Consider the following 48,929-nt stretch of genomic DNA (forward strand, 5'->3'; position numbering starts at 1 on the left):
ACGCGCGACGGGATCGTCGAGGAACTCGGCTCGGACCGCTGCCGGCTCACTCTCGGCTCCTGGTCCTGGCCCAGCCTTGCCGCCGCCATCGCCCGGTTCGACACCGAGATCGAGGTTGTCGGCCCCGCCGAGCTTGTCGACGCCTTCGGCTACCTGGCCCGCCGCTTCGCCAGGACCGCCGCCGGCCCAACCCCGGCTTGACTTCTTGATCGGGTGCGCGCTCATGCCGGCGACCGTGGGGCCTGCTGCCCACCCCGCGCCACGGACGGGGAGAAGGGCTGCCCCCGGGCAGCGCGGCTCACACGGCGACCCGACTCTGCCCTCGGCGGCGGTGCGGATACCGGCTCGGACACCTCGGACACGTCACCAACGTTCCTGGACAACCTAGTCGCCGTTGATCGGTGCTGGCCCAGCCGTGCACACGAACCATCTCCGCGTTCGACGGCGGTCACCCTCCGGGCCCGGGGCAGGCCGAGGCCATGAGCCTGGCCGGAACGGTCTCGCCGGCAAACGCCGGATTTCTGACCGCAGGTCCGTGCCGCTAATGGCGAATGTCCGCCATTTGACATGGTGCGGGAGTCGATCGAGACCCCGTTGCAGGAGTTGGCGCGCCGGGCACTGCGGGTCGAACGGTCAGGCCGCCTACGACGGTGGCGGCCCCACCAACACGGTGGGGCCGATCATCAACGACAACAACCCGCGAGACACGCTGATGATCAGGGTTGCGGCCGGCGGCCGGATCTACACCGGACCGTACAACGCCGCCACCAGCATCGGGGTCGGCGGTGCGGCATCGGACTACGTCGGCAACTACGTCTGCACCGGCGGCGCCTCGAGCGGTGAGCACTGCAGCATCCGGGTCAGCGTCGTCAACCAGTTCGTCAACATCGGCTACGTGATCGGGCCCATGATCCAGGCCAACCATGTCACTGCCGGAGCCTGCGCCGCCGCCCCGGGCGACAGCGGCGGGCCGGTGTACTCGTACCGCTCCGACGGGCGGGTCGACGCCCGCGGCACCATCTCCGCCGGGGTGACCGGCACGGCGGTCTGCCCGGGCGTCGTGCCCAACGGCTCCAGAACCGTCTGGTACACCCCGCTGCTGCGGCCGGTGTGTGACGCGCAGATCGGGTCGCTCACCTACCACGGCGGCTCGCTCATCCAGGGCTGACGCGCATCCGGCGCCCAGCCGCGACGGTCGGCGCCAAGCAGTGACCGAAGTACCTCGACCTCACCGTCCTTGGCCGCCAGGAGCCGTGGGAGGAGCCGAAGGGACGCGCGGTCCCGCTCGGCCTGCAGGTCGGCGGTCCCGCGATGCGCGTGCCCGACGAGTACGACACCTGATCGGGTACTCACCGGCCGAAGCCGCCATTCACCCGGTGGTAGTCGCCTACGCGTCAGCGCCGGCTGCCGGCCTCGGACAGGCCGCGGCGCAGCTACCGGGTGAGGACGTCGATCACGGCCTCCCGCAGCGCGAGGGCCTCGCCGCGATCTGGATGCGGCTCGTGACACCGTCGATGCCACCGGGACGGGGTCGCAGCGCTGCGGCGGCCCCGTCCTCCGTTGGTTGGCGTTACTTGGCCAGGAAGGCCAACAGGGCCTCGTTCACCTCGCCGGCGTGGGTCCAGAGCAGGCCGTGCGGGGCGCCGGCGATCTCGACGTAGTCGGCCTGCGACAGCCGCTTGTGGAACTCGCGGGCGGTGTTGTCGATCGGCAGAATGTTGTCCGCGGTGCCGTGCAGGATCAGCGCCGGCACGTCGATCTTGTCGATGTCGGTCCGGAAGTCGGTGAGCCAGGTCGGTACGACGGCGCTGGAGGCGTACCAGGAGGCACCGGCGGCGACGTTCCAGCTGTTGCGCAGGGCTTCCTCGGAGAGCCTGCTGCCCAGCGTCTCGTCCGTGTTGTAGAAGCTGCGGTAGAAGTCGGTGAAGTAGGCGTACCGGTCGGCGGTGGCGGCGGCGAGGATGCCGTCGAAGACCTCCTGCGGCACGCCGGTGGGGTTGTCCCCGGTCTTGAGCAGGAACGGCTCCAGCGAGGCCAGGAAGGCAGCCTTGGCGACCCGGGTGGAGCCGTACCGGCTCAGGTAGCGGGCCACCTCGCCGGTGCCCATGCTGAAGCCGACGAGCACCACGTTGGTCAGGTCGAGCGTCTCCAGCAGGGTGTGCAGGTCGGCGGTGAAGGTGTCGTAGTCGTAGCCGACGGTGGGTTGGCTGGACTGCCCGAAGCCCCGCCGGTCGTAGGTGATCACGCGGTAGCCGGCGTCGAGCAGAGCCGCGCTCTGCTTCTCCCAGGAGTGCCCGTCGAGGGGGTAGCCGTGGATGAGCACGACGGGCTGCCCCTGGCCGTGGTCCTCGTAGTAGAGGTCGATGGTGGTGCTGTTCTCGGTCCCGACGGTGATGTGCGGCATGACGGCCTCCCTGTCACGGTTCGGAGAACGATCGTTCTCCCGTCCTGTGGGGTAGCCTAGAGAACGGCCGTTCTCGGCGCTAGTCCCTCGGCGGGCGTCCCGCCGTGAGCGTCGTCACCAGGCCCGGGCAGAAGGAGGGCAAGCATGCCGGCGCAGGCCGACGAGACGATCCGCGAGAAGGTGCTGACCGTCGCCGACCGGCTCTACTACAGCCGCGGCATCCAGGCGGTCGGCATGGACGCCCTACGGGCCGAGGCCGGCGTCTCTCTCAAGCGTCTCTACCAGCTCTTCCCCTCCAAGGAGAGCCTCGTCGAGGAGGTCCTGCACCGCCGGCGCCGGATCTGGAACGAGCTCGTCGACGCCGCCGTCGCGACCGGCGAGACGCCCCGCGCCAGGCTGCTCGCCGTCTACGACATGCTGGCCCGCTGGTTCGACCAGGACGACTTCCGCGGCTGCGTGTTCATCAACACCTTCGGCGAACTCGGTGCCAGTACGCCACGGATCGCCGACCTCGTCCGCGAGCACAAGGCCCAGTTCCAGGCGCGCCTCGCCGAACTCATCGCCGACGCCGGCGGCCCCGCGTCGCTGGCCTCCCAGCTCGCCATCCTCGCCGAGGGGGCGCAGACCACAGCCGCCATCGCCGGCACGAGCGAGGCCGCCGGCCACGCCCGCGCCGCCGCCGCGACTCTCATCGACTCCGCGCTGGCCGGGACCACGGCGAGCTGAGAACCGGCCATGAGCACCGGAGCGTGCACGCAGGCAGAGCTTGGCTGCGACGGATCCGGCCAGGACCCGCATCCATGCAATCGGGGCGGCGGCCGGCCGCTCAGCGGGCCTTCTTCGTCGCCCGTCTGCGGGGCGGCGTCAACAGGTCGGCTATCGCCGTGATCGCGGACGGCACCAGGCGGTAGTAGGCCCAGACGCCGCGCTTCTCGCGCTCGAGCAGACCGGCCTCGGTGAGGATCCGAAGGTGATGACTCACGGTCGGCTGGGAGAGACCGAGCGGCGCGGTGAGGTCACTGACCGACGCCTCGCCCTCCGGAGCGGCCTGGATCAGACTGAGCAGTCGGAGTCGGGCCGGGTCGGCGAAGGCCTTCAGCACTCCGGCCAGCCGCTCGGCATCGGCACGTTTGATCGGCTCCCCGGCGAGCGGCGAGACAGCAGGCATAGCAGTTTTCGCAGTTACCACGTCTTGCATAGTTCCACTAACACCATCGATAGGCCGGCGGAACCGGAACAGTACCTCGATGGCGATCGTGAGGCCGGTTGCGAGAGGGGGGAGGGGGTGCGGCTCAGCGCCGATGGATGCATCGGCATCTGCACGGGGCATCCCGGTCAGCAGGTCCGGCCCGGATGGTCAGACTGGCGGCGGTCACCAGGGCAAACGCGTCCGGGTTGTCGAGCATGACGTTGTGCCCGGCGTTCGGCACCGTCAGCACCCGCACCTCCGCGGCGGTGAGGCCGTCCGGGTCCCGGACCGGGGAGCCCAGCGCGCCCTGGATGAACGTTCGGGGGATCGGTAGGCGCACCAGCATCTGCCGCATGGTGGGTCGGGTCGCCGCGACCAGATGCACCGCGCTGCGGTGCAGGCCGACCGGGTCAGCGAGTCGCATGGTGGCGGCCCACAGCGGTCCGACCCGGTCGAGGGTCTCTTCCAGACCGCCGGCCAGGAACTCGGCCTCGGTGTACGCGTTGATCCCGCCGCCGCCCACCTTCGGCGCCGGGCTCGGCTCCAGGTTGGCCTCCACCAGCACCAGCCGGCCGACGAGGTCGGGCCGGTGGTGGGCGAGCACGATCGCCACCCCGCCGCCCATGCTGTGGCCACCACGTCCGCCGCTCGGACCCCCGCGGAGTCCAGCGCCGTGGCGAGGGCGGCGGCGTGCTCGCCCAGCGTGTAACCGAAGTCCGGCGGTCGATCGCTCAGCCCGTGACCGAGCAGGTTGACGAAGAGTGACCGGTGCCCGGCCAATTCGGGGTGGGTAGCCACCGGGACGAAGCACGGCGCGGACATGGCCCCCAGGCCGTGCAGGTAGACCCGGACCGGCTCGTCGCCCGACACACCTCCACCCACCGCATCCGGGCCCCGCCCGGACCCACCGTCGCGTCACGCATCCGCCGGACGACACCTCCGCGCCGAACACCCCGGCCTCTAGATTTCTCCGGCCACCGACCTGATCGCCGCGACGTAGTCGTAGAAGCGCTGGGTCCGCTGCCCCGACTCTCTCATCGCTCGGGACAGATCACCGTCGGGGAAGAACGACTTGCGCAGCGCATGCGACAGCTCCAACTGCACTCCGGCACCTCGCTGGTTCTGGTTGCAGATGTTGCGTGGATTGGTACCGGCTATCTCCCTCGAACCCGACGTGCACCCGAACCCGCTGTTGGTCAGCGCGGTCGAGATTGCCCGTTCCAGGTCGCTGTCCACCCCGCCGAGGGCGGTTTCGGCTTCGCCGGTCGCGCCGGTGTAGCCGTGGAAGGAGATGGTTCTGTCCGCTCCGCCCAGCAGGGCAAGGCATTGCGGCTCGTCGAAATCGATGGAGGTGATGTGCAGGTCGGAGTTGTGTTGCGCCTTGATGCCGGCGAAGACGTAGGTGTCCATGAGACCGTCTCCCACGGCCAGCGCCAACTCGCCGCTGCCAGCTTCGATGCCGCCGCCGTGGATCGCGATGGCTGCCCACGACGTCGTGGGCACGTTGAGCACCGTCCGGGTGTAGTCAACGCCCTCTTCTTCGACGGCGGCCAGCTCGGCGTAGCTGTCGTACCGGTCGCCCACCATCACCCCCGTTCAAGACGCCGGCCCAACCCCGGGCGTCGCGAGACGTCGACGGGTCTGGCCAGCGTCGGCTGCAGCTGCCGACCGTCGCGCTCAGCTGTCGCTCACCGTTCGCAGCCTAATCGAAGGCCAAGCGGTCGGACCTGGGGAAATGCCCCATTCGTGGGACGAACCCCTGACGGTGGGCCCGCCCGTTCGGCTGTCAGTGCCGGTCGGGCGGACCGCAGCCACCGTGCTGATTCGCCTGGTCGACCAGTTCTCGTACGGCATCCCGGTACGCCGGCTGAGTGTGGTAGGGCCAGTGCCGCTCAACCGGCGGCGGCACGGTGTCGGTCGGGTCGATGGTCAGGCCGCAGGGGTCGGGGAGCCGGACATCCACTGCCCTCGCCCCCGCGTGCGCGTAAGGCGGACCGTTGTCCGGTCGCCGGTCGAAGATCGGTCCGGCGATCGGGTCGGTGGCCCGCCACAGGTTCCGCCACCGCCAGTCGAGCCGTTCGCCGAGTTCGCACAGCGTCTGAGGGCCGAAGTAGGCGGGGTAGAGGAGGGCGTAGATGCGGTGCAGGGGCGAGCCCGGCGTGAGCAGTCCTACCCGGCGTCGGACGGTCGGCGGCAGTTGCAGGATGGTGGCCGCTGCGAGGATCGAGCCGTGGCTGTGTCCCGAGATGATCACGACGCCCTGCCCGGCGAGCGCAGAGACGCGCTTGGCCAGCTCGGGCACCGCTCGGGCCGCGTAGCACGGTGGCGCGAAGGGGTGGACCGTGCGAGGCCAGAAGTTTCCCAGGTCCCACAGCACCGCCACCAGGCGTCGGGCCTCGGCTGACCGGTAGGCGCGCAGACCGAGGATCAGCAAGCCGATCACCAGGAGGCTGATGATCCAGACACCGGCGTCGGTCAAGTACGCGGCGAGGAGGGTGTCCGTCTGGTGGTCCGCACCGAGCCAGGCCGCGACCTGGGTGGGGCCGATTCCGATCAGGTCGAGGGCGATGGTGGCCAAACCGAGCGAGGAGATCAGGAAGAACGCCACCAGCATGGGTCCCAGCTCCTCGGTCACGTGTGATCGGGCGATGGTCTTCCGCACCACTGCCAACCTGGGCGCCGCATCCGCCGGAGCATCCGGATAGTCCTGCTGGACGATGCGGTCGGCGAGGGCGGCGCGTCGTCGACGGCTGAGCAGCAGTCCGGTCGCCCCCGCCGCAGCTACCACGACGAGCGCTGCGAGTCCCGCGAGCGCGGCCCACCAGTAGCCGACGGGTGGGTCCAGCGGGGCAGCGCCCGCCGGACCGGGAACCGGACCGGGAACGGAGCCGCGGTCGAGCAGATCAGCAACCCGGTAGACCAGGGCGGCGGCGAAGGCCTGACCGGCGATCACCGACGCCGCTGCCAACACCGGCGTTCCGAACGAACGAAGGAAAGGCCGGATCCCCGGCACGGTCCGCCGCGACCGCGCGAACGTGACGGCAGCCAGCACGACCAGCAGACCCCCCTGCGCCGCGATCAACGTGGCGGCTGCCCCCTCGTAGCCGGGCAGTTGCCCGATCACCGGCTGGGCGGGCCGGGTGAGGACGGCGTAGCCGAAGCTGAGAACCGTCACCCCGACCGTGGCCACCCAGAGGGGGCGCAGGAGCGAGCGCACCCGCTCGCGGCTGGCCGGCACGGGCAGGCACAGCATCACCCCGCAATAGGCCAGCAGGGCGAAGGCGGCGAAAAGCAGCAACCTGGCTCGGCCGTCGCTGCCAGACAGCCCGCCGAGCAGGCCGGCGTCGAGCGTGGCGACGCCGATCCCCAGGTGAATGTGGCGCAGCCAGGCCGGCGTGCGCTCGTCGTCCCAGAAACCGGGGTCCGTGAGCCCGTCGGCGGGCGCCGTGTCCGGATGCGGCTGCCGGCCGAAGCCCTCGAACGTCCGGGCGGACCGCACACCGAGGCCCCAGATGACGCGCAGCGCGACCAGCGGGATGATCGACAGCACGGCCAGGCGGGCGCCGACCGGCAGGGCATGCAGCCACGCCAGGTACGGACGGCCGTCCCGGCACTCGTCGTACGGCACGCACTGCCAGCCCACCAGGTCCAGCGTGACGCCGATGACCGACAGGACGAAGGCGGCGGTGAGACTGCCGGCGAGCAGCCGGCAGACCGTGCAGAGCAGACGGAACCGGTCCGTCGCCGTCGGGCGCATCCACACCGCGACGTTGACCAGCATGAAGGGCAACAGCAGAAGCATCGACGCCGTCCGCACCGCGGCGCCGGCCGTCAGCGCACCCCAGCGGTACGCCTCGACAGCGACCCCTTCCGTCGCGCCGCCGCCCGCGCCCGTCCCGGGTCGGATCCGATAGAAGCCCGCATTCTGGTCCCCGGCGACGCGAACCACGATGGGATGGTCGAGAATCCTCTCCGCAGTCCCGCCGGAGATGCCGTGCACCCTCAGCTCGACTGCCTCACACCCACCTGCGGTACCCACCCGGACAGGTTCACAGACGAACTCTGCTCCTGCGGCACAAACTGCGCGAGACACCCGAGCCCTCCTGATCGTTGAGCCAATACCCCCCGAGCCGGGGCTGTTGCTGAACTGGAGGACCAAGTGCCGGACTATCCGAAGGCGATCACCCCGGGCGACCGCGTCGAACCGGCGCCCCGCCGGATCCGTGCCTACCTCGCCGGCGAACTGGTGCTGGACACCAGGCGGGCGCAGTACGTGTGGGAGTGGCCCTTCTACCCCCACTACTACATCCCGGTCGCCGACGTGAACCGCAGCCTCCTGGTCGACGAGCACCGCACGGAGCGGATCCGATGTGGGACCGGGCGGGTGCACGGGCTGCGGGTCGGCGAGACGCCCCGTCCTTCGTCCGCCCGGTGGTACGGAGACGACGCGCTGCCCGGGTTGGCGGACACCGTCCGGTTCGACTGGGCCGCGATGGACAGCTGGTTCGAAGAGGACGAGGAGGTCTTCGTGCACCCCCGGAATCCGTATGCCCGGGTGGACGCGCTGCGGTCCACCCGCCGCGTACGGGTGGAACTCGACGGGATCGTGCTGGCCGAGTCGGCGTCGCCGGTGCTGGTCTTCGAGACCGGTCTGCCGACCCGCTACTACCTCAACCCGACTGAGGTGAACGTCGGGTACCTCGTGCCGTCGGAGACCACCTCCTCCTGCCCGTACAAGGGCCGGACCAGCCGCTACTGGTCCGTACGCGTCAACGGCAGGGTCCATCCGGACCTGGCCTGGTCGTACACCTTCCCCACGAGCCCGCTCCTGCCGATCGCCGGGCTGATCGCCTTCTACAACGAGAAGGTCGACCTGATCGTCGACGGGGAGCGGCTCACCCGGCCGAAGACGCACTTCTCCTGATGGCGCCTGCCGGCCACCGGGCCGCAGCTTCCAGCGGCGCCCGGCCCCATCCGGTTCCGACCGCGCCGGCAACGTCGTCGACCAGACCATGATCGACGCGTACGGCCTGCGCTGAGCCGGCGTCCGCGCGGGTGGGCCCCCTCACCCGCGCGGACGCCCCGTCGCCCGCCGGGCACCGAAGATGGGGCAATCTGACAGACGCTGTCGGGGAGCGGGTCAACTATCGGCGGTCGCCGGCTCGCCGAGCAGCGCGCGGATCTCGTCCGCCTCCGGATCGCCGAGCTCGTCGAATACGGCGAGCGCCTGGCGCCAGCAGGACCGGGCCCGGTCGGCGTCGCCCAGTTCGCCCAGTGAGCGTCCCAGCGCCAGTAGCGTCCGCGCCCTGCCGTGCTCGTTGCCGGTGGACATGTGCAGCCGCACCGCCTCGCGGAAGCGCAGGATCGCCCGCTCGTGATCGCCCAGTTCGGCGTGCGCTTCGCCGAGGTTGGCGATGCAGATGGCCTCGGCGTACCGGTCACCCGCGTCGCGCATCGCCGTCAGCGCCTCCTCGTGGCGGGCGATCGCCTCGCCGGGTTGGCCGAGCAGGACGTGGCATTGGGCCATGTTCTGCAGTGCCACGCCCTCACCTCGCCGGTTGCCCCGCAGCCGGTGTTCTTCGCGGGCGAGGGCGAACGTCGCCAGCGCCTCATCGGGGCGGCCCGCCTCGGCGTGCGCGACGGCCAGGCTGTTCAGGCTGGTGGCTCGCCAGTCCCGGTCGCCGCTGGCCTCGTGCAGTCGCAGCGACTTCTGGTACAGCTCGATGGCCTCGGCATAGCGTCGGCTCTCGCACAGCGCGGTCGCCAGGCTGGCCAGCAGCGCTCCCTCAGCCCGCTGGTCGCCAACGGCACGGGTAGCGGCAACTCCGATGCGGGTCGCCGTCCGCCAGTCCTCCCGGCGCTTGGCGATGTACCAGTACGCCGATGCGGCCAGCGCGATCCGCCACGCGTGCCCAGACGCCCCGCCGGACGCCGCCGCGCGGATCACCGGGACCAGGCTCGTCCGTTCGCTCTCGCACCAGCTCAGCGCGGCCTGGTAGGTGTCGACGCGCATCGGCTCGACCAGGGCTGGCGAGGCCGGGTCGAAGTGCGGCCGGTGCGGCTGCAACACCCGGCCCGCGGCGCTGACCGTGTGCAGGTACCAGTCCAGGAGCCGGTCGAACGCCAGGTGCCGTTGCGCCGCGTTCTCCGGCGCCTCGGCGAGCTCCCGGGCGTACGCGCCCACCAGGTCGTGGAACTGGTAGCGGTCCGGCGCCGGAAGCTGCAGGAGGCTGGCCCGGTGCAGCTCGGCGGCCAGCTCCCGGGCCCGCGGCACGTCGATGCCCGCGAGCGCCGCGGCGGCATGGACGCCGACGCTTTCGCCCGGGTGCAGTGCCAGCCGCCAGAACAGCTCGGCGGCCGGTGGTGAAAGCCAGCGGTACGACCAGGAGAAGACGGTACGGAGGTTGGTGTCGGGGCCGTCGGGCCCGGCGAAGGCGTCGAGCCGGCGTCCCTGCCGCAGTTCCCGGAGCAGGTCGCCGAGCGGCCGGTCCGGTAGGTCCAGCGCGCGGGCGGCGACGATACGGATCGCCAGCGGCACGTGGCCGCAGTAGTCGGCGAGTGCTTCCCGCTCCTCGGGTCGGGACCGGTGCAGGCACCCGGCGACCAGGTCCACCGACTCGACCGGGTGCAGCGGTGCGAGGCTGAGCGGCACCGCCTGCTCGCGTACGACGAGCCCCGTCAGCCGGCGGCGGCTGGTCACCACCACCAGGCCGGTCACGTTCCCCGGCAGCAGCGGCCGGACCTGCGTGGCGTCGTAGGCGTTGTCCAGCACGATCAGCAGCCGCCGGCCGTCGGTCAGGCTGCGCATCCGCCCGCTCTGGGAGTCGACCGTGGGCGGGATGTCAGACGGTGGCACGCCGAGCGAGAGCAGCAGTCGGGGTAGCGCCTCCGCCGGCGTCATCGGGGTGTCACCGGGGCTGAACCCCCGCAGGTCCAGGTAGACCTGGCCGTCCGGGAAGTCGCGCCGGTGCAGGTGGCCCCAGTGCAGGGCGAGGGCCGTCTTGCCGATCCCACCCATCCCGTCGATCACGACGATGCCGGGACCGCCGGCGCGCCGGACGGCGTCGAGCTGGCCGTCCAGCGCGGCGAGTTCGGCGCGCCGGCCGACGAACTGGCCGTGTGCGTGAGGAAGCTCGGCAGGCCGTACGGGTGGGTTGGCGGGGGCGCGCCGCGGCAGGTCCCCGGCCAGCGGGTCCGGTGGGACCTCCAGCGTGGGGTCGGCCCGCAGGATCGCGGCTTCCAGCTGCCGCAGTTCCGGTGTGGGATCGAGACCGAACTCGGCGACCAGCCGGGCCCGGAGGTCGCGGTAGGTCCGCAGGGCCTCGTCGGTACGTCCTGCCCGGTGCAGGACCAGCATGAGCTGTCCATGCAGCCGCTGCCGGAAGGGATGCTCAGCGACCAGCTTGGTCAGCTCGTCCAGCGCCTCCCGGGACCGGCTCAGTCGGATCCGTGCCTCCAGGCGGTCCTCGACCGCCGTCCACATGACCTCGCGCAGGCCGGCGCAGAGCCGGTCCCGTACGTCGGTCGGGGCCACGTCGGCCAGCGGGTCGCCCCGCCACAGCGACAGTGCCAGGTCGAACAGCTCGACCGCTCGCGCGTCGTCGGCCTGCCGGGCCCGGGCGACCAGGCCGGTGAAGCGATGCACGTCGACCGAGCCCGGATCCACGCGCAGCAGGTAGCCCGCACCGGTGTGCAGAATCTCGGGGCCACCGGGCGAGCCGGCATCCATCGCATGGCGGGCGCGGCGCAGGCAGGCGCGCAATCGGGAGACGAGCGCCTGGAGCGTGCCCCGGGCAGAGGCCGGCGGGCCGGACCCCCAGACGAGTTCGACGAGCCGGTCCACCGCCACCGGGCGACCGGGTTCCAGCAGGAGCAGCCCGAGCACCAGGCGCTGCTGTCGGGAGCCGAAATCGACCGACGTGCCGGCGACGTACGCCTCGACCGCACCGAGGACCCGGAACTCCACCTGGTCACCTCCCCGGCCGTCCATTATGGCCGCCCGGGCACAAGCCGTCTGCAGGCGTTCTGCAACCGGGCGGAATGATCCTTCGCGCAACGGATCTCACGAGGATCGATTCATTGGTGGGAACGCCTCCACCTCTCTATCCAACTAGGACCGATACGGACTCGCGTCCACTGGGGAGGTTCATCGTGCCTGTACTCGTACGCCGCCTGCGACCGTGGCTGGTCGCGGGCGGCGACGCCCTGCTCGCCGCGGCGCTGACCGTCGCCGTCTGCTGGCTGGTGCTGCGGTCGCTCGCCGGCGGCGCGGCCGGGCCGGTGGGCGCCTACCTGGCCGGCGACCTGACCGGTCTTGCCGCCGCCGTCGCCGCGAGCACCGGCGCGCCGCTGGACTGGAGCATCGGCGCCACGGGCGGCCGGCTGTATCCGATCTCGATGCTGCTGAACGGCTCCCAGCTGGCGCTGCTGGTGGCCGGCCCGCTGGCCGCGGCGGCGCTGCTGGCCTGGCGAGCGCGCCGCCGCCCGCGGTCGCTCGGTCAGGCCGCGCTGGTCGCCGGCGGCTACGCGGCCCTGATCGCGGGACTGTCCGCCGCGGGCGCCGCCACCGCGACGGACCCGCTGGTACACCTCGCGTCGCCGGCCTGGATCGCCGCGCTGGCCGCCCTGGCCTGGGCGTCGACCGCCCAGCTGGCCGCGGCCGCGCTGCCCCGGCGCGCGGCGCGGGGTCTGGTCACCCCGGCCCGGGCCGGCGCGCTCGCCCTGGTGCTGGTCGCGGCGGGCATGGTGGTCGGGCCACCGGCCGCGGCACAGCCGGCGCGGCCCCCGGCCGAGCGGGTGGTGCCATTCGTAGGCGACTCGACGCAGCCGCCCAACGGCTACCGCCGGGCCGGGGTCGCGTCCGCGATCGCGCGGGTCGCGGCCGAGCAGGGACACACGCCGCTGGCCGCGTTCGAGCCGTGGCGCGGGACGCCGTCGATGCTGAGCCTGTCCAGCCGCCTCGGCGGGGACGTGCCGGGCTGGCTGCGGCGCAACTCCGACCTGTTCGGCGTGGCCGACGCGAGCGCCCAGCTACGGCCGCTGCGCGAGCAGCGCGAGCGCACCGGCGAGCGGCACGTGTGGTTCGAGCAGCACGTGGGCGGGGTGCCGGTCTACGGCTCCCGGGTCGGCGTGCACCTGGACGCCACCGGCCGCACGGTGGAGTTCCTGACCAACTCGCTGGAGCCGGACCTGATCGTGGACCGGTTCAGCGCCACGGTCAGCGCGGAGACCGCGGCGGCCAACGCCCGCCGCGCGCTGCCGCACGGCTCGCTGGTGGAGCCGGCGAAGCTCTACCTGCTGCCGGCCGGGGCGGATCCGGGCCGGCGTACGCCGACCGTGCTGGCCTGGCATGTGTGGCTCACCGACGCCGATCAGGGCGTGTCGACGTCGTACTTCGTCGACGCGGTGACCGGGCGCCTGGTGTACGCGCTGCCGCGCGCCGCGCACGCCAAGGACCGGCGCATCTACGACCTGAACAAGCTCTCCGACGACAAGGTGCCGGCCTTTCCCAAGCGCGCGGAGGGCGACAAACCGAGCGGCATCCAGGACGTGGACGAGGCGTACGACAATCTCGGCCACACCTACGACTACTACCACCAGACCTTCGGCCGGGACAGCTTCGACGACGAGGGCGGGCAGCTGCGGGCGCTGGTCCGGGTACGCCGGGACCCGGACGAGCCGATGCGCAACGCCGCGTTCGTGCCGGACGTCATCGACACCATGCTGTTCGGCGAGGAGATGACCAAGCTGGACGTGGTGGCGCACGAACTGACCCATGGGGTCACCTTCGAGACCGCCGACCTGTGGTACATGTACCAGTCCGGGGCGCTCAACGAGAGCTTCTCCGACATCTTCGCCGAGGCCGTGGAGAAGTTCGCCACCGGCAGCAACGACTGGCTGGTCGGCACCGGCATCCCCGGCGGTGCGCTGCGCAGCATGGCCGACCCGCCGTCGTACGGCGATCCCGGCCACTACCGCGACTTCGAGCGCAGCTGCCTGGACCTGGGTGGCGTGCACACCAACTCGGGCATCCAGAACAAGGCGTTCTACCTGCTGTCCCAGAAAATCGGCATCGACAAGGCGGCCCGGATCGCCTACCGCACCCTGACCACCTACCTGGCGCCCCGGGCCCGGTTCACCGACTCCCGGGTCGGCTTCATCGAGTCGGCCAACAAGCTCTACGGCAAGGGCTCGACCGAGGCCAAGGAGGCGGCCGCCGCGTGGACGGCGGTCGGCGTCGACGGCGTGTACGAGCAGGACCGGCAGGACTGCCTGTGCATCGCCGACACGTCGCTGACCGGGGTGGGCCCGGAGGGCCTGGAACCGCAGGGCCCGGGCGTGGACGCGGTGCTCGGCGCGCTGCTGCACGTGCGAGACCTGTTCGCCGACGGGCGCACCCCGGCGCTGCGGCACTACGAGGTCGTCTACGCCCACAGCGCCGACCGGGCCATCGCGCTGATGACCGCCGACGACGACCTGCGCCGGCGCACCGCCCACGCGATGCAGACGCTGCAACCGGTGCTGCAGGCCGTCAGCACCCCGGACGGTGACACCGCGGTGGTGACGGCGGAGATGCTCACCGAGGTGGAGACACTGCTGCGAGACTACGCGGCCGCCGACCGGGCGGCCGGTGGCGGCGAGCTGGCGTCGATCATCGAAACCGAGCTCGGCAAGGCGAACCTCCCGGCACTGTCCGGGCTGACCGCCAACCAGGCGCTGTCGTACCTCGACACGCACGTCGGCTGATTCCTTCTCCGGCGGTGGCGGGCGCACACGCGCTCGCCACCGCCGCACGCCCAGACGAGGACCTCCATGCATCCATCCCTTCCCGCCCCGCGGTCCCGGACCGTGCGGCGGCTCGCCGCCGCGGTGGCCGTCGTGCTGGCGTCGGCACTGCTCTCCGCTCCCGCTTCCGCGGCCGCTGCCGCGGCCGACAAGCTCCAGCCCGCGGCGCGCCAGGCGCTGGCCGGCGGGCGCACCGCCGACCTGATCGTCGAGCTGGTCGAGCGCGCCGACCTGCGCCCGGCGCGCGACCTGCGCACCCACGCCCAACGCACCGCCTACGGGCAGCGGACCCTGTCCGCGCTCGCCGAACGCAGCCAGCGCGGCATCCGGCACCTGCTCACCCAGCGCAGGGTGGACCACCACCCGTTCTGGATCGTCAACGCGGTCCACGTCGAGGACGCCGACGCGAAGCTCGCCGCCGAACTGGCCCGCCGACCCGAGGTGCGCACCGTGCGCACCATGCGCACCTTCCAGCTGCCGAAGCCGACCCCGGCGCAGCAGGCCGCGGCGGCCGCGACGATCGAGTGGAACATCGACCGCATCCAGGCCCCGCAGGTGTGGTCGCAGTACGGCGTACGCGGCGAGGGCATCGTGGTCGCCAGCATCGACAGCGGGGTGCAGTTCAACCACCCCGCGCTGGTCCGCCAGTACCGCGGCAACGTCGGCGACGGAGTGTTCGACCACCGGTTCAACTGGTACGACCCCTACGGCCAGTGCCTCACCGCGCCCTGCGACACCAACGGCCACGGCACGCACACTATGGGCACCATGGTCGGCGACGACGGCGACGGCACCCAGATCGGCGTCGCGCCCGGCGCGCGCTGGGTGGCCGCCCGCGGCTGCGTCGGCAGCGGCTGCACCGAGCTGGCCCTGCTGCTCGCCGGCGAATGGGTGATGGCACCGTTCGACGAGAACTTCACCTTCCGCCCGGACCTCGCCCCGCACATCGTCAACAACTCGTGGGGTTCGCCGGTCAGCGACCCGTTCTACAGCCAGGTGGTCAGCCGATGGATCGAGGTCGGCATCATGCCGGTCTTCTCCGCGGGCAACAGCGGCCCCGACTGCGACACCGTCGGCTCGCCCGCCGACTACACCCAGGCGTACGCGGTGGCCGCGTTCGACGCCGACGGCGCCATCGCCGACTTCTCCAGTCGCGGCACGGCCGCCGCGGAGATCAAGCCCGACATCGCCGCGCCCGGCGTCGCCGTGGTCTCCTCGGTGCCCGGCGGGCGCTACGAGGCGTACAACGGCACCTCGATGGCGGCGCCGCACGTCTCCGGGGCGGTCGCGCTGCTGTGGTCAGCGGCCCCCGAGCTGATCGGCGACATCCCCGCGACCCGGGCCCTGCTCGACGGCGGCGCGGGCGGGGTCGCCGACGCGCAGTGCGGCGGCATCGCGGCCGACAACCCGGTCTGGGGCAAGGGCCGCCTCGACGTGCACGCCGCGGTCGCCGCCGCGCCCCGCGGCCCCCGCGGCACGCTGACCGGCGTCGCCCGCGGGCCCGACGGACCGGTCACCGGGGCGTCGGTGCGGCTCAACGGGCCCAACCGCACCGAGCGGGTGGCCACCACCGACGCCACCGGCCGCTACACCGTCACCGTCCCGCCCGGCACCTACACCCTGACGGTCAAGGCGTTCGGGTTCAGCGACGATGCCACCTCGGCCACCGTGACCGCCGACAGCACCGCGACCGTCGACCTGACCCTCGTCGCGCTGGCCCGGCACAGCGTCACCGGCGTGGTCCGCGACCCGGGCGGCGTGGGCGCCCCCGGCATCTCGGTGAAGTTGCTGGCCACGCCGCTGCCTGCGGTCGTCACCGGGCCAGACGGGGCGTACCGCATCGACAACGTGCCGGTCGGCGGGTACACCCTCACCTTCGGGACGGGCCGCTGCCTCAGCGCGGGCAGCCGGCAGGTGACGGTGGACGGGCCGGAGACGGTCGACCTGTACCCGCCGGCCCAGGTGGACAACTCCGGCTACCAGTGCAACGGCACCACGGCGCCGTTCCCGGCGGGCACCACCGCGCTGGCGCTCACCGGCGACGACGAATCAGCGCAGGTGAACCTGCCCTTCCCGATGCCGTTCTACGGCCGCAACCACACCACCATGTGGGTGGCCACCAACGGGTTCCTCAGCTTCGACCGGGCCGCGGACAACTCCATCAACCGCGAGGTGCCCAACCCGTCCACACCGAACGCGGCGGTCTTCGCGTTCTGGGACGACCTGGTCGTCGACACCCAGGCCACGGTGCGCACCGCCAGCTACGGCGCCGCGCCGGACCGGCGGTTCGTCGTCGAGTGGCGCAACGTGACGTTCTACGAGGACGAGACGCAGCGGGTCACCTTCGCCGTCGAACTGTCGGAAACCGGCGCGGTCACCGTGCACTACGGTGACCTGACCTCCGGAGCCGTGGCCCGCGGCGCGGGCGCGAGCGTGGGCGTGGAGAACCAGACCGGCACCGTCGGGCTGGAGTACTCCCGCGACGTGGCGGCGTTGCGCCCGCACAGCGCGCTCGCGTTCCGGGCGGCCGGGTCCCTGTACGGCACCGTCACCAAGCCCGACGGGTCACCGGCCGCCAACGCACTGATCTCGGCGGCCACCGGGGACACGCCCGCGGTGACCACCACCGCCGCGGCCGACGGCACGTACGTGCTGCACCTGCCGCTGGGCACGTACACCGTGGACGTCTCGCTGGTCACCTTCGGAATCCACCGGTCCACCGTCGTGCTGGACGCCAGCGGCGAGCGGCTGCGCCACGACGTACGGCTGTCGCTCAACGAACGCACGGTGAGCGGCGTCATCCGGGACTCGCTCGGCCAACCGGTGCAAGGAGCTGAGGTGTGGCTCGCGCACAGCGAGCTGCCGACGGTGCGGATGACCACCGGAGCGGACGGGGCGTACCGGTTCACCAAGGTCCCCGAGTCCGACGTGGCCACGTACGTCTACGCCAGCGTCACCGGCTGCCAGCGGGACGGGCGGCTCTACCTGCCGACGATCATCGGCGGCGACGCGGTCAACGACATCACGGTGATCGCCCCGATGGGCGTCATGGACGGCGCCGACGGGTTCGGCTACCAGTGCCTGCTGGGCGGGGTGGAGCCGAGCTTCGCCACCACCACGGTGGCGACCAGCGAGTACGGGCCGCCAACGGCGGTCACGATGCCGTTCGAGTTCCGGCTGTACGGACAGCCGTACCGCACGGCGTACGTGTCCCGCTACGGCTACCTGGCGTTCGAGCCGTCGGACTACCAGAGCGGCTCCAACAGCCCTCTGCCCAGCACGTCCGGCCCGGACGCCGCGGTGTACGCCTTCTGGGACAGCCTGGCCATGGACGCGTCGTCCCGGGTGGCCCACGGCACCGGCGGCACCGCGCCGAACCGGCGCTTCATGGTCACCTGGCAGGACATGTTGCTCGACGGCGAGCGGATCAGCGTCGACGCGGTGGTGCACGAGAACGGCCGGATCGACGTGCAGCACCGGTCCCTGCCCGACACCGCCCGTGGCGACGGCGCGACCGTCGGCATCGAGGACGCCGACTCCTGGTACGCGCAGGAGTACAGCTACCACGACGAGCGGCTGCGCTCCGGACAGTCGGTGCGGTTCCTGCCGCCCGGCACCGTCACCGGCGTCGTCACCAACGCCACGACCGGCGCACCGCTGACCGGGGCGACGGTGGAGTTCCTGCGGCTGGGGGAGGTCGAGGAGGAGGCCGTCACCGACGCCACCGGCACCTTCACGCTGCGGGTGCCCCTGGGCGTGTGGGACCTGGCGGTCAACGCCGCCGGTCACTTCCCCGGCACCGCGCAGCTACGGCTCGACGCGCCGTACGGCACGGTGCGCCGCGACGTGACGGTGACGCCGATCGGCTGACGCCGGCGAGGTGGATGCGGGGTGAAGACCGCCCCGCATCCACCGCCGGTCGGCGCCGGCCACCTGTCAGCAGCTCGTGAGGATGACGAGTTGCTGGGTCGCCCGGGTCATCGCGACATAGCGGTCGACCGCTCCTTCGATGCCCTCGCCGAACGCCTCGGGGTCGACGAGGACGACCAGGTCGAACTCGAGCCCCTTCGCCAGCTCCGGGGTCAGCGACCGGACGCGGGACGTCGCCTGGAATGTGGGATCGCCGATGACGCAGGCGATCCCGTCGGCGTGCGCGGCGAGCCAGGTGTCGAGGATCGAGCTCAGGTCGGCGGCAGATCCGTGTACGACGGGGAGGTCGCTGCTGCGGATGGAGGTCGGCACGTTGGCGTCCGGGAGCACGGCCCGGATGACCGGTTCGGCTTCCGCCATGACCTCTTTCGGCGTCCGGTAGTTGATGCTCAGGGTGGCGAGGTTGATCCGGTCGAGCCCGATCCGCTCGAGCCGTTCCTGCCACGACTCCGTGAACCCGTGCCTGGCCTGGGCGCGGTCCCCGACGATGGTGAAGCTGCGGGACGGGCAGCGGAGCAGCAGCATCTGCCACTCCGCGTCGGTCAGTTCCTGCGCCTCGTCCACGACGATGTGCGCGAACGGGCCGGCGAGCCGGTCCGGGTCGACGCCGGGCAGTGCGGCCTCGTTGACCAGGGCATCCTGCAGATCCAGTTGGCGCAGGCTCGACAGCACACCTTCACCGTCGTCATAGGCATGAGCCTCAATCAGCTCGTCGATGACCGTGGCCCTGCGCTCTCGTTCGACGGCGACAGCGGCGTCGTGCTGGCGGTTGCGCCGTGACGCCTCCGGGTCGCCGAGCCGCTGCCGTGCCGCGTCCAGAAGGGGCAGGTCGGACACCGTCCAAGCCTGGGCGTGTGCGCGCTGCAACTTCTGAACGTCATCAGGGCTGAGCCAGGGAGCGCACTTTCGCAGGTAGGCGGGTACCGACCACAGGTCTCCGACGACGTCGGTCGCTTCGAGCAGCGGCCAGGCGCGGTTGACGGTTGTGAGCAGTTCCCTGTTCTGTAGCAGCGACCTGCGGACCAAATCGTCCGGCTCGTCGCCGTCGTACTTCTCCATCAGGATCGTCAGCAGCTCTTCCCAGATCTCGTCCCGCGCCTCGTTGTGCGGGGTACCGGGTCCCGGCGCCTCGAACGCCTCGGCCCAGTCGTCGGCGCTCAGCCAGATGGTGGATTCGCCGATCGTGACCGTCATCCCCTTGGCCGGCGGTTCCTCGTAGAACCTGACGGCCGCCTCGATCGCCTTCACCAGGTCCGCGGACGACTTCAGGCGCGCCACGTCCGGGTCGGTTTCCATGGTTGCCGCCGCGCCCTCGGGCACGAGGTCCCGCAGGGTGCAGGTCTGCACGTCCTCCTCGCCGAGGCTGGGCAGGACGTCGGCGACGTAGGCGAGGTAGGGCTGGTGCGGACCGACGAACAGCACGCCGCCCCGGCGGTGACCGAGGCGAGGGTCGGCGTAGAGAAGGTAGGCGGTGCGGTGCAGAGCGACGACGGTCTTCCCCGTACCCGGACCGCCGTCGACGACGAGCGCGCCGCTCGATCCCGCGCGGATGATGGCGTCCTGGTCGGCCTGGATGGTGCTGAGCACGTCTCGCATCCGGTTGGACCGGCTGCCGCTCAAGCTGGCGATGAAGGCGGACTGGTCGTCGAGCGCGGCGTGCCCTTCCAACCCGTCCGAGGTGAATATCTCGTCCCAGTAGTCGGTGATCCGGCCGCGGGTCCAGCGGTACCTGCGGCGGCTTGCCAGACCCATCGGGTTGGCGTGGGTCGCCCCGAAGAACGGCTCAGCCGCCGGGGAGCGCCAGTCGAGCAACAGCTGACGACCCGCGCTGTCCCTGAGGCCGAATCGTCCGACATACACCGGCTCGGAGTTGTCCGCGGTGACCATGCGTCCGAGGCACAGGTCCAGGCCGAAGCGACGCAGCCCCCGGAGGCGAGCGGTCAGCCGGTGGATCTCCTGGTCCCGGTCCACCGCCCGCCGGCCCTTGCCGCCGGGCGCCTTGCGCGCGGCATCGAGGCGGTCGGACAGGTCGGCGATCGACTGCTCGAGGCTCTCCGCGATGACCGCGAAGTGTTGCTCGTCGCGGGCGATCAGCGTCGGGTCGGCCTTGGGGGAGAGGTGGTCGGGAAGGTCGAAAACGGTGGTAGGCAGGGTGTTCACGTCATCAGCTCCGATGTGAGGTCGCTTGCGATGGGAGACGAGTGCGGCGGCACGGATCGGAACGCGGCGCCCGTCACGGCCGCGACGACCTGCCGTACGCGTCGTCGTGCCGCCCAGGACGCGGACGTTGCGCATCGGCGGCAGGCCGATCGACGCCTGGCGGGTGCCGAGCCCCGCGCAGAACAGCGCGTGGTAGCTCTACGCGTCCAGGTCCGACAGCACCCGGTTGTCGGTCACGTCCGGCGGGAACGTCCGGCCCGGCAGTGGGTGCGGCGGGTGATGCGGTGACGGCAGCATGACCACGACCGGCACGTCGCCCAACCGGTCCGGGCGCGGCAGCCTGGCGGGCGGCCTGCGCAGGCCCGCTCCACCGCGTGTGCTACGTCGCCATCCCCACCCGATCGAGCTTGGGTAGCCCCTTCCTGTCGGTGAAGGCCATCCATGAAACCGCGCTCCCGCGCGGCCCGATCGTCGACAACAACACGCGCATTTTCGCTACCCCCCGTTTCACCGGTTTGGCCTCGGCCGGCCATTCTGCGGCACGACCGGGGTCTTGCGGCAAGCCCCCCGATGCGGTATATGTTGAAAATGGAAGGGAGTGGTTCCTTCCCCTTCCCTTGATCGTCCGCTGGACGGACAACCTCTCCGCAAGCGGCGGTGCGCCGCAAAACGAGAGTTCCTCACCCTCTTCAGCGGGCTCCGCTCGAAAGTCGTCAAGAGTGCCGCCATTCATGGATCTCGTCGCCGCGTCGCACGAGCGCTGGGCGGAACTCACCAGATAAATGCACGACACGGAGCACGCCGGCGATGCCAGCACCGAATCCGTAGAAGGGTCGGCCGGCTGCTGGTCGGTACGGGTCAACCAGGGGTACGGGAAACGCCTCGGGTGCCCTCGACTGCCGATGAGCGGACATCCGATCTTCCAGGGGCAGGAGCGTCTACCAGGGCGAGGCCGGCTGCGTCGCGTGTTGTCAATCTGCGGGTGCCGGCTCGGTGGGCCGTGGGGTGAAGAAGCGGATGATGTCGTCGGCTGCGGTGGGGGACAGCATCATCGCCTGGACTCGTGCGGACATTTCGGCGATCGGGTGGGTTCTGGTGAACATCGCCTTTTCGTACGCCTGGATCGCCGAGTCGGGGTCGGCGGGGTTGGTGGCGAGTTCGGCGGCGAGTTCGGCGGCGTCGAGCATGGCTTGGTTGGCGCCCTCGCCGACCGGCGGCATGAGGTGCGCGGCGTCACCGATGAGGGTGATGCCCGGCTGGTGGGCCCAGCGTGTACCGGTGGGCATCGCCTCGATCCTGCGTGGCGTCGGCGGGCTGTCGCCGGCTTCGATGAGTGCGGTGAGGCTGGGGTCCCAGCCATCGAACATGTCCAGCAGAGCGCGCTTGCTGCGGTAGGTGTCTAGGTGGCGATCGTCCGCGAGTAGGGAGATCCCGACTCGGATGCTGCCGTCGCCGAGGCGTTGCGCTGCCAGGATCTGGTTCACGCCGATGCACCAGAAGTTTCCGGGGCCGACCAGCTCGGCGAGATCCGGGTGGCGCCGGTCGACGTCGCTGATGCTGAGCTCGACCAAGGTGGCCACGGAGGACAGTGTCGCGTCGGTCAGCAGCGACCGGACGACCGAACGTGCGCCGTCCGCGCCGATGAGGACGTCGCAGTCGGCGCTGTGGCCGCCATCGAACGTCAGCCCGAAGCCTCCGTCGGGTCGTGGCGTCGCCGCGACGAGCCGGTGCTGCCAGGCCACCACGTCGCCGGGGAGCGAGTCGAGCAGAAGATCACGCAGTGCGCTGCGGTCGATCTCGGGGCGTCCGGAAAATGAGCCGGGTTGTGGCTTGTGGTGCACGAGGGTGCGTCCGGCCGGGTCGAGGATGCGATGTTCCTCGCCCTCCGGCCGTGCCTCGGACCGGAATCGGCCGGCGAGGCCCGCATCGGCCAGGGCCCGTTGGCCGGACTCCGGGTGCAGGTCGAGCGATCCGCCCTGTGATCGCGCGGATCGGCTTGCCTCGCGTTCGTACACCACCGCGTCGATGCCGTGCCGGTGCAGGATTCGGGCCAGCGTCAGGCCCCCGAGGCCACCGCCGGCGATCGCAATTCGCATCATCATCCCCTTTACCGTACGCTGTATCGCATGGATACGCCGTACGGTAGCGCACCGCTGCCCGTCTGGGAACGGCCCGAGCCTCAGCCGCGGGCGGCACCGGTGCCGCTGAGCCGCGCGAAGATCGCCGCCACGGCGATCCGGCTCGCCGACGCACACGGCCTCGACGGGCTATCGGTCCGCAAGATCGCCAAAGAGCTCGGTGTCGGTCCGATGCGGCTCTACGACTACGTGATCAACAGATCCGAACTGCTCGATCTGATGGTCGACGCCGTGTATGCCCAGATCGCCGAGGCCGGCCAGCACTCCGAGTGGCGCGCCACGGTGCTAGCCCTCGCCCAAGCGACCCGCGAAGCCGCCCTTGACCATGAGTGGTTCGCCGACCTGCTCGGCGCAAGGCCACACTTAGGACCTCACGCGCTCGCCGTGGGCGAATCGACCGCGGCGGCGCTCAGCCAGGCCCCCGGCGTGCGCGGTATCGACGATCTCCAGCGGGCTGTGGGCGCCCTCAACGCGTTCATCGTCGGAGCACTCCGCAGGGAGATCACCGAGCGACGCACCGCCCGTTCAACCGGCACCGACGTGTCCGCTTGGCAGGCCGCACTCGGGCCCTACCTGACACGCATGCTCGAGACAGGCCGCTACCCCACCATCGCCCGGCTCGTCATCGACGGCGCCCACCTCAACGCCGAGGAAACCTTCCACCACAACCTGATCACCATCCTGGACGGCATCACCAGCCATCCCCGCACGTGACCTACTGCTCGCAGGCCAGTACCGGCTGAACACCGATACGCCTCGATCAGACACTCGGATCTGCCGCCGGTCGGGCGTTACGGCACGCGACGGAGGAGCGGCTGCGGCCAGCGTGGTCGTGCTGGGAAGCGCACTGGAACATATCGGGACAACGCTCCGGCTTGAGCATCTGACACCGGGGCCCGTACTGGACAAGTCCGTTCGCGAGGGTAGGCGTCCGGCGCGTCTCGGGCCGCGGTTGCGGATTCCTCCGCCCATCTCACCGGTGGGCGAAGATGAACCCGCCCTCGATGTTCGGGGCTGGGCGGTGCGTCATCTCGGCCTCGACGGTGAAGCCGGCGGCGTCCAGCCAGGCCGCGACCCGATCCGTTGGGCGGCGGTGCACGTAGACGTTCATCGGGTGTCCGCCGTAGCCCTCCGTCTTGAGCCGACTGCCGTCGCCGGCGTAGAACCCGAGCAGCATGATCGCGCCGGGCCGCAGCACCCGGTGGAACTCGGCAAGGACCGCCGGTACCTCGTCGTCGGGGACGTGGATCAGGGAGAACCAGGCGAGCAGGCCGGTCAGGCAATCGTCGGCCAGTTCGAGGCGCGTCATGGAGCCGACCTCGAAGCGTAGGCCGGGATGGTCCCGCCGGGCCACGTCGATCATCGCGGGTGACAGGTCGATGCCGAACGCGTCCAGGCCGATGCTGTGCAGGTGGGCTGTGATCCGGCCGGGGCCGCAGCCGACGTCGGCGACCGGCCCGTTCCCCTGGGCGCGGACCAGTTCGGCGAAGAGCGCGAGGACGCCCCGCTGGAACGGTTCGCGGGCGAGGGCGTCGCGCAGCAGGTCGGCGTAGCTGACCGCCACCGTGTCGTAGGAGGTCCGGGTGTCGTCGAGCCAACCGGGAACGCGCATGCGCTGCACGATAGCCCCGACTCGCCAGCGGCGTCGGTCTGGCCGACACCATGATCGATCTGCGTAACTTCGTCCCCAGCTCCTGATCGCGTGCACGGATCTGCCGCCGATCGATCGAACCGCTGGTAGCTACCGGTCGACCTGCCAGCCGACGCTGGCCGGCGGGTGACCGTGATCGACGATGTGTTCCACGGTCGCGAGCGCTTGCCCAAGCGGAACAGTGTCTCGGTCGCTGTATGAGTCGTGCTGCCCGTTGCTGAGGACGAACCCGTCCTGTTGGCCGGTCCCGGTCGGGTCGATGGCGTGCTCACCGGGGTCGCCCGGTTCATCCAGCAGCATGACCAGGGCGCGGGTGCCGTTGCTAACGACAGCGAGCAGTCGTCCTCGGTCGTGCTCGAACCACGTTTCTAGCCTTCCGTGGCCGATTCGTCTCCGAACGACGTCAGCAGCCTGCACACCGGTCAACGGCGCCTGACAGTCCGGCTCGCGCCAGTGGTCATCCATGTGGCGGAACGGTATCGGCTACCCGCTCGTGAAGCCACTCTTCTGCCGCTGGTCGCGCGTTGACAGCTCAGAACGTGCGGGACATCCGCTTCTGCCGATGTGAGTGCTTCGGCAGCAGGTATCCCTACCGACGGTCGGCCAAGACCACCGCAGTACCGAATCCCATACACCAGGCCAAGGACGTCGCTTCCTCGAGCGCACCTCCGAGGGCCTCGGCCTCGGGGAATTGTCGGGCGCGTTGGGCGAGGTAGGCCGACAGTTGGGTGCTGAACGAGGGTGTGGCCTCGTCGACGAGATCAACGAGGGCGAACAGGTACATCCGGTTGAGGTCGGATAAGACCCCGTCGCTGGTCAGTCGATCGCTAGGGAAGGAACCAAGGAGCAATTGGCCGAACGCGTAGCCACACTCCGCTGCATCTCGCTCGGCATGAAGGGCTGGCTCCGGTGCCCCGTCTGCAGCCTCCGAGGCGATGAAGGCGGCGATCGCCGCACGGGGAACCGCCTCGGTGACCTGCGGTTCACCAACCTCGTTGAGACAACCCACCGGGTCTGAATCGTCAGACCGAAGACGTTCGAGCACATCGGGACCCAGGACAGCATCCGGCGGCAGCAAGTCCGTGCGGTCTTCGTAGTTCACTGATGGATTATCGCGTCAGGTCGCCAGGAAGCGCACTGACATGAAACTGGGCTTGACTGATCGGCGGCAGCATCGGGGCGAAGCTCCGATGAAGGTCGTCTCCGCCGGTCGGGTGGTTATGCCGCGGGGTTGAGTTCGACGGTGTACCCGAGAGTTTCGATCTTGCGCTTGATTTTGGCGGCGAGGGCTTCGGGGTCTTCCTCGCGGCGGGTGTAATAGTCGGCGCCGAGATCCTGGTAGGTGCCGCCGTGGGTCAGCAGGTGCCAGACGATGGTCAGGATGGTGTGGGCGACGGCGACCGCCGCTTTGGGTCCGGACTTCTTACCCATCCGCCTTTTCATCCTTCGCAGTCGGGCGCCGAGTCGGCTGTGGGTGTGGTCGGTGGCCCAGGCCGCCTCGACCAGGATGGTGCACAGGTGGGCGTTGCCGTGGCGAGTCTTGCCGCTGCGGCTCTTGCCGGCGGATTCGTGGTTGCCCGGACACAGTCCGGCCCAGGAGGCCAGGTGCGCCGGGGTCGGGAACCGCGACATGTCCGTACCGATCTCACCGATGATCGCCCGGGCGGCGTGCTCGCCGACGCCGGGGATGCTCATCAACCGTTGGCAGGCGTCAGCGAAAGGGGCGGTCGCCGCTGCGATGCGGGCATCCAACCGGTCGATCATCGCGTCGAGATGGTCGATGTGGTCCAGGTGCAGCTCGCATAACACCCCGTGATGGGCCGCGAAGCGACCGGCCAGGGCCAGAGTCAGGTCCGGGATCTTGCGGCGCAGGGTCCGCTGGGCCAGGTCGGCAAGGACCGCAGGGTCACGCTCACCATCGATCAGTGCTCTGATCATCGACCGGGACGACACGCCGAGCACATCGGAGGCCACTGAATCGAGCTTGATCCCGGCGTCTTCGAGCACCTTGCGCAGCCGTTGGCCTTCCCGGATGCGCTCCTCCACCAGGGTGCGCCGGTATCGGCACAACTGGCGGATAGCGGCGATCTCCGCCGGCGGGACGAAGCTGCCCCGCAGCAGCCCCACTTCCATCAGCTGGGCCAGCCACTGGGAGTCTTTGACATCGGTCTTGCGGCCCGGGACGTTCTTGACGTGCTGGGCGTTGCACAACACGATCTCCAGGCTGTCCGGTTCGGCCAGGGCGTGGAAGACGGGCATCCAATACACGCCCGTGGATTCCATCGCCACGTGGGTGACGCCCTCGTTGACCAGCCAGGCGGTCATCTCCCGCAGCGCTGCGTAGAACGTGGCGTAGCGGCGCACCTGGGTGCGGCGCTGACCCGGCCGCTGGCCCGGAGTGCGTACCGCCACGGTGATCTGTTTCTTGTGGACATCAATGCCCGCGACCCGCTCGTAGACGATCTCCATGACGCCCCTCCCGGCGACACCCCGTCGACCACACCAGCGCGTCGCCCGCGGAGCCCGCGATCAACATCAAGAAACTGACATCCGCGCTCGTAGCAGCAACCCGGGGTCCCTACCGGGGCGGGCTCCAGCGTCACTCTCTCATCCGGACACGAAGTGCCAAGTGCGTACGACGTCTGCGGGCGACGCATCTACCAGTTTCAGCCCCTGCGGGCGCCTCCGCCAGGAGGCATGATCTCTCTCATGCCGCTGATTGCGCGGTCATGCCGATGAGGGGATGCCTTGTCCGCGCCTGAGGAGTGACGGGCGCCTGATGCCTTGGGGTGTAGCAGTCGGTAGCGGGAGCCCGGGCATCTCGCCTTACGACGGAGGTGGAACGTCTCGTCGCGAAGCAGCAATCACAAAATTTCTGACCGGATGACCAGCGGGCTCTGTGACGGCTCCTCTCCTGTCAGCGCCACATGGTTGGATGCAGGCCGGTGATCAGGAGAGGGAACCATGACGCGCACCACCCCACCGCGTCCGTTGGATGTGGTCTCGTTGTTTCCGGAACTGGCAGCGAGGGCCAGGACCGCCACCCGCCTTCATCCCCGCCCAGGAGACCCGACCGTGCATGACAGCTCGGTGGGTGGGCCTTTGCTGTGGCCGGTAGGCGAGGCCTGGCCGACATGCAGCGACGAGCACGAGCCGTACGAGTTGACGACGCTGGAGGACGTCCGCACGCGTCGACGCATCCTCGCCGCGGCGTGGCAACGGCCCAGGCCGCCGGGAACGAATCTGCTCACTCCCGATGAGAAGGTGGTCGTAGACCGCGTAGATGCTGGTTACGACCCGGCGCTGCTGCCGGTGGAGCCGCTGCCGCTCATCCCGCTGGCGCAGCTCTACGCCCGGGACGTCCCTGATCTGCCCTGTCCCGATGGCACGGACATGCTTCAGGTGCTGTGGTGCCCGTTCGACGAAATCATGGATGCCCGGTCGGCGGTGCACCTACGGTGGCGGCGGTCCACAAGCGTGCGGAACCTGCTGATGCACCCGCCCGAGCCGGCCTTCGTCGGCCAGGGCTATTACGTGCCGGAACCTTGCGTTCTGTACCCAGAGCAGGTCATCGAGTACCCGGCTTATCACGAGCTGGATGACAAGCTGGCGGAACGCATCATTTCTCGAGAAAGGCAGCTCCTCCAGTCACCGGACGAGAAGCAACCGGGTTACAGGGGCGATCTGTCAATCGCTCCCGGTTGGAAGGTCGGTGGCTGGTCCGCCTTCTTTACCTTCCGGAGCCCGGCGGGGCCTGATGAGCTCCGGTGCTGCGGCGCTCCGCTGGAACCCCTTCTCACCATCCCCAGCGACGAATGGGACGGCGACAGCCGCAGCTGGCGTCCCATCACTGAGGAGGACGAGTCGGTCGACCACACCCCGACCCAGGTGGAAATTGGTCGTGGCTACACACTCCAGGTCTACCGGTGCACCGCCTCGCAGGAGCACCCACCGGTCACCATCATGCAGTAACTGAGTCGATGCACGCTCATGCCGCGAGTCGCTCGTTACGCACGGTCACCTGCCTTAGCTCCGTTGACCGTGCTGTCGTGCCGAATTGAGTGCGGTCAGTGTGTTTGGGTCTCCCAGACCGGCTGCTGGGGCTCGTCGTTGTGCACGATGATGTCGACGTGATCGGTCGGGCGGACCGTAGCGAAGTAGAGCTGTTGGGAGGGGATGTAACGCTCGCGCCAGCGCCGTTCGACTTCGGCCCGAGATGACACCCGGCGCTCTCGGATCACGGCACGATCCACGGTCTTCTCGAGCGCGGTCGACACGAAGATGCGCAGATCCCACCGATCAATCAGTTCCGGGCGCATGAGGAAGACGCCGTCGAAGACCAGCACGGCGTCGGCGGGGGCCGTCGTGACCGGAGGGGACATCGCAGTATCCGCTGTGCGGTCGTAGACCGCGTACTGGAAGCGTCGATCTCCGCCTGGGCCGAGCGGATCGAGCAGAACCCGGTTCAGCGCGTGGTAGTCGTGGGTGTCGAAGTAGCAGCCTTCGGCCGAGTACTCGCCGCGCGGATAGCGCTGTGCCCGGGGGAAGAGGAAATCGTCGATCGTCGCGCGGATGACGTCGCGGCCCTGTGCGCGCAAGACGACGGCCAGCTCGTCGGCGAGCGTGGTCTTGCCTGCGGCGGGCGGTCCGTCGATGGCAACCCGCGTCGGGTGTGCGAGTGTGACGGACCCGACTGCCTCAGCCAGGCGACCGAGCACCTCGTCGCGGGTGCCTTGGTCCATGTCCTGCCCCGTCCTAGTCTCGCGAAGGTCGCCGTGTCGAGCCGACCTTATGCCCGCCAGCCTTTTCGCGCCCGCCACTCCCCGAGTGAGCGAGATTGCCGAATGCGGAAGTGGCTGCGGTCGCGGCGCAAACGGACTGTCATGCCGGCGCTGGTCGCTCGGTATAGCGTGACCCGTCATGCCGCTGACCGCGGGACTTTGCCGATGAGCAGTCATCCGGGACGGGCGCCTCACCCTGCCCTTGACAGGACCTCACTCCATATCAGTCGGGCCGCGATGGTCAGACGGAGGCGAGAAATGCCCGCACCCGCTCCATGAGCAGTGCGGCCGCCTCAGGGTCGTACGCATCGAGCGAGGAGTCGGCGAAGAGGTGCTGGTCGCCGGGATAGACGAATAGCTCGGCGGCGGCCGTGGAGCCGGCGAGCTCGCGTGCGGCCGGCAGGTCCTCGTCGAAGAACTCGTCACCCTCCTTGCCGTGGATCTGCACCGGCACGCCCTCGGGCCACGTCTCTCCGAATTCCGAGACCGGGAGGCAGGAATCCATGAGGAGTGCCCCGCGAGCACCGGGCCGGGTCTGCGCGAGCCGCTGGGCGATCGTCACGCCGAAGGAGAATCCGGCGTAGACGAGCCCGGGGCCGAGTTCGTCGGCCGCGGCGGCGCCGCGCTCCCGGATTGCGTCGAGCCCCAGCTCTCGAGCGAATCCGAACCCCTCCTCGATGCTGCCGAACGTGCGGCCGTCGAACAGGTCCGGTGTGTGCACGGTGTGCCCGGCCTGTCGCAGGCTGTCGGCGAAGCTCCGGACCCCGTCGGTCAGGCCTTGGATGTGGTGGAAAAGCAGCACCTCGGTCACGGCGTTGAACTCCTCGCGAACGATCGAAATTTTTGGAACGTTCCGCGATGCTAGTTTGTTATGCCATGGCGGACAACCCACCGGACTACGAGCTCGCCGATCGGATGGCGCTGACCAGGCCGGACCAGGTGAAGGCCATCGGCCACCCGCTCCGTACGGTGATCCTGCAGCTCCTCCACGAGCGGGCCGCGACCGTGACCGAGCTCGCGGCCGCGGTCGAGCGCCCCAAGAGCACGGTCGCGCACCACGTGGACGTGCTTGCACGGAGCGGCCTGCTCCAGGTGGTGCGCACGCGGAAGGTGCGGGCGATCGAGGAGCGCTTCTACGGGCGTACCGCGCGCATGTTCTACGTGGCGGCGGAGCCATCACCCGCTGGCGAACAGATGCCGGGCGACTTCAACGACTTCGAGGTGGCGGCACGCGAGTCCGCGAAGGCGTTCGAGCAGGGAAAGCTCTGGGGCTTCATCCGGCATGCGCGCATTTCGGAGGATCAGGCCTCTCAGTTCTGGGACCGGATGGCGGAACTGGTTGATGAGTTCGACCGGATGCCGAGGTCCGGCGAAACCATGTACGGGTTCACGATCGGCATCTATCCCACCGACCACCCGACCCTGCCGACGGCGCAGTGATCCACCTACTTGAGAATCGCGGACGGCCTGATCGTGCACCTGGTCAAGCTGTCTGCTGCCGCCGTCACTGACGATCGATCCGCCGGCAGACCAAGTCAGGCCCCCCACCGTGTCCAGCTCGACGTCCTCGGATAGCCGGACATCGGGTACGACCTCCCCGTGCCAGCAGCCGGTGATGCCTCGGAGCGGAGTCTCGCAATCGGCAACCCAAGACACGCCTCGCATTGCGGCTTGCACGGTCATCAGAATGCTGCTGATCCTGTCGTTTGGCGTGGCGGAGTGCCCGATCTGCCGCTGGTCGTGCGCACCGTCTCATCGAACTTCTGTCGCGGTGCTTAGATGCAATGACCTATCCTGCGGCCGTGGTTGTCGACTCACGGACAAGGACCAGCGCCGCGTTTCACCCCCGTTAGGTGGCCGCGTCCGCGGCCCAAGAAGGGGCAACCATGTCTCGTACGGACAAAGACGGTTCGCATCACCCGCGAACGGGCCTGCGGCGGCTAATCGGTGGTGGAGGCCCGCCGCGCTGGTTCACCAACGCTGTCTGGACCAGCAGGGAGCGCCAGACGGCGAGAGCCGCATGCCGCAACGCTGCGAAGGAACATCGCGGTAACGGGATAGTCGACACCATCCCGACCACCCAGCAGCACCGACATTGTGCCCAGTGGCTCTGGTGGTGACGTGTGACGCTTGCCGACCTCCGCGCGCCATCTCCAATCGCCCGCCGATTTCTACCCGTGGTCGCGCCGATCAGACCGACGTCCGGATCTGCCGCCGACCGTGCGTCACGTGGACGACTAAGCCGTTGTGGCTCGGGCACCGGCGGTGTGCTGCTGGTTTGCTGCCGTGTGCCGGACGACCTGGATACCGGCGGTCGTGGTGGTCACGAGTGCCACGGATGCGGCGACCAGCAGCAGGGTGGTCTCGGCCAGGACAGTGCGCATGTACTCGCCCCCGTTTGCGGTGGCGGACAGGTACTGCACGGCTGCGATCAGGTTGAGGGGTACGGCGACGATCGCGCTCATCCGCCACCACGCCACTGGCTCTGTGGGTGCGACCGGTGGTCCGGTGCTCCGGGCCCGGATGACCCAGTTGGCGACGCCGGCCCAGGCGGTAAGCAGCGTGAGAAACAGCAGACAAAACATCGCTGCGGACAACTCGTGAAGCGGCACGATGGTGTCGAGCATGTCCACCGTGCCGGACCCGTCGTGGGTCACTACGCCGATCCGGTGCTCGTACGCCGCGAGGGCGACGATGGTGTGGAAGACGTCAACGACCGTGAGGGCGACAAGGGTGGTCACGGCGGTGCGGGCACCGGGCATCTGGCGACGATAGCTGAAGGGGAAACATCGCTTGAGCGCTGATCGTTAGTTCACGGGTCGCCTCGTAGAGTCCACGCTCGCGTGCACGGATCTGCCGCGATCCACGCGGTCATGCCGACTTGAGGGCGTTGATCGCGGTCTCATGCTGGTCTTCGGCACGGGAACGACTCCGTGAGACCGAACGCTAAGATCGCCGGATGCTGTTCAAGGCGGACCTGGGCAAGCGGGTCGACAACTTGGTCGGCGCGGTGGACAGCCGCGACGACAAGCGGTTTAGCGCGGCCCTGCGGGGCATCGCGGGCGCCACGCCGAAGGCGCGCCCTGACGAGGTCGACGCGGCCCTGACCAGGTTGACTTCGGTGCTCGCCGAGATCCCGCTCGGGATGGGCGGCGACCTGGCCCAGATTGCCGGCAGCATGGCGGACTACGGCACCGATGCGGCGGTGGTGGTGGTGCCGACGCTCGTTAGTCGGGCCGCCAACGCGATGGAGCAGGCGGCACGCTTCGCCGAGTTGTACGGTGCGGTGTTTGGGGACCTGCCCGACCCCGATGATGCGGGGCAGATCGGCCCGACGATCGAGCGGTTCGTCGAGACGGCGCCCAATCGGGGGATGGCCCAGCCGGACGCCTATAACCTGGTGCAGGCGTGGTTCTCCGGCGGCAAGTGGGTTCAGCCGGTGCTGTACCTCTCGCAGCGCAAGGACGTGCGGGACGTGCTGCCCGAGCGGCCGCGGCTCACCGCCGCCATCGACGCGACGCGTGAGCACATCGGCACGGCGCATTGGTTGTACGGGCTGCTGCTTGTCCTGGACGACGAACCGCTGGTCGTGCTGCACCGCGCGACCCGACGCGGCTATCGGGTGACGATAAGCGGCGTCGGCGACAACTTTCAGCTGCACACGCTCCTCGCCGCCGCCCTGATCGGCGACGAGTCGCAGGGCCTGGTGCCCGGTCAACGGCCAAGCGCCGCGGAGATCGCGGCGGCCTCCGACGGCGAGGACTTGACACCGGCAGGCGGCATCCGAGGCAACTTCAACCTGGTCGACGCCCACGGCGAATGGATCTGGAACGAGGGTCGTCCTGCGGATATCCCGAGGCTGGAAGGAAAGCGAGTCGTCGTCATCGATCCGCCGCCGTACCCGCGGAGTTGGAACGCCGGCCGGCCATACCCGTTGATGCGCCCGACGGTAACCGTGGATGGCATGCTGCCGGCCGATGAGGCCGCGCATTGGCTCGGTCTGGTCAAACCTTCGCAGCGCGGGTAGCCCTCACACCGGTTCCGGCCTGACAGGGCCATGAAACCTTCGCAGGGGTCGGCTGGCGCTACGAGCGCCGACGCCCGCCAGCTGAGCTGCCGAGTATGTGCCGTCTCGATTGATCGAGGCTGACTTGCGCTTCTGCCGCTGGTCCCGCGGTCACTGGTGGAAGCGCGGCGGGCAGCGGGTTTATGGTGGCCGGATGCTTGACCTGAGCCGGCTAGACCTGGAGGAGATCGCCGCCGCGCTCGAGGACCAGACCGACTACGAGCACCGATGGCTGATCAACCCCCAGACCGGCGAGACCGTGTTCTGGACGACGGACGGCGGCATCGATGGACACACGCCCGTCGACCTTGACGACCTCGACCTGATCGGCATCGACCCGCTGCCGTCCTACGTCTGGTACCAGGACATGGCCGACTTCGCTGACAGGATCAGTGACGCGGCGGCCGGCCGCAGACTCGCGCGAGCGATCCAGGGCAAGGGCGCCTTCCGCCGGTTCAAGAACGAGTTGCACGACGAGTATCCGCACCTGCTGTCGGCGTGGTACGCCTTCCGCGGCGTGCGCGCGAAGCGGCGGGCGGTTGAATGGCTGGTCGACAACTCGCTGGTCGACGACGAAACGGGCGAGCGTTTCGTGGCCGAGCACCGAGATCCCGACGTTCCATGAGCTGGCGCCCGCGCCGCGCGACTTCGTGTACGACGAACCCACGCATCTGCCGCCGACTGGGCGTCACGGTGCGTCACGAATTCGCGGTGGCACTCGAGGCGCGGTCGTGCCGGTGACCCGCGCACCCGGACAACGTCCGCTCGTGCCGAGATCAGTGCACCCGATCATGCCGATGACAAGACGTACGAGTTCTGTCCGAGCCAGAGCGGAGACCGGTCAGTGGACCGACGAGTTTCGGGCGCGGGCACGGTCTAACCCGTGACAAGGCCGGAAGGGAGAAGGCATGGGCAAGGTGACGTCGCGCGATGGGACGACCATCGCGTTTGACCGGGCGGGTGAGGGGCCGGCCCTCATCCTGGTGGACGGGGCGATGTGTTATCGGGCGTTCGGGCCGATGCCGCCGCTTGCCCAAGTCCTGGCGCCGGACTTCACGGTGTATGCATATGACCGCCGGGGGCGGGGTGAGAGCGGCGACAGCGCACCGTATGCGGTCGCCCGCGAAGTCGAGGATCTCGAGGCGCTGATTGAGGCGGCCGGCGGCTTGGCGTATGTGTACGGCATCTCTTCCGGTGCGGCCCTAGCCATGGAGGCGGCGGCGAGCGGCCTGACGATCAGGAAGCTGGCGCTGTATGAGCCGCCCTACACCGCCGAGGGCGTAGACACCGAGGGTGTGAAGGAGAGCAACAGGAAGCTCAACGAGCTGCTCGCGGCCGGTCGCCGTGGTGATGCGGTCGAGTTCTTCATGTCGGGCGTTGGCATGTCCACCGACGCGATCGCCGGGATGCGGCAGTCGCCCATGTGGTCGGTGTTCGAGGGCGTCGCGCACACGATCGCCTATGACTTCGCGGTGCTCGGTGACGGCACCGTGCCACGCGAGCGGGCCGCGCTCGTCGCCGTTCCCGCGCTCGTCGCCGACGGTGGTGCGAGCCCGGACTTTCTGCGCCGCCCGGCCAAGGCGCTCGCTGACGCGATCCCCACCGCGAAGTACCAGACCTTGGAGGGCCAGACGCACCAGGTGGCGCCGGACACCATCGCTGCCGTGCTGAAGGAGTTCTTCCTGTCGCACGCGGAGCGGGCATGAGCCCGGCGTGAAAATGGCCGCGGGCATAGCCGAGCACAGATCCCCGGCGTGTTCGCGCCATCGTTCTCTGCTGGTCCTGTACGAGGTGCCATCCCCGCCGTGAGCCGGCAGATCACCGTGCTCTTCTGCCGCCGACCGCGCGTCACGCAGCGTCACAGAGGGTTGATCAAGCCAACGTCCGGTCGGGCCGAGATGAGGGTGCCCGAGTGGTGGGGGATGTCCATATGGGATTCGTCAAGCGACGCCCACCGGCAGTAGCACAACCAGTCCGGGATTCCCGACTCCGGGCGGCTTTACTCCACCTTTATTTCCGGTGACAGGTGACCAGCAGCGCTCGGGATTTCGGTCGGCTCCACCGAGGGCTGGTCACCGTGGGTGGGGGTGGTCGGGGGCGTCGCGTTCGCCGGACTCGGCGGTGCGCTGGCGGTTTCCAGCCGGTCCTATCAGCGGCGGTCGACGGTGCCAGAGAATCGACCGCAGACGTCCTGACATGCCGCGCGGAGGGCGTTGGCGCTGGCTTTGACTGGTGACGCACCGTGAGGTATGACTACCTCTCCCGCTTCCGGTCCCGGCGTCGTCTCTCCTGATCGTGTTGTTCTCCGTGCGGCGGTTTCTGCCTATCTCGGTCGGTACCGCGGTGACTCGCGGCTGCACACCGAGTCCGACCTACGCGTCTTCCTGACCTGGTGCACCCACCAGGACCTGGAGCCCCTGTTGGCCGCACGCGTGGACATCGAGCGGTACGTACGCTGGCTGCAGGACGTACGCCACTTCCAGCCCTCGACCGTCTCCCGCCGCCTGTCGGTGGTGGTCGGCTTCTACCGCGTCTGCGTCATCGACGGCATCCTGCCGCACTCCCCGGCCGACTACGTCCGCAGACCGGTCGTGCCACCCGAATCACCCACCCTCGGACTCGGTCACCTGCAGTTCGAGGCCCTGATCACCGCAGCACGGCTGTCGGCCAACCCGAACGACTTCGCCCTGATCGCCATGCTCGGCCTGCTCGGATTGCGGATCTTCGAAGCCTGCGGTGCAAACATGGGCGACCTCGGCGAGGAACACGGCCACCGCGTCCTACGCGTTCCTGGCAAGGGCGGCAAGGTCGTCCTCGTTCCGCTGCCGCCCGCCGTGGCCAGGGCCGTGGACCGTGCGGTCGACGGCCGCCTTGATGGTCCGATCCTGCGCAACACTCTCGGGGTCCGGATGGATCGGCATGCGGCAACCCGTCGGCTCCGGCATTTGGCGGCCGTCGCCGGGATCCGGATGCCGAGGATGCACCCGCACATGTTGCGCCACACGTTCGTCACCACCATGCTCGACGCTGGCGTGAGCCTGCGCGACGTGCAGATCGCCGCCCGTCACGCCGATCCGCGGACGACCATGCGCTACGACCGCGCCCGCAAGAACCTCGACCGGCACCCCAACTACATCCTCGCCGCCTATATGGCTTCTGGAACGTAGCGACCACAACGAGCGGATCTGCCGATGAGCGCGCATCTGGCAATGGCCGTTGTGCAGGGCGTGCTCCTCGCCGCTTCGCCGACCATGAGCTGTGACCATCTCGACGACGTGGTGATCAGCGAGCGGCAGTCATGGCTGCAGCGTCGTTGGCGTGGCTGTCGAGGAGGGCGAGGAAGGCGTTCGCCGCGGGCGTACGGTCGAACCGGCTCCAGATGACGTACTCGACGCGGGCCGGCGCGTCCGTGACGTCGATGGTGGTCACGCCGGTGAGTTGCGGCGCGTATGCGGACGGGAGCATGGCCACGGCGAGTCCCTGCTCGACCAGCTGGGATATGAGGTAGGCGGTGGTGACCTCGAAGGCGACATCGCGGGTGAGGCCGGCGGCCGCGAAGGCCTGATCGGACTGGATCCGCCCGGCGGTTTTGGTGGGTAGGTCCACGAACACCTCGGAGGAGAGCCGACGCAGGCTGACCGCTGACTCGGCAGCGAGGGGATGGTCCGGGGCGACCACGGCGACGAGCCGGTCGCGGGCGAGTTCGCGGGCGTTGACGCCCTCGGGCCGCGTGGTGGTGGGCAGCCCGAGGAAGGCCACCTCGATGGCGCCCTGCTTGACCTGCTCGACGAGGTCCTCGCTCGCGCCCACACGGAGGTTAATGCGTACGGACGGGTACCGCTGGCGGAAGTCCCGCAGGACGCCGGCGAGGTCGACCGCGGCGACGGTGGGAATCAGGCCGACTGCCAGCCGTCCGCGCACCTCACCGGCGGCCGCGGCGACCTCGGCGGCCGCGCGCTCCGCGGCGTCCAGGCACTGACGGGCGGCGGGCAGGAACGCGGCGCCGGCCGGGGTCAGCCGGACACGCCGACTGGTGCGCTCGAAGAGCTTCGCGCCCAATTCCCGTTCCAGGCGCGCGATCTGGTGGCTGAGCGCGGATTGCACCACCAGGCACCGCTCGGCGGCCCGGGTGAAGCTGTTCGTCTCGGCGACCGCGATGACGTAGCGCATCTGCTGGAGCTCCATAGATCAATCCTGGTTCACGATCGATGAGATGACAAACATGCGTTGGACTCATTGATCAATTCCGGGTGAAACTTCGAGCAGGACTGGTAACTCACAGCCACTATCCGGGCCAGAACCCCACGTCGAGCGGCCATTCGCGGAACCTCGCGGTCGATGACCACGGGCAGCCGACGGCAACACATCTCACTCGAGAGGACGACCCCACCATGAACATCACTGCACCCGAGCGGCCGGCGGAGACCGTCGCTGACGTCTGGGTCGACCCCCGCTGCCCCTGGGCGTGGATCGCCTCCCGCTGGCTGTTCGAGGTCGAACAGGTCCGATCCATCGAGGCGCGCTTTCACGTGATGAGCCTCTCGGTGCTCAACGAGGGCCGCGAGGTGCCGGAGAAATACCGCAAGGCGATGGTCGAAGGCTGGGGCTCGGTGCGTGTCTGCATCGCCGCCGAGCAGCAGCACGGCCCCGAGGCGCTGCGGGCGCTCTACATCGCGATGGCCACCCGGATTCACCACCATAAGGCCGGCCTGGGCCGGGACATGATCCTCGCCTCGCTCGCCGACGTCGACCTGCCGGTGGGACTCGCCGAAGCGGCGGACACGACCGACTATGACAAGGCTCTGCGGGAAAGTCATCACGCCGGCATGAACCCGGTCGGCTCCGAGGTCGGCACTCCCGTCATCCACGTTCCCGGGGCCAGCGGCGAACTCATCGCGTTCTTCGGTCCGGTGATGTCTCCGGCACCGCGAGGCGAGGCCGCCGGCCGGCTCTTGGACGGCATCCTCGCCCTGGCCGGCACCGACGGCTTCTTCGAGCTCAAGCGGACTCGCGACCGCGATGCCCTTTTCGACTAGAAGCAGGTCGAACGTCAACCCCTGCTGGTGCCCGACGTCGGCGCCCGAAATCTCGAAAAGGAAGGCGGTGCGGCATGAAGGGCGGCCATCAACTCCTCACCGCAGGTGTCGCGGCGCTGGCGCCCGCGATCTGGGGAAGCACGTACCTGGTGACGACCGAATGGTTGCCACCTGACCGGCCACTGCTCGCCACCACCATGCGAGCGCTTCCCGGGGGCCTGATCCTGCTGGCCCTCACTCGCCTGCTGCCGACCGGGACGTGGTGGTGGCGGTCATCGGTGCTCGGCACGCTCAACATCGGCGCGTTCAACGTACTGCTGTTCGTCGCGGCATACCGTCTGCCCGGCGGCATCGCGGCGATGATCATGGCCGTGCAGCCGATGATCGTCCTGATCATGGCGGCGCTGCTCATCGGCGACAAGATCCGGGGCCCGCACATGGTGGCCTGTCTCCTGGGCGCGGCCGGTGTCGCGATGCTGGTGTTCAGGGGGACAGCGGCCCTGAACACCGTGGGCGTGGTCGCGGCGCTCGCCGCAGCAGCCTGCATGGCCGTCGGCATCACGCTGACCAAACGGTGGGGACGCCCAAGCCGGGTAGGACTACTGCCCTTCACCGGATGGCAGCTGATCGCCGGCGGACTCGTGTCCCTGCCGCTCACCCTGATCCTCGAAGGACTGCCGGCCACCCTCACCGGGTCCAATCTCCTCGGGTTCGCCTATCTCACCTCCCTCGGCGCCGTCCTCAGCTACGCACTGTGGTTCCGCGGGATCGAGCGCTTGCCCGCACTGGCGGTCTCCTTCCTCGCTCTGGGCAGCCCGATCGTCGCGACCCTCCTCGGATACCTGTTCCTGCGCCAGACGCTCTCAATCGTCCAGATGGTCGGCGTCATCGCGATCATCGTCGCCGGGCTGCTCGCGCAACCACGGCCACCCATGTCACGGCGGTGTCCCGACGACTCCCCGGACAGCGACAACCCCACGGTGTCCGGACCGACTTCGCCACCGACTGTCAGCGGAAGCCGCCGATGACACGCGCGCCATCGCTGGCCTCAGGCCCCTACGACAAGAAAGAAGAAATGGTCACAGCAGATGCGCACCCGTACTCGACCCGGAGGTCGTGGCTGGGTGTCGCCGTCATCACCGCCTGTCTATTCACCTTCGTCACCACCGAGCTGATGCCCGTGGGCCTGCTCACCCCGGTGAGCGCAAACCTGGACGTGTCCGCGGGCGTCGCCGGGTTGATGGTCACGCTGTACGGCATCTCCGCCGGGCTCGGCGTGCCGTTCATCGTCGCGTGGACCAGGCGCATCAACCGGCGCGTCCTGCTGTCCGTGCTCCTGGCGATCCTGACCCTGGGGAACCTGCTCACCGCCGTCTCGCCGAACTTCGTGCTGATCCTCACGACCCGGCTCGTCATGGGATTCGCCAACGGCGTCTTCTGGGCCATCGGCGTGAGCATGGCGATGCGCCTCGTACCGGGACGCCTCGCCCCTCGGGCATCAGCGATCGCGCTGTCCGGCATCTCGATCGCCGCAGTGGTGGGCATTCCGCTCGGTACGTTCCTGGAAAGCCTCACCAGCTGGCGCGCCACCTTCCTCATCTGGGCCTGCCTCAGCATGCTGGTGTTCCTCGCGGTCACCGTGGTCATTCCCTCGCTGCCCTCGGAGAAGGCCGTCCCGGTCCGGGAGGTCTTCCGACTCCCGCTCCAGCGACCCCAGCTGCGCCTGGTGATGGTCGCCGTGACGCTGTACGTGCTCGGCCACTTCGGCGCGTACACCTTCATCCGGCCCTTCGCGGAGGAGCATTCGTCCGCCTCCGCCGCCGTCATCAGCGCGTTGCTCATGATGTACGGCGTCGGCGGCGCCGCCGGTAACTTCATCGCCGGCCACACGGTGACCAAGAATCCGCGGGTCAGCTTCATCATCGCCTGCACAGGGCTCGTGACGGCGATGCTGCTGCTGCTCACAATCGGGCACACACGGCCCGGGCTGATCCTCGCCGTGGCCCTCTGGGGAGTGTCCTTCGGCGCCGCGAACCTGTGCCAGATCAACCTGATGCTCGGCGCCGCACACGACAAGTTCGAGGCGGCCATGTCCATCAACACAATGGGGTACAACACGTCCATCGCGCTGGGCGCGCTGTTCGGTGGATGGTTCGCCGACAGCCTCGGCGTTGACAGCGCTGTCTGGTTCGGTGTCGCGCTGACAGGCGCCGCGTTGCTCGTCACCATCGGCACGCGCCGGAAGACCGCGGCGGTCTCCGCCGAGGACGAGATGGCCACCACCGGTGTGAAACGTTGACCGGGCTGGGCCCATGCCATGCGGCGTGCGCCCAGCAGACACACGAGCGGCGGAGCACCGGCGTCCTGTCATGCCGCGACTCGAGCAACGTACGCCGTCACTGCTTGTGACGAGCGTGCAGTGGCGATCGACAACTCGCGTGATGATCTGGGAGTGGCCAGCCCGCCAATCGGACAATCTCCACTGCCGGTCCTGAACCCAGGGAACGACGTGCCGCGGTGTGAAGCGCGAGTCGCTGGGCGCCGAGAGTCGGCTCGCTTGTGGTTCGAGGTCGGGACGGGCATCCTCGTGCCGTGGAATGGACGGACGACCTGACTGTGCGCCTTGCTCGGGGAACATCGGTACGCGCCCTTGTCTTGTATCTCCGGGCGGCCGACGAGGAGGGGACGTGCCGTCGCGATGTCCTTGCCGTCTTGACCGAGCGGTTCGCGCTGCCGTTCGATGATGCACGGCTCGCGATGGACCGTGTCGGGGGTGGAGTCGTCCGCGCCGCGTCCGGCAACCCTGCGAACGAGCCGGACCCCGTCAAGGACCCGTTGGCGTGGACGTCATACCGGCTCGAGCTCGGACTGACCGTCGATGATGGAGCTCTTGGGCCATCGCCCGAGGAGCGGGCGTGGGCGCAGGCTCTCCTGGAGCGGGCCAGGCGTGGCGAGCCCACGCATGGCACCGAGGACGTCGCCGTGGCGCTCGAGGTCGCACGGTTGGCAGTCGCGTCGCAGGAGACGGGTCGGATACGCTTCCACCTCCTCCTCGAAGCAGCGACGTCACTATCGGTCGCAGCCGAAGCGTGCATCGCCCGGTTGGGGCAGCAGCCTTGTGCCCCGGAGGGTTCCCAGGAGTGGGTCGACGGTGTCGCGCTCGCCGCGGCTGCCCGTCAGGTCACCGCGAAGTTCGCTGCCCAACCCGACCCGGAGCTTGAGGAGCGTGGCCTCGCACTGGTGGGACGCATCGTCACCCGCCTGCTGGGCCAATCTCACGCCTTCGTCGGACGAGCGATGATCGAGTCGGCCCGCTGCATCCAGCGCAACGGCGATCCCGACCGAGCCGCCACTCGCGCCGAGGCGGTACTGGCCGACTTCGAGGTTCTGCTCGATCAGTTCGAGGTCGACGCTCCATTCGACGAGCACATCATCGCCCTGGAGTACCTGCAGGCCGCCATCGAACTCCTCATCGAGGTGAGAGGCAGTTCCGTCGAGCTCGATGCCCTTCGCAACCGGACCAAGCAAGTGCTTGCCCGCTCGCTGACCGACTGAACCCGATCGATACGAGCACCAGCGGGTTCCCGGTCACAAGGCCGGGGCGGTGGCCGACCTTACCCATCGCACGGCGGCGTGGCCAGGGAGACAGGAGATCATCACCGTCATCACGTGTCCACCGCCACGGATCTGCCGCGATGCGCGCCCCTGTCGCAGACCGTGAGGGCCTTCGCGACGCGTCTCGAGGATCATGCTGGAAATCAGGTGGGACGCGAAATGTCAAGCATCTCCCGGGACAGGACACGGCGGAGTCCTGCCCAACTGCCGAATAGTCCTCTTATGGATCAAGGCGGCCCGCAAAGCGGGCCGCGCCGGCCCGGCCCCGGCCTGCTGGCGACCTCCGGCCGGCATCGGCCGGGCCGGCCGGCCACGCTGACGACACGATCAGTAGATCTCGGGGCTCCGCCCCGAACCCCGACCCTCCTCAGAGACCGCTACGGGTCTCCTCGCCCGGGCACCCAAGGGGCTGCCCGAGAACCCCGGCCAGACCGAGAACCCCGGGCAGGGACATGCCTGCCGACCGAGGAGACCCGCCACCACAGCGACGCTTGACAGCCACCATTGAGACTCGTCTGGTAGGGCGCTCCACCTTGTCCCCGTCCGGGGAGGCTGGACGGTCTGGCGACTGCCCGACGAGGAGATCCGCTTCAGGCCCCGGGATCACTTCGGAAGTGTTGCCCGATGGCCGAGATTCAGCGTGCGGTGGTGGCCAGGCGCAGCCCCAAGGCGATGAGCACGCTTCCGCTGATCGCTTCGAGTCGGCGTCGGATCACCGGTCGGCGGAACCAGGCCCCGGCCCGGCCCACGGCAACGGCCAAGGTGAGATAGAACGCCGTTTCGATTAGCACCTGTACGGCAGCCAACAGCGCCGTGGTGGCCAGCAGGGGACGGTCCGCCGGGACGAACTGGGGATAGAAGGCGATCATGAAGACGGCGGCCTTGGGGTTGGCCAGCATCACGACTACTCCCTCGCCAAAGGCCTTCCACCAGCCCTGCCCACTCAGCGACGACGAGACCACCGCCGCTCGCTCCACCTCCGAGCTGGTGCGGCTGCGCCACGCGGTGCGCCACGCCTTGACGCCCAGGTAAAGCAGGAACACCGCACCGGCGATGCGCAACACGACGAAGGCCACCTGAGAGGCTGCCACCACCGCAGCCAAGCCTGCCCCAGCGCACAGAGCCCACACGTACAGGCCGGCCTCCAGCCCCAGTACCGTCGGCACCGCCGCACGCAGGCCATGCAAGGCCGCCCGTCGGAAGATCAGCGCCATGGCCGGACCAGGTGATGCGGAGATCAGCAGTACGGCCACAACGAACGCGGGCAGCACAGCGAGAAGATCCATCGGCTGATCCTGCCGTCACCTGATCACCGACACAACCTCTTGCCGCCGCGCTAGCAGGCGATCGCATCCGGCCAGCGCTCGCGGCGAGCACGCGGCGTGCCATTAGCGTGCCATTGGCCGAGGAGAACGGGGGCCAGGCGAGGACACGAGAGACTGCCGAGACCAGGCCGCCAAGCCGCTGGCCTGCCGGTGATCGACAATTCCCAAGCTGTTCCTGGGTCCCTTCGGGGCGCCGCACATGCGGGAAAATGGACACGCCAACCGCCCCGAGGCCCGTAATCAAAGCCGTGGCGCGGGGTGGGAGCACGGCGGGCCATAGCTGTTACCTGCAGTTTGTCACTCTGGCCGTCGGCTGGGGAGCCCATTTTCGGGTCTGACAGCGCGGGTTCGATTCCCGTCACCCGCTCCACTCACCCGCTCCACCCGAAAGGCCCTGGCCAGGACGAAAGTCCCAACCAGGGCCTTCGACGTTCCAAGGTCAACGATCATGCCGCGTACCATTGGCGTGCCATTAGCCCCGGTCATCCCCAGCCCTGTCCGAGTCCGCTGTCCGCTTCTTGCCTTTCTTGTCGCTTGACGGTCGGACGTCGGTCTTGGTCGCTTAGCCCTTCTGGTTACGGTCGGTGACACCTCGACCGGCCGTGGGCGCACTCACATGCCGATGAGCGGATGCCGACGGACTGGCTGTCTGCATGACACCGGAGTTGGCTCTGCACGCGCTGGCCGACAACGGTGCCGTCGGCTGGGTCATATGCTCGCCGGGTGACGGACGAGGAGACTACGGAACTTGTCATCGATCGCCTGCTCCTAGCGTTGGCGGCGCAACTCGACACGTCGGGGGGTCCGGCCCTGGCGGCCGATGCGGCCGAGGCGCTCGCCGACGTGAGCAGAGCCCAGGCCGATGTCATCTTCGGCCAGGCGGGCCATCTGGTTCACTACGGCGCGGACACCGAACCGCTGAAGACTCTCATCCACGCGATCACGGCCATCCAACGCGATGAGGCTCCGGCAGATGCCGCGGTCAAGCCGGGTGACGAAGTGCGACTCGTGGGTGAAGTGCCAGAGAGTCTTGCCGACTATGACGAGACGTGGCTCCGCGAGACCACGTTCGTCGTCCGCTACGTCGGTAGGAACGCGATGGTCGACGTGCAGCCGGACCTGACCGAGGATTACGTGATCGCGACGGTGCCGGCCGCCGGCGTGGAACCCTTGCGAAGGGAGAGCACTCCGTAGCATCGCCGCATCCGCTCAGGTACAACTGTCGTCCATGCGTCCGGTGGATACGTCGGCGACAACCATGATGCCGGACACGCCGACGACGGCGACGCGTGCCCGCCCACGTCCGTTTCTGCCGCTACCCGTGCGGGCGCGGTGGTGCGCTGTTCCTGTTCAGGCGAGTGGTTATCGGCCGCGTGTGAGGGCGGCTGCTAGCGTTTACTTCGGCGCGCGGGGCCGCCGTATAGGTGGACACGGTTGTCGACATCGTGGTCCGGTTCGCCGCGCGGAAAGCGGTCGTGTGCAACATGGCCGTTGCTGACATGGACCGCCCAGTCCTCGTAATACCAGCTGGGGTCGCACGCGCAGTCGGTGAACCGGAACCGGAAGTTGGCCCTATACCGGCCGACTTGCCCGTGGGTGAGGGTGAACAGGCGGGTCGACACTCCCGTTCGGGGAAACGCTGCCCGGCCGGGCAGGCGCTCGACGGTTACCGCCGAGCCGTCGACGGTGAGCCATAGATTAAGGCTGCGGGCGATGCTCACGCCGCCGGTCAGCACCTCACCGCGACGTGTGTAGCCGGCGGCCTCATCGGTTAGGACGTCATGGACTACGACGTCGCCTGCGGGCAGCGGCGCAGGAAGTGTCACCGGCCGGTTGAGTCCTCGACGGGCGTCGGCCTGTGGAGCGCCGCGCCCAGCCGCGCTCTATCGCACGCGTACCCGCTGGATGACGATCACGCCCTAACCATGGCCCACTGGCCGCACGCCTCGCCAGCCGATATCCGCTCATGCCGCGAAGTGCTCGTCACCGACGGTGATGTCGGCTACGTCCGGTCGCCGGCGTCCGGACGTAGCCGATGAGCGGATGTCTGCTGTCGCGATGACTGCCGGGCTCTGCCGCGCTGGTCTGTGAAGCGGCTGCCAGCAGGCAGCTGCGGGCAGGCTACGAGTCCGACCGAGGCGGCCGAGTGACGAGCGGAGGCGAGTCGTCCGCAAGCCGGACACGCTTTCGCCACCGGTAGTGGCGCCACCCAGCGACTGCGACGGCCACGGCAACGAGCAGCGCGGTGGCGCCTTTCCAGGCGCGCTCGAACCACGATCTGTCGTCGCCGAACGCCGCATCACCGGCAGTCATCAGCCATAGCCCCACCCACGCCCACTGCCAGCCGCGTGGCCGGGAGAATTTGTCGGGCGGGTTGGAGAACCCGACGGAAACAGCGGCTGCGGCACAGACGACGACGATCAGCGGTACGCCGATGCGCCAGAGGGCTTCCCACAGCGACACGAACCGATCATGACACCCCGTTAGCGTGAATCACCAGAGCCGTTCCTCGCCTAACTCTTCGCGGCGGTGAGGTAGCACGGGCGGCCCTACCACCTAACGCCCGCACATGCCGCGAGTCGCGCGCCACCCACCGTTACGACGGACGGCGAAACATGGACATGGCGCAATCAGGAACCGCAATCGCGTGACCGCCACAGAGCCGCAGTTCGGAACGCGGGCGTACAGGGCGTCGCGGCAGGCGCGGCGGTGAGATCCTGGGCGGCATGACAGACCTCGACGCGAAGGCGAATCTCTATCGGTACCTGCGGGAGGCGCGCGAGGCGCTGCTCGGGAAGCTCGACGGGCTGTCGGAGTACGACGTACGGCGCCCGCTCGTGCCGACCGGGACGAACCTGCTCGGGCTGGTCAAGCACGTGGCCTCGGTGACCGCCGGGTATTTCGGCGAGGTGTTCGACCGCCCCTTTCCCGAACCCGTCGCGGGCCTGGACGAGGACGCCGAGCCGAACACGGACATGTGGGCCGCAGCCGACGAGTCCCGCGACGACATCATCGGACTGTGGCACCGAGTCTGGGCACACGCGGACGCCACGATCGAGACGCTTCCGATCGACGCGCCCGGCTCGGTGCGGTGGTGGCAACACACGCCGGTGACGCTGCACCTCATTCTCGTGCACGTGCTCGCCGAGCTGAACCGGCACGCCGGGCACGCTGACATCGTGCGCGAACTGGTCGACGGCCAGGTCGGCTGGCGGCGGCCCGGCGACAACGTGGTCGAGGGCGACGAGGCGTGGTGGGCCGCCTACCGCGAGAGGCTGGAATCCACCGCGCGCGAGTTCGCCTGAGGACGCGATTTTCGTGTAACCCCGCGGATGCCGTCCAATGCGTCCGAGAAACCGTCTGCATTCTGCCAGCGGCCGTCGCAGCCCGAAGCCAAGGTAGACATGCACGGATTTGCCGCGGACGGTGCGCTGCGGAGCGTCACGATCGCTTGAGCCAGGCGCCGTCCGGTCGTGCCGATGTGAGTGCACGGGGGCTCGCCGACTCAGCTCACCCTTCGGTCGCGATTGCCGCGATGGCGGCGTGTGGCCGATGAGTGCCTTCGCTGGGCCGCTGCAGGCGCTCAACTTCCGTGAAGCCGGCTCGCGCCAGTCGCTCGGAGAACTCGTCAACGGGCCAGCGATAGGCGGTAACGACCTTGTGGTCGAAGGCGGCGACCTCGTCACCTACGAAGAAACCAAGCACTAACGTTCCGGCCGGGGCCATTACTCGCCGGAACTCAGCGAGTACGCCGTCGAGATCTTGCGGCGGCAGATGGATCAACGAGCCCCAGGCCAGGATGCCGGCGATGGAGTGGTTGGCAACGGCGAGATTTTCCATCGACCCGAGTTGGTAGCTACCGCCCGGGTGGGCTGCCTGCGCATGGGCGATGAACTCGGGGACCATGTCGATTCCCGTTGCGTTGACGCCCAGCGAGCGAAGGTAATCGGTGATATGGCCAGGCCCACAGCCGAGATCGAGCACCGTGCCCGGTCGGCCCGCCAGATGTCGCCCGATGAAGGCGAGGTCGTCGGCGTGTACCTGCTGGCTTGTACCGAACAGCTCGATGTAGAGCTCCGCGACGGACGCATACGCCTGCCGGACCTGCTCCAGTTTCACCAGGCGACAGTACGGGCTCTCGGATTGGCAGAGTAGGCCGGGGCCAGCGCGGGGACGCCCGTCGATTCTCGCCTGCCCGCATCCGGCGATCTGAGGGCAAGGTCAGGTGAGCATATCCGCCGATGTGCGTGGGTGAGCCGCAGGTTTCAGGTTGCAGTAGACGCTGGCTTCAGACGCTTGCGCTCGACAACGCTTGTTGCTGTCACCACACTCAGCGGCGGCACGTCCTTCGCGACAACGGCGCCCGCGCCGACGACCGAGCCCCGACCGATTGTCACTCCGGGGGTGACCGTGGCTGCGGCGCCGATCCACACATCATCCTCGATGACGATGGGCGCGTGCGTGATGAAGTCGTACCGCTCGTCGAGCTCGACGGGGTGTCCGGCCGTGCTCAGCGTCACTCGGGGACCGATCAGGACGCGGTCACCGATGGTTATGCCCCCGTAGTCGAGGAAGAAGCATCCCTGATTGATGAACACGCGCTCTCCGAACGATGCTCCAAGCCCGTAGTCGCAATAGAACGGGGGCAGGAGGGACAGCGAGTCAGGGATGGGTCCACCGAAGATCTCGGTGAGCACCGTCCTGCGCGCGCCGAGGTCGTCAAACGGCAGCACGTTGAGGCGCGAGGTCAGGTTCATGACGAGCTGTACGCGCTCCGCGAAGGCTCGGGACTCGGGCGTCCGTGTTGGTAGGCGTTGCTCGTTGCGCACGAGGCGATCCTGGCACGGCGAGTCTGGTCGAGTTTGTCAGGGCCGGTTGTGCACGAACCACGCGTCACCGGCGGGCAAGGCAACGGCGACCTCCCACCGGCTCAGGTCGAGGTTCGGGGCGAGCGCCTTGACTTGGCCGGCCGCGGTCCACGCCTCGTCACCCGGTGCCGGGCGACGACCCACCTGGAACTGCAGCATGGTGCCCCACGACGCGACCAGGCGGGCGTCCCACCGGTGACGCCACTGCGCCAACACCTCGGCGAGTGTCCGCTGGTACTCCCGGGTGGGCGCACCGAAGAAGTCCACCCAGTATCCCGAGCTGCGGACGTCGCTGGTGGGCAGCAACATGAGCAGGACGCTGTCCAGCGTGTACCAGTGGTCGGTCTGCGTCACGAACCGCACGCTGCCGAGCACCCGGGCGTACAGGTCGGCGTCGGCGAGCAGCCGACCGTGCAGCGCCCGCTCCAGCGCCACATCCGACACCAGGGCCGTCAGGTCCAGGTCGACGCCGGCCATGCCACGCGCGTAGTACTCGACCTCGCCCTCGTCGACCTCGTCGTCCTCGCTGTAGTGGCGGTAGACCAGCCAGGGTTCGGAAGACTCGGCCGCCTCGGCGAACGCGCGCAGCTCCGACTCCGACGGACCCGGCTCGGGCCGGATCCTCAGCGTGTCGCCGAAGTCGTCGGTGACCATGACGGGCAGGCGTCCGATGACCGGCACCAGTGCGTCGGCAACCCGCCAGGCCTCGTGCAGGCGATTGGGGTCGATGTCGGCGACGAGGACAGTGCCCGATGGGCCGTGCCCGATCGGCAAGCCGGCCAGTGGCGACGCGGCGTGGAGGTGGTCCGGGTGCACATCAGGATCCGGCGAGCAACGCACGCAGCATCGCCCAGGTCTGGTCGCGGGGTTCCTCGCCGTGACCGGATGACTGTCACCGCCCTAGCCTCGGTCTTTCACGGTGTCCGTGATCTTGAGGGTTGAGAAGGCTCGGTAGAGACGGCGAAGTGCCTGCCGCGTAAG

Annotated in this window: 40 protein-coding genes and 2 pseudogenes; 19 read left to right on the forward strand and 23 right to left on the reverse strand. The window is 69.2% G+C overall.

What is annotated here, in order from left to right:
• Window positions 1–201 (forward strand): annotated as a pseudogene (locus ACVCAH_RS30205) (transcriptional regulator); the annotation flags it as partial.
• A gap of 511 nt (window positions 202–712) precedes the next feature.
• Window positions 713–1,168: a hypothetical protein gene (locus ACVCAH_RS30210; RefSeq protein WP_447139637.1), complete on the forward strand. Its 456-nt coding sequence runs from the start codon at window positions 713–715 to the stop codon at window positions 1,166–1,168.
• Window positions 1,169–1,570: 402 nt separating this feature from the next.
• On the opposite strand, the gene ACVCAH_RS30215 is transcribed toward ACVCAH_RS30210, so the two are convergent.
• Window positions 1,571–2,404, reverse strand: a complete 834-nt coding sequence (locus ACVCAH_RS30215; protein ID WP_447139638.1) for an alpha/beta fold hydrolase — start codon at window positions 2,402–2,404, stop codon at window positions 1,571–1,573.
• A gap of 144 nt (window positions 2,405–2,548) precedes the next feature.
• Here ACVCAH_RS30215 and ACVCAH_RS30220 point away from each other — a divergent pair, with 144 nt between their 5' ends.
• A complete protein-coding gene (locus ACVCAH_RS30220; protein ID WP_447139639.1) occupies window positions 2,549–3,130 on the forward strand; it encodes a TetR/AcrR family transcriptional regulator in 582 nt (193 codons plus the stop codon).
• A 100-nt stretch (window positions 3,131–3,230) separates the two neighbouring features.
• Here ACVCAH_RS30220 and ACVCAH_RS30225 read toward each other — a convergent pair whose 3' ends face one another.
• The 5 genes and pseudogenes from ACVCAH_RS30225 to ACVCAH_RS30245 all read right to left on the reverse strand — a co-directional run bounded on the left by ACVCAH_RS30225 (window position 3,231) and on the right by ACVCAH_RS30245 (window position 7,752).
• The gene (locus ACVCAH_RS30225) at window positions 3,231–3,572 is read right to left on the reverse strand and encodes an ArsR/SmtB family transcription factor (protein ID WP_447139640.1); all 342 of its coding nucleotides are present in this window, start codon (window positions 3,570–3,572) and stop codon (window positions 3,231–3,233) included.
• A gap of 124 nt (window positions 3,573–3,696) precedes the next feature.
• The gene (locus ACVCAH_RS30230) at window positions 3,697–4,218 is read right to left on the reverse strand and encodes an alpha/beta fold hydrolase (protein WP_447139676.1); all 522 of its coding nucleotides are present in this window, start codon (window positions 4,216–4,218) and stop codon (window positions 3,697–3,699) included.
• Window positions 4,219–4,283: 65 nt separating this feature from the next.
• Window positions 4,284–4,415 (reverse strand): annotated as a pseudogene (locus ACVCAH_RS30235) (alpha/beta fold hydrolase); the annotation flags it as partial.
• A 138-nt stretch (window positions 4,416–4,553) separates the two neighbouring features.
• Complete coding sequence (locus ACVCAH_RS30240; RefSeq protein ID WP_447139641.1) at window positions 4,554–5,180, reverse strand: poly-gamma-glutamate hydrolase family protein; 627 nt, start codon at window positions 5,178–5,180, stop codon at window positions 4,554–4,556.
• Window positions 5,181–5,379: 199 nt separating this feature from the next.
• Complete coding sequence (locus tag ACVCAH_RS30245; RefSeq protein ID WP_447139642.1) at window positions 5,380–7,752, reverse strand: hypothetical protein; 2,373 nt, start codon at window positions 7,750–7,752, stop codon at window positions 5,380–5,382.
• Between ACVCAH_RS30245 and ACVCAH_RS30250 the strand changes: the two genes are divergently transcribed.
• Complete coding sequence (locus ACVCAH_RS30250; RefSeq protein WP_447139643.1) at window positions 7,753–8,517, forward strand: DUF427 domain-containing protein; 765 nt, start codon at window positions 7,753–7,755, stop codon at window positions 8,515–8,517.
• A 216-nt stretch (window positions 8,518–8,733) separates the two neighbouring features.
• Here ACVCAH_RS30250 and ACVCAH_RS30255 read toward each other — a convergent pair whose 3' ends face one another.
• The gene (locus ACVCAH_RS30255; protein ID WP_447139644.1) at window positions 8,734–11,559 is read right to left on the reverse strand and encodes an AfsR/SARP family transcriptional regulator; all 2,826 of its coding nucleotides are present in this window, start codon (window positions 11,557–11,559) and stop codon (window positions 8,734–8,736) included.
• Window positions 11,560–11,744: 185 nt separating this feature from the next.
• Here ACVCAH_RS30255 and ACVCAH_RS30260 point away from each other — a divergent pair, with 185 nt between their 5' ends.
• The gene (locus tag ACVCAH_RS30260; protein WP_447139645.1) at window positions 11,745–14,339 is read left to right on the forward strand and encodes a M4 family metallopeptidase; all 2,595 of its coding nucleotides are present in this window, start codon (window positions 11,745–11,747) and stop codon (window positions 14,337–14,339) included.
• 66 nt (window positions 14,340–14,405) lie between these two features.
• On the forward strand, window positions 14,406–18,248 hold the full coding sequence (locus ACVCAH_RS30265) for a carboxypeptidase regulatory-like domain-containing protein (protein ID WP_447139646.1): 3,843 nt from the start codon (window positions 14,406–14,408) through the stop codon (window positions 18,246–18,248).
• 66 nt (window positions 18,249–18,314) lie between these two features.
• On the opposite strand, the gene helR is transcribed toward ACVCAH_RS30265, so the two are convergent.
• Window positions 18,315–20,459, reverse strand: coding sequence for an RNA polymerase recycling motor ATPase HelR (gene helR, locus ACVCAH_RS30270; RefSeq protein ID WP_447139674.1), 2,145 nt, complete (start codon window positions 20,457–20,459; stop codon window positions 18,315–18,317).
• A 980-nt stretch (window positions 20,460–21,439) separates the two neighbouring features.
• A complete protein-coding gene (locus ACVCAH_RS30275; protein WP_447139647.1) occupies window positions 21,440–22,723 on the reverse strand; it encodes an FAD-dependent oxidoreductase in 1,284 nt (427 codons plus the stop codon).
• Between ACVCAH_RS30275 and ACVCAH_RS30280 the strand changes: the two genes are divergently transcribed.
• Window positions 22,667–23,320, forward strand: a complete 654-nt coding sequence (locus ACVCAH_RS30280) for a TetR/AcrR family transcriptional regulator (protein ID WP_447139648.1) — start codon at window positions 22,667–22,669, stop codon at window positions 23,318–23,320. The two genes, ACVCAH_RS30275 and ACVCAH_RS30280, sit on opposite strands and share 57 nt — an antisense overlap.
• A 259-nt stretch (window positions 23,321–23,579) precedes the next feature.
• On the opposite strand, the gene ACVCAH_RS30285 is transcribed toward ACVCAH_RS30280, so the two are convergent.
• The 4 genes from ACVCAH_RS30285 to ACVCAH_RS30300 all read right to left on the reverse strand — a co-directional run bounded on the left by ACVCAH_RS30285 (window position 23,580) and on the right by ACVCAH_RS30300 (window position 26,726).
• Window positions 23,580–24,218, reverse strand: coding sequence for a class I SAM-dependent methyltransferase (locus ACVCAH_RS30285; protein WP_447139649.1), 639 nt, complete (start codon window positions 24,216–24,218; stop codon window positions 23,580–23,582).
• 129 nt (window positions 24,219–24,347) lie between these two features.
• Window positions 24,348–24,722, reverse strand: coding sequence for a hypothetical protein (locus ACVCAH_RS30290; RefSeq protein WP_447139650.1), 375 nt, complete (start codon window positions 24,720–24,722; stop codon window positions 24,348–24,350).
• Between the two features lie 124 nt (window positions 24,723–24,846).
• Window positions 24,847–25,359, reverse strand: coding sequence for a hypothetical protein (locus ACVCAH_RS30295; RefSeq protein WP_447139651.1), 513 nt, complete (start codon window positions 25,357–25,359; stop codon window positions 24,847–24,849).
• 116 nt (window positions 25,360–25,475) lie between these two features.
• A complete protein-coding gene (locus tag ACVCAH_RS30300; RefSeq protein ID WP_447139652.1) occupies window positions 25,476–26,726 on the reverse strand; it encodes an IS110 family transposase in 1,251 nt (416 codons plus the stop codon).
• A gap of 495 nt (window positions 26,727–27,221) precedes the next feature.
• Between ACVCAH_RS30300 and ACVCAH_RS30305 the strand changes: the two genes are divergently transcribed.
• Complete coding sequence (locus tag ACVCAH_RS30305; protein ID WP_447139653.1) at window positions 27,222–28,229, forward strand: hypothetical protein; 1,008 nt, start codon at window positions 27,222–27,224, stop codon at window positions 28,227–28,229.
• 95 nt (window positions 28,230–28,324) lie between these two features.
• Here the strand turns inward: ACVCAH_RS30305 and ACVCAH_RS30310 are convergent, their stop codons facing one another.
• Window positions 28,325–28,999 (reverse strand): cytidylate kinase family protein, encoded by a 675-nt coding sequence (locus ACVCAH_RS30310; RefSeq protein WP_447139654.1) that lies wholly within the window; start codon window positions 28,997–28,999, stop codon window positions 28,325–28,327.
• 280 nt (window positions 29,000–29,279) lie between these two features.
• Window positions 29,280–29,849, reverse strand: a complete 570-nt coding sequence (locus ACVCAH_RS30315; RefSeq protein ID WP_447139655.1) for a dienelactone hydrolase family protein — start codon at window positions 29,847–29,849, stop codon at window positions 29,280–29,282.
• Window positions 29,850–29,914: 65 nt separating this feature from the next.
• Between ACVCAH_RS30315 and ACVCAH_RS30320 the strand changes: the two genes are divergently transcribed.
• The gene (locus ACVCAH_RS30320; protein WP_447139656.1) at window positions 29,915–30,478 is read left to right on the forward strand and encodes an ArsR/SmtB family transcription factor; all 564 of its coding nucleotides are present in this window, start codon (window positions 29,915–29,917) and stop codon (window positions 30,476–30,478) included.
• Window positions 30,479–31,275: 797 nt separating this feature from the next.
• Here the strand turns inward: ACVCAH_RS30320 and ACVCAH_RS30325 are convergent.
• Window positions 31,276–31,800 (reverse strand): hypothetical protein, encoded by a 525-nt coding sequence (locus ACVCAH_RS30325; protein WP_447139657.1) that lies wholly within the window; start codon window positions 31,798–31,800, stop codon window positions 31,276–31,278.
• A 197-nt stretch (window positions 31,801–31,997) separates the two neighbouring features.
• On the opposite strand from ACVCAH_RS30325, the gene ACVCAH_RS30330 reads away from it, so the two are divergent.
• The 4 genes from ACVCAH_RS30330 (at window position 31,998) to ACVCAH_RS30345 (ending at window position 36,271) form a co-directional block, all read left to right on the forward strand.
• Window positions 31,998–33,065, forward strand: a complete 1,068-nt coding sequence (locus ACVCAH_RS30330) for a hypothetical protein (protein ID WP_447139658.1) — start codon at window positions 31,998–32,000, stop codon at window positions 33,063–33,065.
• Window positions 33,066–33,174: 109 nt separating this feature from the next.
• Window positions 33,175–33,729 carry a UPF0158 family protein gene (locus tag ACVCAH_RS30335; protein WP_447139659.1) on the forward strand — a complete coding sequence of 185 codons (555 nt, stop codon included), beginning with the start codon at window positions 33,175–33,177 and terminating at the stop codon, window positions 33,727–33,729.
• A gap of 283 nt (window positions 33,730–34,012) precedes the next feature.
• Window positions 34,013–34,810: an alpha/beta fold hydrolase gene (locus ACVCAH_RS30340; RefSeq protein ID WP_447139660.1), complete on the forward strand. Its 798-nt coding sequence runs from the start codon at window positions 34,013–34,015 to the stop codon at window positions 34,808–34,810.
• 714 nt (window positions 34,811–35,524) lie between these two features.
• Window positions 35,525–36,271, forward strand: coding sequence for a tyrosine-type recombinase/integrase (locus ACVCAH_RS30345; RefSeq protein WP_447139661.1), 747 nt, complete (start codon window positions 35,525–35,527; stop codon window positions 36,269–36,271).
• A 115-nt stretch (window positions 36,272–36,386) separates the two neighbouring features.
• Here the strand turns inward: ACVCAH_RS30345 and ACVCAH_RS30350 are convergent, their stop codons facing one another.
• Window positions 36,387–37,289, reverse strand: coding sequence for a LysR family transcriptional regulator (locus tag ACVCAH_RS30350; RefSeq protein ID WP_447139662.1), 903 nt, complete (start codon window positions 37,287–37,289; stop codon window positions 36,387–36,389).
• 206 nt (window positions 37,290–37,495) lie between these two features.
• Here ACVCAH_RS30350 and ACVCAH_RS30355 point away from each other — a divergent pair, with 206 nt between their 5' ends.
• From ACVCAH_RS30355 to ACVCAH_RS30370, 4 genes are all read left to right on the forward strand, one after another.
• Window positions 37,496–38,140, forward strand: a complete 645-nt coding sequence (locus ACVCAH_RS30355; protein WP_447139675.1) for a mycothiol-dependent nitroreductase Rv2466c family protein — start codon at window positions 37,496–37,498, stop codon at window positions 38,138–38,140.
• Window positions 38,141–38,214: 74 nt separating this feature from the next.
• Complete coding sequence (locus ACVCAH_RS30360; protein ID WP_447139663.1) at window positions 38,215–39,168, forward strand: EamA family transporter; 954 nt, start codon at window positions 38,215–38,217, stop codon at window positions 39,166–39,168.
• Window positions 39,165–40,439, forward strand: coding sequence for an MFS transporter (locus ACVCAH_RS30365; protein ID WP_447139664.1), 1,275 nt, complete (start codon window positions 39,165–39,167; stop codon window positions 40,437–40,439). Before ACVCAH_RS30360 ends, ACVCAH_RS30365 begins: the two co-directional genes overlap by 4 nt.
• Window positions 40,440–40,732: 293 nt before the next feature.
• Window positions 40,733–41,695, forward strand: a complete 963-nt coding sequence (locus ACVCAH_RS30370; RefSeq protein WP_447139665.1) for a hypothetical protein — start codon at window positions 40,733–40,735, stop codon at window positions 41,693–41,695.
• Between the two features lie 695 nt (window positions 41,696–42,390).
• Here the strand turns inward: ACVCAH_RS30370 and ACVCAH_RS30375 are convergent.
• A complete protein-coding gene (locus tag ACVCAH_RS30375) occupies window positions 42,391–43,041 on the reverse strand; it encodes a LysE family translocator (RefSeq protein WP_447139666.1) in 651 nt (216 codons plus the stop codon).
• A 762-nt stretch (window positions 43,042–43,803) separates the two neighbouring features.
• Between ACVCAH_RS30375 and ACVCAH_RS30380 the strand changes: the two genes are divergently transcribed.
• Window positions 43,804–44,274 carry a hypothetical protein gene (locus tag ACVCAH_RS30380; protein ID WP_447139667.1) on the forward strand — a complete coding sequence of 157 codons (471 nt, stop codon included), beginning with the start codon at window positions 43,804–43,806 and terminating at the stop codon, window positions 44,272–44,274.
• 194 nt (window positions 44,275–44,468) lie between these two features.
• Here ACVCAH_RS30380 and ACVCAH_RS30385 read toward each other — a convergent pair whose 3' ends face one another.
• Together ACVCAH_RS30385 and ACVCAH_RS30390 are read right to left on the reverse strand one after the other, a co-directional pair.
• Window positions 44,469–44,906: a hypothetical protein gene (locus ACVCAH_RS30385; RefSeq protein WP_447139668.1), complete on the reverse strand. Its 438-nt coding sequence runs from the start codon at window positions 44,904–44,906 to the stop codon at window positions 44,469–44,471.
• 295 nt (window positions 44,907–45,201) lie between these two features.
• Window positions 45,202–45,543: a hypothetical protein gene (locus tag ACVCAH_RS30390; RefSeq protein ID WP_447139669.1), complete on the reverse strand. Its 342-nt coding sequence runs from the start codon at window positions 45,541–45,543 to the stop codon at window positions 45,202–45,204.
• 263 nt (window positions 45,544–45,806) lie between these two features.
• Here ACVCAH_RS30390 and ACVCAH_RS30395 point away from each other — a divergent pair, with 263 nt between their 5' ends.
• Window positions 45,807–46,385, forward strand: coding sequence for a DinB family protein (locus ACVCAH_RS30395; protein ID WP_447139670.1), 579 nt, complete (start codon window positions 45,807–45,809; stop codon window positions 46,383–46,385).
• Between the two features lie 205 nt (window positions 46,386–46,590).
• On the opposite strand, the gene ACVCAH_RS30400 is transcribed toward ACVCAH_RS30395, so the two are convergent.
• The 3 genes from ACVCAH_RS30400 to ACVCAH_RS30410 form a co-directional block, all read right to left on the reverse strand.
• Window positions 46,591–47,199: a class I SAM-dependent methyltransferase gene (locus ACVCAH_RS30400; RefSeq protein WP_447139671.1), complete on the reverse strand. Its 609-nt coding sequence runs from the start codon at window positions 47,197–47,199 to the stop codon at window positions 46,591–46,593.
• Between the two features lie 146 nt (window positions 47,200–47,345).
• Window positions 47,346–47,909: a sugar O-acetyltransferase gene (locus tag ACVCAH_RS30405; protein WP_447139672.1), complete on the reverse strand. Its 564-nt coding sequence runs from the start codon at window positions 47,907–47,909 to the stop codon at window positions 47,346–47,348.
• 36 nt (window positions 47,910–47,945) lie between these two features.
• A complete protein-coding gene (locus ACVCAH_RS30410) occupies window positions 47,946–48,722 on the reverse strand; it encodes a DUF4253 domain-containing protein (RefSeq protein ID WP_447139673.1) in 777 nt (258 codons plus the stop codon).
• Between the last annotated feature and the right edge of the window lie 207 nt (window positions 48,723–48,929).

The sequence above is a fragment of the Micromonospora sp. LZ34 genome (genome assembly GCF_052981855.1).

Excerpts from the sequence above, each read along its gene's own strand:
- ACVCAH_RS30210 (WP_447139637.1), top strand. The coding sequence starts at position 713 with ATGATCAGGGTTGCGGCCGGCGGCCGGATCTACACCGGACCGTACAAC.
- ACVCAH_RS30215 (WP_447139638.1), bottom strand. The coding sequence starts at position 2,404 with ATGCCGCACATCACCGTCGGGACCGAGAACAGCACCACCATCGACCTC.
- ACVCAH_RS30220 (WP_447139639.1), top strand. The coding sequence starts at position 2,549 with ATGCCGGCGCAGGCCGACGAGACGATCCGCGAGAAGGTGCTGACCGTC.
- ACVCAH_RS30225 (WP_447139640.1), bottom strand. The coding sequence starts at position 3,572 with ATGCCTGCTGTCTCGCCGCTCGCCGGGGAGCCGATCAAACGTGCCGAT.
- ACVCAH_RS30230 (WP_447139676.1), bottom strand. The coding sequence starts at position 4,218 with ATGGGCGGCGGGGTGGCGATCGTGCTCGCCCACCACCGGCCCGACCTC.
- ACVCAH_RS30240 (WP_447139641.1), bottom strand. The coding sequence starts at position 5,180 with ATGGTGGGCGACCGGTACGACAGCTACGCCGAGCTGGCCGCCGTCGAA.
- ACVCAH_RS30265 (WP_447139646.1), top strand. The coding sequence starts at position 14,406 with ATGCATCCATCCCTTCCCGCCCCGCGGTCCCGGACCGTGCGGCGGCTC.
- ACVCAH_RS30285 (WP_447139649.1), bottom strand. The coding sequence starts at position 24,218 with ATGCGCGTTCCCGGTTGGCTCGACGACACCCGGACCTCCTACGACACG.
- ACVCAH_RS30290 (WP_447139650.1), bottom strand. The coding sequence starts at position 24,722 with ATGGATGACCACTGGCGCGAGCCGGACTGTCAGGCGCCGTTGACCGGT.
- ACVCAH_RS30300 (WP_447139652.1), bottom strand. The coding sequence starts at position 26,726 with ATGGAGATCGTCTACGAGCGGGTCGCGGGCATTGATGTCCACAAGAAA.
- ACVCAH_RS30305 (WP_447139653.1), top strand. The coding sequence starts at position 27,222 with ATGACGCGCACCACCCCACCGCGTCCGTTGGATGTGGTCTCGTTGTTT.
- ACVCAH_RS30310 (WP_447139654.1), bottom strand. The coding sequence starts at position 28,999 with ATGGACCAAGGCACCCGCGACGAGGTGCTCGGTCGCCTGGCTGAGGCA.
- ACVCAH_RS30320 (WP_447139656.1), top strand. The coding sequence starts at position 29,915 with ATGGCGGACAACCCACCGGACTACGAGCTCGCCGATCGGATGGCGCTG.
- ACVCAH_RS30325 (WP_447139657.1), bottom strand. The coding sequence starts at position 31,800 with ATGCCCGGTGCCCGCACCGCCGTGACCACCCTTGTCGCCCTCACGGTC.
- ACVCAH_RS30330 (WP_447139658.1), top strand. The coding sequence starts at position 31,998 with ATGCTGTTCAAGGCGGACCTGGGCAAGCGGGTCGACAACTTGGTCGGC.
- ACVCAH_RS30340 (WP_447139660.1), top strand. The coding sequence starts at position 34,013 with ATGGGCAAGGTGACGTCGCGCGATGGGACGACCATCGCGTTTGACCGG.
- ACVCAH_RS30350 (WP_447139662.1), bottom strand. The coding sequence starts at position 37,289 with ATGGAGCTCCAGCAGATGCGCTACGTCATCGCGGTCGCCGAGACGAAC.
- ACVCAH_RS30355 (WP_447139675.1), top strand. The coding sequence starts at position 37,496 with ATGAACATCACTGCACCCGAGCGGCCGGCGGAGACCGTCGCTGACGTC.
- ACVCAH_RS30360 (WP_447139663.1), top strand. The coding sequence starts at position 38,215 with ATGAAGGGCGGCCATCAACTCCTCACCGCAGGTGTCGCGGCGCTGGCG.
- ACVCAH_RS30365 (WP_447139664.1), top strand. The coding sequence starts at position 39,165 with ATGACACGCGCGCCATCGCTGGCCTCAGGCCCCTACGACAAGAAAGAA.
- ACVCAH_RS30375 (WP_447139666.1), bottom strand. The coding sequence starts at position 43,041 with ATGGATCTTCTCGCTGTGCTGCCCGCGTTCGTTGTGGCCGTACTGCTG.
- ACVCAH_RS30395 (WP_447139670.1), top strand. The coding sequence starts at position 45,807 with ATGACAGACCTCGACGCGAAGGCGAATCTCTATCGGTACCTGCGGGAG.